At 63.8% G+C, this 57671-nt stretch carries 50 protein-coding genes and 1 pseudogene (2 of these 51 cut by a window edge); 36 read left to right on the forward strand and 15 right to left on the reverse strand.

Annotation, left to right across the window (positions count from 1 at the left end):
• Together FB460_RS11750 and FB460_RS11755 are read right to left on the reverse strand one after the other, a co-directional pair.
• On the reverse strand, positions 1 to 1612 hold the 5' portion of the coding sequence (locus tag FB460_RS11750) for an ExeM/NucH family extracellular endonuclease (RefSeq protein ID WP_142094392.1). Its footprint begins 1220 nt before the window's first position; 1612 of the gene's 2832 nt are visible here — the first part of the coding sequence; its start codon is at positions 1610 to 1612; its stop codon lies beyond the left edge, outside the window.
• 144 nt (positions 1613 to 1756) lie between these two features.
• Positions 1757 to 2896, reverse strand: a complete 1140-nt coding sequence (locus FB460_RS11755) for an LOG family protein (protein WP_246044403.1) — start codon at positions 2894 to 2896, stop codon at positions 1757 to 1759.
• Positions 2897 to 2964: 68 nt separating this feature from the next.
• Between FB460_RS11755 and dxr the strand changes: the two genes are divergently transcribed.
• From dxr to FB460_RS13440, 6 genes are all read left to right on the forward strand, one after another.
• Positions 2965 to 4245 (forward strand): 1-deoxy-D-xylulose-5-phosphate reductoisomerase, encoded by a 1281-nt coding sequence (gene dxr, locus FB460_RS11760; RefSeq protein ID WP_142094394.1) that lies wholly within the window; start codon positions 2965 to 2967, stop codon positions 4243 to 4245.
• A gap of 5 nt (positions 4246 to 4250) precedes the next feature.
• Entirely contained in the window at positions 4251 to 5552 is a 1302-nt protein-coding gene (locus FB460_RS11765) for a M50 family metallopeptidase (RefSeq protein WP_142094395.1), read from the forward strand.
• Positions 5553 to 5574: 22 nt separating this feature from the next.
• On the forward strand, positions 5575 to 6720 hold the full coding sequence (ispG, locus tag FB460_RS11770; protein WP_142094396.1) for a flavodoxin-dependent (E)-4-hydroxy-3-methylbut-2-enyl-diphosphate synthase: 1146 nt from the start codon (positions 5575 to 5577) through the stop codon (positions 6718 to 6720).
• Between the two features lie 6 nt (positions 6721 to 6726).
• Positions 6727 to 7566, forward strand: coding sequence for a GNAT family N-acetyltransferase (locus FB460_RS11775; RefSeq protein WP_142094397.1), 840 nt, complete (start codon positions 6727 to 6729; stop codon positions 7564 to 7566).
• A gap of 127 nt (positions 7567 to 7693) precedes the next feature.
• Positions 7694 to 9439, forward strand: a complete 1746-nt coding sequence (locus FB460_RS11780) for a proline--tRNA ligase (RefSeq protein WP_142094447.1) — start codon at positions 7694 to 7696, stop codon at positions 9437 to 9439.
• A gap of 28 nt (positions 9440 to 9467) precedes the next feature.
• Complete coding sequence (locus FB460_RS13440; protein WP_142094398.1) at positions 9468 to 10145, forward strand: M23 family metallopeptidase; 678 nt, start codon at positions 9468 to 9470, stop codon at positions 10143 to 10145.
• Positions 10146 to 10148: 3 nt separating this feature from the next.
• Here FB460_RS13440 and FB460_RS11790 read toward each other — a convergent pair whose 3' ends face one another.
• A complete protein-coding gene (locus tag FB460_RS11790; RefSeq protein ID WP_170210080.1) occupies positions 10149 to 11114 on the reverse strand; it encodes a DUF4439 domain-containing protein in 966 nt (321 codons plus the stop codon).
• A gap of 143 nt (positions 11115 to 11257) precedes the next feature.
• On the opposite strand from FB460_RS11790, the gene FB460_RS11795 reads away from it, so the two are divergent.
• Positions 11258 to 11773 (forward strand): ribosome maturation factor RimP, encoded by a 516-nt coding sequence (locus tag FB460_RS11795; protein WP_142094400.1) that lies wholly within the window; start codon positions 11258 to 11260, stop codon positions 11771 to 11773.
• Positions 11773 to 12747 carry a transcription termination factor NusA gene (nusA, locus tag FB460_RS11800; protein ID WP_142094401.1) on the forward strand — a complete coding sequence of 325 codons (975 nt, stop codon included), beginning with the start codon at positions 11773 to 11775 and terminating at the stop codon, positions 12745 to 12747. Before FB460_RS11795 ends, nusA begins: the two co-directional genes overlap by 1 nt.
• Before the next feature lie 10 nt (positions 12748 to 12757).
• Here the strand turns inward: nusA and FB460_RS11805 are convergent, their stop codons facing one another.
• A complete protein-coding gene (locus tag FB460_RS11805) occupies positions 12758 to 13246 on the reverse strand; it encodes a hypothetical protein (RefSeq protein WP_142094402.1) in 489 nt (162 codons plus the stop codon).
• 37 nt (positions 13247 to 13283) lie between these two features.
• Here FB460_RS11805 and FB460_RS11810 point away from each other — a divergent pair, with 37 nt between their 5' ends.
• Together FB460_RS11810 and infB are read left to right on the forward strand one after the other, a co-directional pair.
• Positions 13284 to 13553 (forward strand): YlxR family protein, encoded by a 270-nt coding sequence (locus FB460_RS11810; protein ID WP_211345986.1) that lies wholly within the window; start codon positions 13284 to 13286, stop codon positions 13551 to 13553.
• A gap of 219 nt (positions 13554 to 13772) precedes the next feature.
• Positions 13773 to 16703 carry a translation initiation factor IF-2 gene (infB, locus tag FB460_RS11815; RefSeq protein WP_142094404.1) on the forward strand — a complete coding sequence of 977 codons (2931 nt, stop codon included), beginning with the start codon at positions 13773 to 13775 and terminating at the stop codon, positions 16701 to 16703.
• 226 nt (positions 16704 to 16929) lie between these two features.
• Here infB and FB460_RS13365 read toward each other — a convergent pair whose 3' ends face one another.
• Positions 16930 to 18285, reverse strand: coding sequence for a hypothetical protein (locus tag FB460_RS13365; RefSeq protein WP_246044404.1), 1356 nt, complete (start codon positions 18283 to 18285; stop codon positions 16930 to 16932).
• 176 nt (positions 18286 to 18461) lie between these two features.
• Here FB460_RS13365 and rbfA point away from each other — a divergent pair, with 176 nt between their 5' ends.
• From rbfA to FB460_RS13370, 5 genes are all read left to right on the forward strand, one after another.
• Entirely contained in the window at positions 18462 to 18935 is a 474-nt protein-coding gene (gene rbfA, locus FB460_RS11825; protein WP_142094405.1) for a 30S ribosome-binding factor RbfA, read from the forward strand.
• Positions 18932 to 19819 carry a tRNA pseudouridine(55) synthase TruB gene (truB, locus tag FB460_RS11830; RefSeq protein WP_142094406.1) on the forward strand — a complete coding sequence of 296 codons (888 nt, stop codon included), beginning with the start codon at positions 18932 to 18934 and terminating at the stop codon, positions 19817 to 19819. Before rbfA ends, truB begins: the two co-directional genes overlap by 4 nt.
• 174 nt (positions 19820 to 19993) lie before the next feature.
• On the forward strand, positions 19994 to 20389 hold the full coding sequence (locus FB460_RS11835) for a hypothetical protein (protein ID WP_142094407.1): 396 nt from the start codon (positions 19994 to 19996) through the stop codon (positions 20387 to 20389).
• Positions 20390 to 20456: 67 nt separating this feature from the next.
• On the forward strand, positions 20457 to 20810 hold the full coding sequence (locus FB460_RS11840) for a hypothetical protein (RefSeq protein WP_142094408.1): 354 nt from the start codon (positions 20457 to 20459) through the stop codon (positions 20808 to 20810).
• Between the two features lie 132 nt (positions 20811 to 20942).
• Positions 20943 to 23345: a helix-turn-helix transcriptional regulator gene (locus FB460_RS13370; RefSeq protein ID WP_170210081.1), complete on the forward strand. Its 2403-nt coding sequence runs from the start codon at positions 20943 to 20945 to the stop codon at positions 23343 to 23345.
• 81 nt (positions 23346 to 23426) lie between these two features.
• Here the strand turns inward: FB460_RS13370 and FB460_RS11850 are convergent, their stop codons facing one another.
• From FB460_RS11850 to FB460_RS11880, 7 genes are all read right to left on the reverse strand, one after another.
• Positions 23427 to 24167, reverse strand: coding sequence for an alpha/beta fold hydrolase (locus tag FB460_RS11850; RefSeq protein WP_142094410.1), 741 nt, complete (start codon positions 24165 to 24167; stop codon positions 23427 to 23429).
• Positions 24164 to 25144: a Rieske 2Fe-2S domain-containing protein gene (locus tag FB460_RS13520; RefSeq protein WP_142094411.1), complete on the reverse strand. Its 981-nt coding sequence runs from the start codon at positions 25142 to 25144 to the stop codon at positions 24164 to 24166. The genes FB460_RS11850 and FB460_RS13520 overlap by 4 nt, the downstream gene beginning before the upstream one ends.
• A gap of 9 nt (positions 25145 to 25153) precedes the next feature.
• The gene (locus FB460_RS11860; RefSeq protein ID WP_170210083.1) at positions 25154 to 26404 is read right to left on the reverse strand and encodes a flavin monoamine oxidase family protein; all 1251 of its coding nucleotides are present in this window, start codon (positions 26402 to 26404) and stop codon (positions 25154 to 25156) included.
• Positions 26405 to 26418: 14 nt separating this feature from the next.
• The gene (locus tag FB460_RS11865; protein ID WP_170210084.1) at positions 26419 to 27342 is read right to left on the reverse strand and encodes a cytochrome P450; all 924 of its coding nucleotides are present in this window, start codon (positions 27340 to 27342) and stop codon (positions 26419 to 26421) included.
• A 220-nt stretch (positions 27343 to 27562) separates the two neighbouring features.
• Positions 27563 to 28411 (reverse strand): ABC transporter permease, encoded by an 849-nt coding sequence (locus FB460_RS11870; protein WP_142094414.1) that lies wholly within the window; start codon positions 28409 to 28411, stop codon positions 27563 to 27565.
• A gap of 5 nt (positions 28412 to 28416) precedes the next feature.
• The gene (locus FB460_RS11875) at positions 28417 to 29334 is read right to left on the reverse strand and encodes an ABC transporter ATP-binding protein (RefSeq protein WP_142094415.1); all 918 of its coding nucleotides are present in this window, start codon (positions 29332 to 29334) and stop codon (positions 28417 to 28419) included.
• 22 nt (positions 29335 to 29356) lie between these two features.
• Positions 29357 to 29725 carry a hypothetical protein gene (locus tag FB460_RS11880; protein WP_142094416.1) on the reverse strand — a complete coding sequence of 123 codons (369 nt, stop codon included), beginning with the start codon at positions 29723 to 29725 and terminating at the stop codon, positions 29357 to 29359.
• A 345-nt stretch (positions 29726 to 30070) separates the two neighbouring features.
• Between FB460_RS11880 and FB460_RS11885 the strand changes: the two genes are divergently transcribed.
• From FB460_RS11885 to FB460_RS11925, 9 genes are all read left to right on the forward strand, one after another.
• Positions 30071 to 31300 carry a cytochrome P450 gene (locus FB460_RS11885; protein WP_170210085.1) on the forward strand — a complete coding sequence of 410 codons (1230 nt, stop codon included), beginning with the start codon at positions 30071 to 30073 and terminating at the stop codon, positions 31298 to 31300.
• Entirely contained in the window at positions 31297 to 32130 is an 834-nt protein-coding gene (locus FB460_RS11890; protein ID WP_142094418.1) for a class I SAM-dependent methyltransferase, read from the forward strand. The genes FB460_RS11885 and FB460_RS11890 overlap by 4 nt, the downstream gene beginning before the upstream one ends.
• A complete protein-coding gene (locus FB460_RS11895; protein ID WP_142094419.1) occupies positions 32130 to 32315 on the forward strand; it encodes a hypothetical protein in 186 nt (61 codons plus the stop codon). The genes FB460_RS11890 and FB460_RS11895 overlap by 1 nt, the downstream gene beginning before the upstream one ends.
• Positions 32316 to 32360: 45 nt before the next feature.
• Positions 32361 to 34652: a TOMM precursor leader peptide-binding protein gene (locus FB460_RS11900; protein WP_142094420.1), complete on the forward strand. Its 2292-nt coding sequence runs from the start codon at positions 32361 to 32363 to the stop codon at positions 34650 to 34652.
• A gap of 1 nt (position 34653) precedes the next feature.
• Positions 34654 to 36078: a SagB family peptide dehydrogenase gene (locus FB460_RS11905; RefSeq protein ID WP_142094421.1), complete on the forward strand. Its 1425-nt coding sequence runs from the start codon at positions 34654 to 34656 to the stop codon at positions 36076 to 36078.
• On the forward strand, positions 36075 to 36842 hold the full coding sequence (locus FB460_RS11910; RefSeq protein ID WP_142094422.1) for a hypothetical protein: 768 nt from the start codon (positions 36075 to 36077) through the stop codon (positions 36840 to 36842). Before FB460_RS11905 ends, FB460_RS11910 begins: the two co-directional genes overlap by 4 nt.
• The gene (locus FB460_RS11915; RefSeq protein ID WP_142094423.1) at positions 36839 to 39175 is read left to right on the forward strand and encodes an ATP-binding cassette domain-containing protein; all 2337 of its coding nucleotides are present in this window, start codon (positions 36839 to 36841) and stop codon (positions 39173 to 39175) included. The genes FB460_RS11910 and FB460_RS11915 overlap by 4 nt, the downstream gene beginning before the upstream one ends.
• Positions 39172 to 42099, forward strand: coding sequence for an ATP-binding cassette domain-containing protein (locus FB460_RS11920; RefSeq protein ID WP_142094424.1), 2928 nt, complete (start codon positions 39172 to 39174; stop codon positions 42097 to 42099). Before FB460_RS11915 ends, FB460_RS11920 begins: the two co-directional genes overlap by 4 nt.
• A gap of 69 nt (positions 42100 to 42168) precedes the next feature.
• Positions 42169 to 43146, forward strand: coding sequence for a bifunctional riboflavin kinase/FAD synthetase (locus FB460_RS11925; RefSeq protein WP_142094425.1), 978 nt, complete (start codon positions 42169 to 42171; stop codon positions 43144 to 43146).
• Here the strand turns inward: FB460_RS11925 and FB460_RS11930 are convergent.
• Both FB460_RS11930 and FB460_RS11935 read right to left on the reverse strand, forming a co-directional pair.
• Positions 43082 to 43387 (reverse strand): AzlD domain-containing protein, encoded by a 306-nt coding sequence (locus FB460_RS11930; protein WP_142094426.1) that lies wholly within the window; start codon positions 43385 to 43387, stop codon positions 43082 to 43084. The genes FB460_RS11925 and FB460_RS11930 overlap by 65 nt on opposite strands.
• Positions 43387 to 44085: an AzlC family ABC transporter permease gene (locus FB460_RS11935; RefSeq protein WP_142094427.1), complete on the reverse strand. Its 699-nt coding sequence runs from the start codon at positions 44083 to 44085 to the stop codon at positions 43387 to 43389. Before FB460_RS11935 ends, FB460_RS11930 begins: the two co-directional genes overlap by 1 nt.
• A gap of 163 nt (positions 44086 to 44248) precedes the next feature.
• Here FB460_RS11935 and rpsO point away from each other — a divergent pair, with 163 nt between their 5' ends.
• From rpsO to FB460_RS11955, 4 genes and pseudogenes are all read left to right on the forward strand, one after another.
• Positions 44249 to 44512 (forward strand): 30S ribosomal protein S15, encoded by a 264-nt coding sequence (rpsO, locus tag FB460_RS11940; RefSeq protein ID WP_142094428.1) that lies wholly within the window; start codon positions 44249 to 44251, stop codon positions 44510 to 44512.
• Between the two features lie 259 nt (positions 44513 to 44771).
• Positions 44772 to 46964, forward strand: a pseudogene (locus tag FB460_RS11945) (polyribonucleotide nucleotidyltransferase); the annotation flags it as partial.
• A 292-nt stretch (positions 46965 to 47256) separates the two neighbouring features.
• On the forward strand, positions 47257 to 47994 hold the full coding sequence (gene dapB / locus FB460_RS11950) for a 4-hydroxy-tetrahydrodipicolinate reductase (protein ID WP_142094430.1): 738 nt from the start codon (positions 47257 to 47259) through the stop codon (positions 47992 to 47994).
• Between the two features lie 38 nt (positions 47995 to 48032).
• A complete protein-coding gene (locus FB460_RS11955) occupies positions 48033 to 48740 on the forward strand; it encodes an LmeA family phospholipid-binding protein (RefSeq protein WP_142094431.1) in 708 nt (235 codons plus the stop codon).
• Positions 48741 to 48746: 6 nt separating this feature from the next.
• Here the strand turns inward: FB460_RS11955 and FB460_RS11960 are convergent, their stop codons facing one another.
• Entirely contained in the window at positions 48747 to 49301 is a 555-nt protein-coding gene (locus FB460_RS11960; RefSeq protein WP_246044405.1) for a GNAT family N-acetyltransferase, read from the reverse strand.
• Positions 49302 to 49362: 61 nt separating this feature from the next.
• On the opposite strand from FB460_RS11960, the gene FB460_RS11965 reads away from it, so the two are divergent.
• The 8 genes from FB460_RS11965 to FB460_RS11995 all read left to right on the forward strand — a co-directional run.
• Positions 49363 to 51042 (forward strand): ribonuclease J, encoded by a 1680-nt coding sequence (locus FB460_RS11965; protein WP_142094432.1) that lies wholly within the window; start codon positions 49363 to 49365, stop codon positions 51040 to 51042.
• A gap of 282 nt (positions 51043 to 51324) precedes the next feature.
• Positions 51325 to 52002, forward strand: coding sequence for an HAD family hydrolase (locus tag FB460_RS13525; RefSeq protein WP_425466997.1), 678 nt, complete (start codon positions 51325 to 51327; stop codon positions 52000 to 52002).
• Positions 52003 to 52058: 56 nt separating this feature from the next.
• Positions 52059 to 52937 (forward strand): phosphate/phosphite/phosphonate ABC transporter substrate-binding protein, encoded by an 879-nt coding sequence (locus FB460_RS11970; protein WP_211345987.1) that lies wholly within the window; start codon positions 52059 to 52061, stop codon positions 52935 to 52937.
• Between the two features lie 84 nt (positions 52938 to 53021).
• Entirely contained in the window at positions 53022 to 53864 is an 843-nt protein-coding gene (gene phnC / locus FB460_RS11975; protein WP_142094434.1) for a phosphonate ABC transporter ATP-binding protein, read from the forward strand.
• Positions 53861 to 54640 carry a phosphonate ABC transporter, permease protein PhnE gene (gene phnE / locus FB460_RS11980; protein WP_142094435.1) on the forward strand — a complete coding sequence of 260 codons (780 nt, stop codon included), beginning with the start codon at positions 53861 to 53863 and terminating at the stop codon, positions 54638 to 54640. The genes phnC and phnE overlap by 4 nt, the downstream gene beginning before the upstream one ends.
• 29 nt (positions 54641 to 54669) lie before the next feature.
• Positions 54670 to 55410 carry a PhnE/PtxC family ABC transporter permease gene (locus FB460_RS11985; RefSeq protein WP_170210087.1) on the forward strand — a complete coding sequence of 247 codons (741 nt, stop codon included), beginning with the start codon at positions 54670 to 54672 and terminating at the stop codon, positions 55408 to 55410.
• Between the two features lie 2 nt (positions 55411 to 55412).
• Positions 55413 to 56759 (forward strand): bifunctional metallophosphatase/5'-nucleotidase, encoded by a 1347-nt coding sequence (locus tag FB460_RS11990; RefSeq protein ID WP_342775232.1) that lies wholly within the window; start codon positions 55413 to 55415, stop codon positions 56757 to 56759.
• Between the two features lie 55 nt (positions 56760 to 56814).
• A protein-coding gene (locus tag FB460_RS11995) for a MurR/RpiR family transcriptional regulator (protein WP_211345988.1) crosses the window boundary here: on the forward strand, positions 56815 to 57671 show its 5' portion. The gene runs 43 nt beyond the window's last position; 857 of the gene's 900 nt are visible here — the first part of the coding sequence; it begins with the start codon at positions 56815 to 56817; its stop codon lies off the right edge, out of view.

The following is a 57671-nucleotide window of genomic DNA, read 5'->3' on the forward strand; positions in this document are numbered from 1 at the left end:
TCTTGGACTCCTGATCGGCGAAGGCCTCCGGCGTGTACGCGCCGCGCACGGCGCAGTAGTCCGACGCCACCGGAGTGCCATTGCGGTCGGTGTACGCCTCACACCCCTCCTCGTCCTGGCCGAGGTCGGTGAAGTAGTTGAGTACGTTGAACGACGCGACCTTCACGTCGCCGCCCACTTCAGGGGCGGGCACACGGGTGTCCTCGATGTCCACGAAGGTGGGCTCGTCACCGCCCAGGGGCGTGGTCGGCTGGAAATTCCACGAGTCGTAGCGGTAGTCCAGGATCACCGGCTCGGTGAAGGTCGCGTGAGCACCGGTGCGCATCGTGGAGTGAGCCAGATACGGGAGCGGCTCGTCCATGCCGGCGTCACGCATGTAGTTGATGCTGGCACCGTCGTCGAGCGTCACGGCCTTCTTCTGGTTCTCGGCCTCATAGGCCTCGGCCTCGGTGCCCGGGCGCACCTTGTCGGTGGCTTGGTACAGCGGCTCGTCCCCGAAAGCGAGACCCACCGAACCGTACTGGTTGAGCGTGTAATTGTTGGTGATGGTGTACGTGCCCGTCGGCTGGACGGACATGCCCTCGTAACGCTCACGCTCGGCGTCGGTGGTGGGCCACTCGGCGAGTTCGGTCGGGGCGACCGGGTCGCAGCCCTCCACGGTCTCGGCGGAGGTGACGTTGCTGATCTGGGTCATCGAGTAATGCTCACCAGCGGTTCCGGTGATCTCCAGGCACTGACCGATCTCAAGGGTGTCCAGCCCGGTGGGTTGATACACGAAGATGCCATCGGACGCGGCCTGGTCATCCTTGGCGGTGCCGCCGGTGCCAGGCGTCTGGATGTAGATGCCATCGAAACCACCGGCGGAGTACACCGCGGTGATCACGCCGCGTGTGGTCACCGTCTGGCCGTCCAGCAAGGTGACGTCTCCGGGGCCCTGGATCTCTGAGATGGGAGTCAGCTCCGGTTCTGGTTCCACGGTGGGCTCAGGAGCCGGTGTGGTGTTTGCGCCCGGGTTGGCGGCACCGGGGGACACCTCATCGAAGAAGGTGAAGTCGGTGGTGTTGTCATCGCTGTCAGCGCCGTCGGTGCGGCCGATCGAGCCCGGGGTCTGGTTGGTCCCGTCGTAGGTGGCGGCGTTTCCCTCGGCGACCTGAGCGGTTCCGTAGCCGACGATGTCGAGGGCGGTGCCGGCTTCGAGCAGCCCCAGCGATCCATTGGTGCCGGAGGGAGAGAGATTGCTGCACTCCTGATTCGATGTGACGGCTTCACCGACCTCGCCGTTGCCGGGCATCGTGACGACGAAGTAGCCGCCGGGAGCAACCTCTCCGGTCAGGGCACAGGTGCCGACCGGGTCGTCCTGCGTGCGACTGCTCGACCAGTACGCAGCTTCGACGCCGTCGAGGCTGAGCGCAGTGTCAGTCGGGTTGTGGATTTCGATGAATTTGTCGGTGTAGGGCTGATTCGCCGAGCCTCCTCGGGCGTACACCTCATTTATCACAAGATCGGCGGTGGCGGCATCGGCTGGAACAGCTGGGAGCAGGGTGCCCGCCAGTGCCAGCGTGCCCATCGCGGCCAGTACACGTGCGGGCCGGCGCGTGAACGGAGACGACATGACAATCCTTGTTTTGGGGATAGGACGCCAAGCAACCTAGGAAACAAGAAGGTGGGAAGTCATCCCGATTCCAGCCTTGATGCAATGCCCTGTGGATTGTTCGTCTGGGCCTTGAATGTCGTTAACCAACTGGTCAACTGAAGGTCACTTCTGGAGAATCGCGAGTGCCTCATCAACCTGGTCGACGAGATGGATGTGTCGGCCCATCATCCGGTCCCGGCTCAATGCCTGCAGCAGCGGCCACACCGGCAGACGCCGTTGCCAGTGGTCGCTGTTCACAAGTACGAGGGGCATGATGTCCGCCTCATCGGAGGCGTAGTAGTTCCATGTCGTGGCCTGGAACACTTCCTGGGTGGTTCCGGCAGCGCCGGGAAGCACGACGATACCGCCACGGCAGCGATGCAACAGTGTGTCCTCACGCAGGGCATTGTTGAAGAACTTCGCGATATCGGTGGCGAACACGTTCGGTGGCTCGTGCCCGTAGAACCATGTCGGAATACCGATCGATCGGCCCCGTTCACCGGCCGGCCAACGTTCGGCGACGCCGAAGGCCGCGCGGGCCCATGCATCGATGCTGGGGCGGAAGTCAGGAACCTGCGCAAGTTCGGTCAGGGCCTCCTCCAGTGCGGATTCGGGGTGTGCAGCGAGGCTTGCGCCAAGATTCGCCGCTTCCATAGCACCCGGTCCGCCACCGGTCACGATCACGTGGCCACCTTGAGCCAGTCGCCTGGCGAGGTCGGCGGCCGCTGCGTACTCCGCCGTTCCCCGGCGCACCGCGTGTCCACCCATGATCCCGACGAATTCCTCGTGCTCATGGGGAAGTTCGGCGAGGGCGTCACCGATGGCGTGATCGTGCAGGGTCATGGCGAGTTCGGCGGCGATGTCGGGATGGGGGCCGAGGTCGTTGTACCAGCCGTAGACGATGCCGTCATAGGTCGCTTCGTAGGCCGGTGTGGTGGCTGCTGTGGACAGACTCGGCTGGGTGCCCGGAGGGGAGAACAGCTCCTTGGCGTTGTAGAGCGATGAGCGGTAGGCGTCGAAGGGCAGGCCCGGCAGCGCCGGGAAGACGAGAGCGCCCCGGCTGGTCAGGGAAACCAACGCACCGTCGGCGAAGGTGCAGCCCAGGAACACCGCATTGCGCACATCGAGGTTCTCCAGCAGAGCCGTGACGCCGGACAGGTCGACGGACTGGATGAACCACCCACGCAATGACGAGACATGCTGGGCCTGCTCGATGAAGGCGTCGAGGTCATGGATCTCGGTCGGGCTTGAAGTGGTGCGCACGCGCTCCAACCTAGACGGTCCCTTCCCGTATCCGCCTGTCATCTGTATTTGTCTGCCACACTGGCGGAGTGCGTGAAGTGGTGATTCTCGGCAGCACCGGTTCGATCGGAACCCAGGCCCTCGAAGTTGTGGGGGAGCGGCGCGACGATTTTCGTGTGACCGCCCTCGCCGCGGGGGGATCTGACACCGATCTGCTCGCCCGCCAGATCTTGGACCACGCCCCGGACGTGGTCGCGGTGGCCCGGCCCACGGTGGTTCAGGATCTTCAACTCGCTTTGTACGCCCAAGCGCAGCAGCGCGGTTGGAACCGCGGTGATGTGCGGTTGCCACGGATCACCGCCGGCCCCGACGCAGCCGGTGAGGTGGCCGCATTGCCGTGTGACGTGGTGCTGAACGGCATCACCGGGGCCGCAGGCCTCGACGCCACCTTGGCGACACTCGCTGCCGGAACCACATTGGCCCTGGCCAACAAGGAATCCCTCGTGATCGGTGGGAGCCTCGTCACCGATGCCGCCGCCCCCGGCCAGTTGGTGCCCGTGGACTCGGAGCACTCCGCCATCGCGCAGTGTCTGCGCGCCGGGCGTCGCGACGAGGTCAGCCGCATCATCCTCACCGCATCCGGCGGGCCATTCCGTGGCCGATCCCGGGATGAACTGGTATCGGTGACCCCCGAACAGGCCATGCAACATCCGACGTGGTCGATGGGGCGGGTGGTCACGATCAACTCGGCGACGTTGATGAACAAGGGCCTCGAGCTCCTCGAGGCGGGTCTTTTGTTCAACATGCCGCTCGATGACGTGCACGTCACCGTGCACCCCCAATCGATCGTGCATTCCATGGTCGAATTCATCGACGGATCCACGATCGTCCAAGCTTCGCCGCCATCGATGAAGATCCCGATCGCCCTGGGGCTGTCCTGGCCCGGCCGCGTCACCGCCGCCGACGTCCCGTGCGACTGGACGACTGCTGCGGCATGGACCTTCGAACCGCTCGACGATGAGGCGTTCCCTGCGGTGCGGCTCGCACGTCGCGTCGGGAAGGCCGCCGGAACCGCACCCGCTGTGTACAACGGCGCGAATGAGGTCCTGGTGGATGCCTTCTGTGGCGGACGGATCGGATTCTGTGACATCGTCGACACGGTCTCGCGCATCGTTGACGAGCATCTCGGGGACGCGCCCGAACACACGACCGCGCCCGGACCCACACCCGACCTACACTTGCCCGGTGCTCGGCACACCGAGGAACACACCCGCGACGACGTTCTCGCTGCAGACGCCTGGGCCCGGCATCGCGCCGGGGAACTCACCGGGACTGCGCAGGGCGCCGCAGGAGAGAACACCAGGAAGTAGGTCCAGTGGACACGTTGGTCTATGGCGGCGGAGCCGTACTGTTCTTCGCGCTCATCATGCTCTCGATCGCCCTGCACGAGATCGGACACATGGTGCCGGCCAAGTTGTTCGGTGTGAAGGTCACCGAGTACTTCGTGGGATTCGGCCGCACTCTGAAGTCGTGGCGTCGCGGGGAGACCGAGTACGGATTCAAACTGCTGCCCCTGGGCGGCTACGTACGGCTGGTGGGGATGTATCCACCGGCCAAGGACACCGGCAAGGTACGGGCCGGGTCGAGCAACCCTGTCGCCGGATTGATCGATGCCTCCCGTGACGCGGAGTGGTCCGAGATCCAACCCGAGGACGACGGGCGCTTGTTCTTCCAGAAGAAGACCTGGCAGAAACTCATCATCATGGCCTCGGGCCCGCTGATGAACATCGTGCTGGCGTTCTTCATCCTGTGGGGTGTCATGGGCACCTACGGCGTCTACCAGTCACAGACCGTGGTGCAGACCGTCGATCAGTGCGTCGTGCCCGCGCAGGATTCGGGCCGGAAATGCGAACCCGAAGACCCGGAGACCCCCGCGTATGCCATGGGGCTGCGACCCGGCGACCGGATCGTGGAGTTCAATGGAACGGCGATCCACGATTGGGAACAGATGCGCGTCCTGATCCGCGAGAATCTGGACCGGCCCGCGACGATCACCGTCGAACGTTCTGGTGATCGCGTCGTGCTGCCCACCACGGACACGATGATCACCGGGGTGCCGGATCTGGACAATCCGTCCAAGATCGTGGAGGCCGGGTTCCTCGGCGTCGCTCCCACCGTGGAACGCGTCACCGGTGGGCCGGGAATGGTCGTGGAACAGATGAGCGACATGACCGTCCAGACCTTCCGCGCGCTCCTGCGCTTCCCCGTGCTCGTGTACCAGACCGCAGCTGATCTGGTCACCGGTCAGGAACGCGATCCTTACGGGCCCATGAGCATCGTCGGTGCCTCCCGCGCGGCGGGGGAGATCTCATCGACCGATCAGATCTCGGCAGCTGACAAAGTCGCCTCGTTCGTGAGCCTGATCGGTTCGGTGAACCTGTTCGTCGGTCTGTTCAATTTCGTGCCGCTGTTGCCGCTCGACGGCGGTCATATCCTGGGCGCGATCATCGAGTGGATCCGGCGCCAAGGGGCCCGCGTCTTCGGACGAAACGACCCCGGGTACCTGGACACTGCGAAGTTTCTCCCGGTGGCGTACGTTGTGTTCGTGTTCATCGCGGTATCGGGCGTGATCCTCATCGCGGCCGATGTCGTGAGTCCGATACGTCTGTTCGGCTGACGCCGCTGCGAGGAGATGCGAGATGACGACCGATCTGCCCATGCCCGAAGGACCTGCTCCGGTACTTGCACCTCGACGCAGGACGCGCCGCATCAAGGTGGGGTCGGTGGATGTCGGCGGCGACGCACCGATCTCGGTGCAGTCGATGACCACGACGGCCACCACCGATGTGAATTCGACGCTGCAACAGATCGCTGAGCTGACCGCATCGGGCTGTGACATCGTGCGGGTGGCCTGCCCGAGCCAGGACGATGCCGAGGCGCTGCCCGAGATCGCCCGGCACTCGCAGATCCCGGTGATCGCCGACATCCACTTCCAGCCCAAGTACGTGTTCGCCGCCATCGAAGCGGGCTGTGCGGCTGTGCGTGTCAACCCCGGCAACATCCGCAAGTTCGATGATCAGGTCAAGCAGATCGCACAGGCGGCCAAGGACCACGGGGTGTCGCTGCGTATTGGCGTGAACGCTGGTTCGCTCGACAAGCGCCTGCTCGAGAAGTACGGGAGCGCCACACCCGAGGCCCTCGTGGAATCCGCGGTCTGGGAGGCCTCACTGTTCGAGGAACACGACTTCCACGACTTCAAGATCTCGGTCAAGCACCACGACCCGGTGGTGATGGTGCAGGCCTACCGGCAGCTGGCCGCCGCCGGTGACTGGCCCCTGCATCTCGGCGTCACCGAGGCCGGTCCCGCGTTCCAGGGCACGATCAAGTCGGCGACGGCTTTCGGCGCGCTCCTCAGCGAGGGGATCGGTGACACGATTCGAGTCTCGCTCTCCGCCGACCCCGTGGAGGAGGTGAAGGTCGGGACGAAGATCCTCGAGTCGCTGAACCTGCGCCCACGCAAGCTCGAGATCGTGTCCTGCCCTTCGTGTGGCCGTGCCCAGGTGGACGTCTACACACTCGCAGAGAAGGTCACAGCGGGGCTTGAGGGGCTGACCGTGCCGCTGCGAGTGGCTGTGATGGGTTGCGTCGTCAACGGGCCGGGTGAGGCACGTGAGGCGGACCTCGGTGTCGCGTCGGGCAACGGTAAGGGCCAGATCTTCGTTCGTGGTGAGGTCATCAAGACCGTGAAGGAAGCCGACATCGTCGAGACGCTGATCGAGGAAGCCATGCGGATCGCGGAGACGATGGAGGGCGAAGGCACTCCGGACGTGACCGTCACCGGCTGACCGACCATGGGTGGTACCCGACTGCGGGCGCTTGCCCCATCGGATGAGGGCCTGCTCCGCCATTTTCTTGCGCGTGACCCGGTGGAACGGGTGTTCATCGCCGCACGGGTCGATGCGTTGGGGCTGCGCCGGATGGGCTGTCGTGTCTGGGGATGGTTCGAGTACGGCGAGCTGATGGCGGTGTGCCATCAGGGCGCCAACCTGATGAGCGTCGGAGCCGATGACGCTGCTCTGGCCGGATTCGCGGGTGTGGTGGGGCGCACGCGCCGGACGAGCACCTCGTTGGTGGGGGAGTCGATGCAGACGATGGAGCTGTTCCGACTTCTGGTGGAGGCCGACGAGTCATGGGCGGATCCCCGCGACATCCGGCCTTCACAGCCCATGCTCGCAATCAGCACAGATCCCGGTATCGAGGGGGATGAGCGAGTCAGGCCCGTCACGATGGCCGATTTCGCCCCGTACTTCGAGGCTTCCGTGGCGATGTACACCGAAGAGGTCGGGGTGTCCCCACTGGGTCTGGACGCGACGCAGGGCTACATGCAGCACGTGCGTACCCTGATCGAGACGGGGCGAGCCTTCGCGATCATCGAAGAAGGTCGGGTGATCTTCAAGGCCGATCTGGGAGCGACCGCCGGACCCGTGGCGCAGGTGCAGGGTGTGTGGGTCGATCCCAAACTACGTGGGCGGGGTCTGGCCGCCCCCGCCATGGCGCAGGTGGTGCGTCTGGCTCGACGGCGTTTTCGCACGATCTCGCTCTATGTGAACGACTTCAATCTGCCGGCCCGAGCCACCTATGCCCGCTGTGGTTTCGAGCAGGTGGGAGAGTTCGCCACCGTGCTGTATTGACCGGCAGGGGTTGTCCTGAGCGGCGCGGATGAGGCCACCGCTAGGGTGTGAGCGCGGTGTGGACGACACACAGAATCCACACCGCCAGATTTCCGGCCCTGAAGGAGAGTCCGTGAGCATCACTCGGATGTCGCAGTTGTTCGTGCGCACGTTGCGGGAGGACCCCGCCGACGCCGAGGTCGCCAGCCATCGTTGGCTTGTGCGGGCCGGCTACATCCGTCGTGTGGCACCGGGCATCTACTCGTGGTTGCCGCTCGGCCTGCGCGTCCTGCACAACGTGGAACGCATCGTGCGCGAGGAGATGGACGCCATCGGCGCCCAGGAGGTCTCATTCCCCGCGCTGTTGCCGCGGGAGCCGTACGAGGCGACCGGACGCTGGGACGACTACGGCGACAACCTGTTCCGACTCAGGGACCGCCGCGACAACGACATGCTTCTGGGCCCCACCCACGAGGAGATGTTCACGCTCGTGGTCAAGGACCTCTATTCGTCCTACAAGGATCTCCCGCTCGCGATCTATCAGATCCAGAACAAGTACAGGGACGAAGCACGGCCTCGTGCCGGGTTGCTGCGAGGCCGCGAGTTCATCATGAAGGACTCCTACTCCTTCGACATCGACGATGCAGGGCTCGATGAGTCCTACCGCAGGCACCGTGAGGCCTACATCCGTATCTTCGATCGCCTCGGCTTCGACTATGAGATCGTCCAGGCCACCGCCGGCGCCATGGGCGGCTCCAAATCCGAGGAGTTCCTGGCGGTCTCCGATATCGGTGAGGACACCTTCGTGCGCTCACCCGGCGGCTATGCGGCCAATGTCGAAGCGGTGCAGACGCTGCGTCCCGAACCGGTCGATGCCAGCAACACCCCGGCCGCCCATGTCGAGGACACCCCCGAGACCCCCACGATCGACACGCTCGTGGCCGTGGCGCGTGAACTCTTCCCCGATCGTGAGTGGAGCGCCGCCGACACGTTGAAGAATGTGGTCGTCAAACTTCGCCACCCCGATGGCAGCACCGAGGCACTCGCCATCGGCATCCCTGGCGACCGACAGGTGGATGCCAAGCGTCTGGAGGCGTGGGCCGATCCGTCGGTGGTGGAGGAATTCACCGCGGAGGACTTCGCACAGAACCCCGCCCTGGTGCAGGGGTACATCGGCCCGCAGGCTCTGGGCGAGGAATCGGCGTCGGGTGTGCGGTACCTGACCGATCCTCGGATCGTTGAGGGCACTGCGTGGGTCACGGGCGCGAATGAGGCCGGGCGCCACGTGTTCGATCTTGTGTGCGGACGTGACTTCACCAGCGACGGTTCGATCGATGTGGCCGAAGTGTTCGACGGCGACCCTGCTCCGGACGGCTCGGGGCCGCTCACCCTGGCCCGCGGCATGGAGATGGGGCACATCTTCCAGCTCGGCCGCAAGTACGCCGAAGCGCTCGAGCTGAAGGTCCTCGACCCCAACGGCAAGCAGGTCGTGGTGACCATGGGCTCCTATGGAATCGGTGTCTCGCGTGCCGTGGCCGCCGTCGCCGAGGGGACCTGCGACGACAAGGGCCTGTCCTGGCCCCGTGATCTCGCGCCCTTCGAAGTGCACGTGCTCGCCACGGGCAAGGGTGAGGACGTGTTCGCCAAGGCGACCGAGATCGCCGAGGAACTCGACGCCGCCGGTGTCACCGTGCTGCTGGACGACCGCAAGGCCTCGCCTGGCGTCAAGTTCGCGGATTCCGAACTGCTCGGTATGCCGGTCTCCGTCGTGGTCGGGCGTGGCCTCGCCGATGGCGTGGTTGAGGTTCGCACCCGGAGCACCGGAGACCGCGTTGATGTGCCGGTGGCCGACGCGGTCGGGGCGATACGGGAGACGCTGGAACGGCTGGGCTGAGATGCGCTCCCGGCTGCGGATCCGACAGGTGCTCGCCGTTGTGGCGGCTCTGCTGCTCGCGGCCTGCGCTCAGGGCCAACCCGGTGATGATCCGACGCCGGTGCCCACGATCACGGTGACACCCAAGCCGTTGCCCGGATCGCGGACTGCGACACCGACTCCCACGCCCTCATCCACCCCGACGCCGTCGGAGGAGGAGCGGATGATCGCCGAGTTCGAGGCATCGGTCGATGAGCGATGGCAGTTCTATGACACCGACGAGAACGCCTTCCACACCTCACCGTGGTACGCGGGAGCCGGGAAGGTGATGGTGCCGTTCGGCTGTTCGAGTGCGCCGTGGTACGCGTCTGACCCCAGGTGCCCCGGTGAGCAGGGGTTCCATCACGGGACCGATGTCGCGCTGCCCTGCGGCGTCGATATCCGTTCGGCGGTCGATGGAGAAGTGGTCGTCGGCGGTCTGGGCGACGCGTATGGTTCGCTCGCGTTCATGGTGCGCTCGGGGGAGAAGGATCACGTGATCGGCCATGTCAGTCAACGCTTCGTGGAGGCGGGGGATTCGGTGCGGAAGGGGGACCGGATCGCCATCAACGGCGCCGATGGTGCTCCGGATGGTTGCCATCTCCACTTCGAGGTGCGCCCCGCGGGTGGCGCGGTGGATTCAGCGGTCGATCCCGCCGCCGATCTGTGTCTGACCGGTCTGGGCTGACGGTCAGTCCACGGGGTCGGGCCATCCCGGCCACACGATCAGGGCCGCGCCCCACCGCACCGAGCTGGCATGGGCGTCGGCCAACAGGTTCGTGCCGTACTCGCGCATCGGCTCGACCGCGGCGATCATCGGACCGACGAATCGTGCATAGCGGGCTTCGACCTTCGCGATCAGACGTCGGGCTTCGGCGGCGTCCCCCCTGAGCGTCGGAACGTCGTAAGCCGGAAGCGCGGCGGGGGCATCGGCGTCCATGGCGGCCAGCTCGGAGGTCAGGCGAGCGCGTACATCGCGACGCCGCCCCAGCGTGGTTTCCAACGCCCGCGCCTCGTTGCCGCCGAGGATCCCCAGGGCGGTCTGCATCACGTAGATGACCGCGTGGGTCTCGGCGAGCAGATCACCCATGCACTTGGCCGGTGTCGTCTCCGGCAGCAGGGTAGGCGTGGTCGGGACGAGTTCGGGGCGACGGGTGTCGCCCAGAGCCTCGGGTTCGGCGGCACAGGCTGCGCTGAGGCTGGCCCACAACAGTGCTGCAGCGCCGGTGGCCTCGAGAGCACGTTCCCGGTGGGCGGCGTGGGTGGCCTTCAGCTGCGTGCGCATGAGCCGTGCCGCTTCACGACGGTCGCGGGGCGGAGGCGCATCGGTCGCGGGCATCGGTTCCGGGGTGAAACCTGGTTGGGGTGTCGGCTCGGTGGTGGGACGCAGTTGCGGCTCGGGATGGCGCAGCGCGGTCAGACGTGCGGTGTGTGCCTGCTGGAGATCCTTGCCCGAGGGAAGTCCGTGTTCGGCCAGCGAACGGGCCGTCTGCTGCAAGGCGAATTCCTGCGCCTGAGCCTCCTTGGCTCCCGGGAACTCGGGGAGGGGCGGCACTTCGGGAGGAGCGGTGGGGCCTCCGGTGATCGTGGGGGCGGGGGAACAACCGGCCACCGCAACCACGGCCGATCCCAGCAGAAGCGCACGGCGGGTCAACACGCCGCTGACCGTACCACCGGGACGCCATTCGCCGCGTCCGCATAGGCTGGGGCACAATCCACGAACGACGCATTCGCACAATCCACGAACGACGCATTCGATGGACATCACAATCGACGGACAACAGGATCGAAGGGACGACGATGGCTGATACCGAACGCCTCACCACGGCCGTGACTTCAGTGCTGGACGAGTTCGAACTTGAGCTGGAGAGCCTCGACGTCATCGGGGGCGGAAAGAGTCGAAAGCTCCGCATCATCGTCGACGGGGACGGCCCCGAAGGGCGAGGTCCCTTGGTCGACGACATCGCTTCCGCGTCCCGCGCGATCTCCGGCATGCTCGATGAGACGGGCCTGATGGGTGAGCAGTCCTATGCGCTCGAACTCTCCTCCCGTGGGACGAGCCGTCCGCTCACCCATCCCAAGCATTGGCGTCGGAACAACGGGCGTCTCGTACGGTGCGTCACCGCCGACGACACCACCGTGGGGCGCATTGCCCGCAGCGATGACGAGGGCGTCGAGCTGACAGTGATGGTCAACGAGAAGAAGGGACTCACCGAATCGGTGCGTCTGGAGTACTGCGATATCGACAAGGCCACCATCGAGGTGGAACTGGGGCGCGGCAACAGGTCGGCCGCCGGGAGTGGAAAGGACAGCTGATGGATATCGACATGGCTGCGTTGCGGGCGATCGAGAAGGACAAGGAGATCAGCATGGATGTGCTGGTCACCGCTTTGGAAGAGGCGCTGCTCAATGCCTACGACAAGACCGAGGCTCCCAAGAAGGGCGCTCGCGTCGAGGTCAACCGCAAGACCGGAAAGGTCACGGTTCTGGCGCCGGAGCTGGATTCCGAGGGTAACCAGATCGCCGAGTACGACGACACGCCGCAGGATTTCGGCCGTGTGGCCGCGTCCACCGCGCGTCAGGTGATATTCCAGCGTCTCCGCGACGCCGAGGACGAGCGCAAGTACGGACGGCTGTCCGCTTCGGAGGGTGACATTCTCGTCGGCACCGTCCAGCAGGATGGTGACGCACGCACGGTACGCGTCGATCTCGGCACGATGGAGGCGATCATGCCGCAGGCCGAGCAGACTCCAGGTGAGGTCTATGAGCACGGCAAACGTCTGCGTGTGTTCGTCGTTTCGGTGCGCAAGGAGTTGCGCGGCCCGCAGGTGGTCGTCTCCCGCACCCATCCGGGTCTGGTGGAGGCCCTGTTCCGCTCCGAGGTGCCCGAGATCGAGCAGGGGATCGTGCAGATCAAATCGGTGGCGCGTGAGGCCGGACATCGGACGAAGATCGCGGTGACGTCGAAGAACCCCGATGTCTCGGCCAAGGGTGCCTGTATCGGCCCCATGGGGCAGCGCGTGCGAGCGGTGATGCATGAGCTGAACGAGGAGAAGATCGACATCATCGACCACCACGAGGATCCGGCCAAGTTCGTCGGTGAGGCACTCTCGCCGGCGAAGGTGAGCTCGGTGACGGTGGTGGATGAGCGCATGAAGGCCGCTCGGGTCATCGTGCCCGATTATCAGCTCTCCCTCGCGATTGGACGCGAAGGACAGAACGCGCGGTTGGCGGCGCGTCTGACCGGCTGGCGCATCGACATCCGGCCCGACACAGATCCGGGCAACTGACGCCAGGCCCTCAGTGCTGGTAGACCACCGGCAATTCTCGTCGGCCATGCCGACGCACACCGGCCTCCACCTGGGCCAGGGCGTCGTGGCGGATGCATCCGACCACGGCGCCCGGCGCGACACGGAGGCGCTTGGCCTGGATCCAGTCCCAAGGGTGGATGAGGCCTGCCGGCGCGGATGTCGAGATCAGGGCGACGGCCTGGCCCTTCTTCGCGATCCACAGGTTGTCCAGATCTGACCAGGCGCACACGCGGGTCATCGTGCCCCGTCGCCAGGCGATGCCTCGATCATCGATCGTGACGCGCAGCGGCGTCCATCCGAGCCCGAAGAACAGACCCAGCAGGGCCAGGATGGCCAGGCCCACCGTTGAGAGCCAGGTGAGCCACGATGCCTGCCCGCCACCCACGATGCCGATGATCGTGAGGGTCGCTTCGATGGTCAGGACGACGCCGACCATCAGCAGGATGAACGTCAGCCATTCCCACTTGCGCACTGTCACGGACCACAGCCTAGGTCAGGAGCGCTACCGTGCCCCTGTGAACACACCCATTCGTACCTGTGTGGGATGCCGCCGCACAGAACCTGTGCAGAGATTGGTGCGTTTCGTGGCGCTGGAAGGCGTCCTCGTCGTCGATGATGAGCGACGCATTCCTGGTCGTGGTGCCCATCTGCATCGTGATGAGGCAGGGGGAGTGTCTTTGGCCTGCGCTCGGCAGGCCCTTCGAAAGCGCGCGATGCCGCGTGCCCTGCGGGTGTCGGTTCTGGATTGCGGTGTCTTGGAGAACGTGCCACCGGACGCTCGATGACATGACGCGCGACGGTGACGCTTCGCGTGATGGAGGCGATCGCGATACACTGACCGATGCGCCACGGCCGAATCCGGCTGGTGCGTTGGCAGTGTCCCCGCCGGGGGCACCGATCAGAAGGTGGGTTTGACGCTCATGACCACTCGATGAGTAAGCACGAATGAGCATGTTCGACAACTAACCGGTCCGCGCCCGCCGGCACGGACCTGAAGGAGAGTAGTGGCCAAGGTCCGTGTCTACGAGCTCGCAAAAGAGCTCGGACTCGAAAGCAAGCAGGTTCTCGCAACCCTGAAGGACATGGGGGAGTTCGTCCGGTCGGCATCGTCGACCATCGAGGCTCCCGTGGTGCGTCGTCTCCGGGATCGTCTTGATTCCGATGGCTCCGCGTCGGATGGGAAGAAGGCCGAAGACAAGTCGGCAGCAAAAAAGGCTGCCCCCAAGCCCAAAGCTGGATCCGCCCCGACGAAGCGGGCCAGTTCTGCCGGTGGGTCTGCTCCGGCATCGGCAAAGCCCTCCGATGCGGCACCCAAGCCCGGCCCCAAGCCTGGCGTCGCTCCGGGGACGCGTGCGCCGCGCCCCGGCCCCCGTGTTCCACGGGTCCCGGGAACTCCCGGCACGCCGCGCTCGGCTTCCCAGCCGGTGACGCGGACGACGCCGAAACCCGGCCCGGCTGTGCCGAAGCCCGGCCCCAAGCCGCCCGCCGCGCCCATGTCGGAGAAGCCTGCGGAGAAGAAGCCTGCGGAGAACACGCCCAAGCCATCGGCGGCTCCGAAGCCAACGCCTCCGACGGGCGCGCGTCCCACTGCTCCGAAGCCGGGTCCGGCTCCGAAGCCCGCGCCGCGTCCCGGTGGTCCGCGTCCTCGCCCGGGGACGCCGCGCCCCGGCAACAACCCCTTCGCCCCGTCGCAGGGCATGGGGACCCAGAACCGTCGCCCCCGTCCCGAGGGCGGACGACCCGAACGAGGCGGCGATCGTCCCGGTGGGCCGCGCCCGCAGGCTCCTGCTGCGCGCGGCGGTGGCCCGCGCCCCGGTGGAGGCTCGCCGAGTGGGATCCCGCGTCCCAATCCGGCCATGATGCCCAAGCAGTCAGCCGTCGGTGGGCCTGCCCGCGGTGGTCGTGGTGGCGGTCGTGGCCGTCCCGGTGGCGGTCGTGGACCAGGTGGTGGCCCCGGTGGTCCGCCGCCGTTCGGTCCTCCCGGTGGCGGCGGTGGCCGCGGTCGCCGCGGTGGAACGCAGGGCGCTTTCGGCCGCGGAGGCGGCCCTCGCCGTGGTCGCAAGTCGAAGCGTCAGAAGCGCCAAGAGTTCGACCAGATGGAGGCACCGTCGATCGGCGGTGTGCGTGTTCGCAAGGGCGACGGCCAGACCGTCCGGATGCGTCGCGGCGCTTCGTTGGCAGACTTCGCTGAGAAGATCGGCGTCGATCCCGCATCGCTTGTGCAGGTTCTGTTCCATCTGGGTGAGATGGTCACCGCCAACCAGTCGATCAATGACGAGACCCTGCAGTTGCTGGGCGCGGAGTTGAACTACGACATCCAGGTGGTTTCGCCCGAAGACGAGGAGCGCGAGCTGCTGGAGCGGTTCGATCTCGAATTCGGTGAGAACGAGGGTGACGAGGACGACCTCATGCCACGTCCGGCCGTCGTGACCGTCATGGGTCACGTCGACCACGGTAAGACGCGGCTGTTGGACGCGTTGCGGCACAGCAACGTCCAGGCCAAGGAGGCCGGTGGCATCACCCAGACCATCGGTGCGTACCAGGTCGAGACCGAGGTCGACGATGAGGACCGTACGATCACCTTCATCGACACCCCGGGTCACGAGGCGTTCACTGCCATGCGTGCCCGTGGTGCGAAGTCGACCGATATCGCCGTGCTCGTCGTGGCGGCCGATGATGGCGCGATGCCGCAGACCATCGAGGCGTTGAACCACGCCACGGCGGCCGATGTCCCGGTCGTGGTTGCGGTCAACAAGGTGGACAAGCCCACTGCTGATCCGGCGAAGGTCCGGGGTCAGCTGACCGAGTACGGACTCGTCCCCGAGGAGTACGGCGGCGACACCATGTTCGTGGATGTGTCTGCGACCAAGGGTGAGGGTCTCGACGAGCTGCTCGAGGCGATCGTTCTCACTGCGGATGCCGCTCTCGAGTTGCAGGCAAACCCCGAGATGGACGCTCAGGGCGTCGCTATCGAGGCACATCTCGACAAGGGGCGTGGCCCCGTGGCGACAGTTCTTGTCCAGCGCGGAACATTGCATGTCGGCGATTCGATCGTGGCGGGCCCGGCCCACGGCCGCGTTCGAGCGTTGATCAACGATGTGGGCGAATCGGTGGAAGCGGCAGAGCCGTCGATGCCGGTCCAGGTTCTCGGCCTGACATCGGTGCCCGGCGCCGGTGACGCCTTCATGGTTGTTCCCGATGACCGCACGGCTCGCCAGATCGCCGATCAGCGTGAGGCGCGCAAGCGTGCTGCGGCTCAGGCTGCGGGTGCTCGCCGCAAGACTCTCGACCAGCTGTTCGAGCAGCTCGAGAAGGGCGAGACCGAGGAACTGCTCCTCATCCTCAAGGGTGATGGTGCTGGCTCGGTCGAGGCCCTCGAGGAAGCTCTCATGAAGATCGAGGTCTCCGAGGAGGTGTCGCTGCGGGTCATCGACCGTGGTGTCGGTGCCATCACCGAGACCAATGTGTCGCTGGCTGCGGCATCCGGTGCGGTGATCCTGGGCTTCAACGTTCGGGCACAGGGCAAGGCCACCGAGATGGCGGATCGCGAGAATGTCGATATCCGCTACTACTCGGTGATCTACCGCGCGATCGAGGAGATCGAGGCCGCCCTGAAGGGCATGCTGAAGCCCATCTACGAGGAGAAGCAGCTCGGCCAGGCCGAGGTCCGCGAGATCTTCAAGTCGTCGAAGGTCGGCACCATCGCCGGCTGCATGGTGACCTCGGGCATCATGCGACGCAACGCGAAGGCTCGCCTGCTCCGCGACGGCGTCGTGGTCACCGAGACCGAGATCGGCTCGCTGCGTCGTGAGAAGGATGACGTCACCGAGGTGCGTGATGGCTTCGAATGCGGCCTGACGCTCGGCAGCTTCAACGACATCAAGCACGGCGACATCATCGAGACCTACGAGATGGTGGAGAAGCCGCGCGACTGATCCCTCGTTGGTGATCCATGTCGGTCTGCCGCCGGTCTCTCAGGGGCCGGCGGCAGATTGCGTTGTGGGCACAGATTGCTTTGTGGGGCGGCCGGGCTGTCGGTCGCGCAAGGCGTTGGGCAGTTCGCTCCAGCCAAGCAGCGTGGGGATGGCGAAGGCCCCTCCGGATCACACCGGAGGGGCCTTCATCGATGTCGTGCGTCAGCCGTGGATTACGGCCGTGGGCTCATCGGCCGGTCTTGGGCAGACCGCCGCCCTTCTTGGGAGCGGGCTTCACCGGTGCGGACTTCTCGGGAGCAGGTGTCGTCGGCTCGGCCGATACCGAGGGCTCGGGGGTGGTGGTCGGCTCCGGGGTTGCACTGGGCTCGGGTGTCACGCTGGGCTCAGGCGTGGCGGTGGGTTCGGGCGTGCTCGTCGGGCCGGGGGTCGAGGTGCCCTCGGCCACGGTCAGCGTGGTGCTCGATTCGATCACCGGAGCACCGGAGGCAGAGGTGCCGGTCAGCGAGAGGGCGCCCGAGGTGGTGGCCTGGACGTCGAAGGTGAACTCCAGCGATCCACCGGCAGCATCGAGCGCTGCAGCGGGGACGATGAGTGCATCACCCTCGACGGTTGCGTCGACCGAGGCCGAGCCATCCACGTAGGTGACGCCCTCGGGGAGGGCGATGCGCAGATCGACCGACTGGGCGTCGCTGTTCGGGTTCTCGATCGACGCAGTGATCGTCGAAACGCCCGGGCCGTCCAGCTCGGCCGGGGAGGCCGAGATCTGCGTCGGCAGCGACAGGATGCCGGTGGGGGAGAAGTTCGTCAGACGCTTGTACTCGGCCGATGCGCCGGGGGCGAGATCGACGGCCCAGCCGAGGGCCATGCCATTGTCGATGTGCGTGTCCGCATCGTCCAGCATGTTCGGCAGGGGATCGCGGGTCTCGATCATGTTCCAGACGTCGGAGTACCGGCCGTAGTAGTAGGTGCTGTCGGCCGTGAGCGGGATGAACTGCTCGACGCGGGTGCCGGCGGCCTTCTCGCCGTTCTCATCCGGGGCCTGGCAGGTGATCGTGCCGGTGGCTGCGTCATGGGTGCCGTAGCCGTAATCGGAGTCCTGCAGGTAGCAGTCGGCACCGTGGTACACGTAGCCGTCGATGGCGGCGTCGGAGATGTTCTTGACGCTCGTGGTGGTGCGGTACGCGTTCTCGCCCACGACATATCGGTCGGTCTGGGTGATCTCGACCGATCCACCGGTCACGACCGTCACGATCGTGTAGGGGTCCTGCGCAGTGCCGGAGCCGCTGGTCTCCTGCGAGACAGGCGTCCAGCCCTCACGTCCGATCATGCTGCCCGCGGGAACATGATCCGGGCCGAAAAGCTCCTCGCCGGAAGCGAAGAACGTGCCGCAGGCGGTCTCCGAGAAGAACTCCGAATATGTGTCACCGAGATAGTCGACGCGGCAGTTCAGGTCCGGCGAGATCTGCACCTTGGTCAAGGGGCCCTCGGGGCTGTCGATGTCCGCTGCGAGAGCGGGCACCCCAACGGCGAGAGCCAAGCCGGTCCCGGCGGCCAGCATGCTGAGAATGCGATTGCCACGCATGTTTCCTCCACGTCGATCAAGACTTTGCGCGAATCTTAACATCGCCTGAGAGAGAACCCATCGTTGAAATGGAAACCTTGCTGTTGTGGCGATATCCGGGTGTTCGAGTCGGCGTCGTCGATGAGGAAGAACGCAGGAGGGTTTCGAGTCTGGGGTGATCTGGAACCATGGGAGTCATGAAGAACCCGCGTGTGCTCAAACTGGCCGACCAGATCAAGCAGATCACTGCTCAGATGCTGGAGCGGCGGATCAAGGACCCGCGCCTGGGCTTCGTCACGGTGACCGATGTGAAACTCACCGGCGACACCCGGGAAGCGACCATCTATTACACCGTCCTGGGAGAGGACGCCGACGTGGCGTCGACGCAGGCGGCCTTGGACTCGGCCAAGGGATTGATCAGGTCGACCATCGGAAAGCAGCTGGGCTTGCGCTTCGCGCCGAGCCTCGCCTTCATGCCCGACGCGATGCCGGAGAACGCCCGCCACATCGAAGACCTGCTCGCGCGTACCCAGTACGAGGACGCCCAGCGTGCCGCCGCCGCGGCAGGGGCCCAGTACGCGGCCGGGGAGGACCCCTACCGCAAGCCACATCAGGATGACGCCGACGAGGAGCCCGCGTCGGTGGAGGACCGGTCGGACGACGCTCGGTGAGCGGTTTCCTCGACCCCGGTGTCGTGATCGTCGACAAGCCCAAGGGCTGGACGTCACATCAGGTGGTCGGACGCCTGCGTCGTGTTCTGGGCACCCGCAAGGTGGGGCATGCCGGCACGCTCGATCCCATGGCGACCGGGGTGCTGGTCGTGGGCGTCAACCGGGCCACGCGCCTGCTGGGGCACCTGATGCTGACCCAGAAGCGCTACACCGCGACGATGCGTTTAGGGGTGACCACCACCACCGACGACGCCGAAGGTGAGATCACGTCGTCACCGGGGGCGAGCGGAGTCACCGAGGACGATGTGCGTCGCGCCATGGCGCAGTTCACCGGGCGCATCGAGCAGGTTCCCACGGCGGTGTCGGCGATCAAGGTCGATGGCAAGCGTGCCTATCAACGCGTGCGGGACGGGGAGGACGTCGAGTTGGCTGCGCGTCCGGTCACCGTGGAGCGCTTCGACCTTCTGGAGGTCCGTCATGCCGGGGATGCCGTCCCGGTGCTGGACTGCGACGTCGAGGTCGTCTGCAGCTCCGGCACGTACATCCGGGCGTTGGCGCGGGATGTGGGGAAGGCGCTGGGCGTGGGCGGGCATCTGATCGCGTTGCGTCGGACGCAGGTCGGGCCGTTCACGCTCCACCATGCGCAGGCGTTGGATGATGGGATGACGGTTGCAGATGTGGACATGCTGCCGATCGCGGATGTGGCGCGACTGTGCTTTCCGGGTCGCCAGCTCGACGGTGATGCAGCGACACGCGTACGACACGGGAGGCGACTCGAAGGATGGGCGCTGACTGGGGTGACAGCGCTCTTCGATGGTCCAGAGTTTCTTGCGCTCTATGGGCCTGACGGGCGGGACGCCGTCGCGACCGCAGTGTTCGTGTGAGTACCGGGCATACGTAGGTAATGACGCATCCGGGGACGCAGACGGATTCGTGCACATACCGAGTGTTTCGGAGGTCCAAGTTCCGCATCTGCTCGGTGTCGTTAGGCATGGTTTTCGCCCCTGCGCTTCCACGAATCTTGAGTCATCGGACCACGACACACTAAGGAGAATCCGATGGCGCTCAACGAAGCAGAGAAGAACGACTTCATCGACAAGTACACCAAGGTCCTCGTCGGCAGCTGGTCGGACGAGGAGTTCAAGAGCCGCCTCGAGAACGAGCCCCGCGCCGTTCTCGCCGAGGTTGGTCTTGAGATCCCCGCTGATGCCGATCTGAAGATCATCGCCACTGATCCGCAGTCCGGCGAGAAGGATGAGAATGGCAACCACGTCGGCCACCTCGATCGCCAGATTGCCCTGTGGGAGGTCGGCCTGAGCACCGGTCTCTACCAGCTGTTCATCCCGGAGACCCCGATGGTGAACATGGAAGACCTCGACCTCGAGCAGCTCGAAGCCGTTGCTGCCGGTGGCGACATCTACTGCTGCTGCTGCCCCTGCTGCTGCTGCGCCTGACGACCGTCCCGGCCAGGTCCCGCAGGGATCGGGCCCTGAATCAACCACTCACTCCAAGGAGATTGACATGGCCATGACCGATGCCGAGCGCGAACAGTTCAAGAAGCAGTACAGCGACATCATGGTGACTGCCTGGGCCGATGACGACTTCCGTCGTCAGCTGGTGGAGGCGCCTCGTGACGTTCTCGTCGACCGTGGAATCGAAGCTCCCGCCGACGCCACCATCGAAGTGGTGACCGAGGGTGTCGCCACCGCCGAGGACGGCCTTGAGACCCAGCTGGAAGCCTGGGAGAAGGGGCTGACGTCGGGTTCGATCAAGCTCTACGTCCCGAAGGCACCCGAGCTGGACCAGAAGGGGCTGAGCCCTGAAGAGTTGGCCACCGTTACCGGCGGCTACTGCTGCTCTTGCTGCTGCGCCTGATATTTGACCCAACAGACCGGATGCCGGGATGACCGGCATCCGGTCTGTTTTATATAATGAGCCCTTGTATTGCTAGGGTCGCGGAGTCACATACGAGCGGTGCACGTGGGGCGGTTAACCATGAATCCGAGGGTGTCTCGAGAGCAGTCCTTGTTGCGGTTTGAAGAACTCACTTGGTTGCGCGACCGGATGCACGACCGCAACGAGCACGGCCGCTCGGCTGTCGTCGTCGCCTCCCCGGACACCGGACTCACCGCGCTGCTTCAGGCTCATGCCGCGACTGTGGAGCCAGCGGCCTACTTGGGGTGCCCCAGGAACGGCAATGACGACGTGCGGTTCTGGATTCACCGTGGGGGAGGCGAGCTTGAGTCTTTGTCGATTCCCTGGGATCAAGCCTTGGAATCCGTGGATCGGCTCGTGGCCGCCGACTTGAAGTTGCTGTGCATAGATGACGTGGCCAATCTTGCGGCGCCGCAGCGGGATGAGCTTTTCGCCGATATCGACCGATGGACGATGCAGGGTACGGCCACGCACGTAGGGCTGGTCGCAACCGGGGAAGCATGGGTGAAGGATCTGACAAGTCGTGCTGAAGGAGCCGTCTTGGATCTGGGACCCCTGCCGATCGTCGACTTGGCTCAGTTCTTGGTTGCTTCGGAACGTCTTGAGGAGGAAGTGGCCGGAGCCGTTGCCGAAGTCAGCCATGGCTTCCCGGGGATAGCTCGACGCATCTGTCGCGATCTGTCCCGCAGCAAGCGCTTCGGCATCGACATGACGCGGTCGTGGGTCCTCTCTCGCGGCGAGGGGGTGCTGCGTGACTATGTACAGCAGTACGTTCCCCCATGCGGCGAGGCGTGGAGACTGCTTGTCCTGAGCGTCTTCCTGCAGCCCCACGTTCGCTTCGAGGATGTCCGTCGGGCCACCGGGCTGGGTTACACCATGACGGCGGAGGTTCGTGCAGCCGAGGACTTCGCATGGGTTCCGTGTGCTCAGGACGTCAACGATGTGCTTGCGAGGGCCCTTGTCAGCGACGTTCCCATCGAGGCTCGAGAGCAGGTTGGCCGGGAGCTTGAGATCCTGACCGAGCGGTTTTCCCTCCCACCCATCAAACGCTTGGCAAATCTGGGAATCCTGGGGTTGAGTGACGCTCACTTGGCAGCCGCGAAAACCATCGCCGAGGACGCCGCGAACAACGGCGATACCGAGACGTTGGGAGCCGTGGGTGACCAGGTGATGCGTACTGCTGCGAACCTCCGTCAGGTGCGTTGGGCGCAACAACTCCGCCTCATGTCATGGCAGGGCCGAGATTGGAATGGCCTGATCGAAGCGGCCACGGTCCGTAGTGAGACGACCACTGCGATGGACTGGACCGGATTGAGCCCGCTGTTCGCACTGGAGAACCCAGGTGTTGCCTACAAGCTCATGGATGTGGGAGGCAACGGGGCACGTCATGTCGCACAGCAGCAGGGGCCTTTGTGGATGGCGCTGGTGGCCAACGAAGCAGTGGGTGACGGCTTCTCCGCTCGGGAATGGTTGCGACGCAACCGTTGCCGTCGAAACGAGTGCGAGATGTTCTTGGCCAGACTCCTCATCCGAGCGTGGACCGGTGGGGCGGCTCATGCGTCGCTGCGGCGGGTGGAAGCTCGCATGAGGAGTCAAACCATCGTGGCCGACATGGGCGCGGACACCGCATTCATTCTGGCCTTGGCCCATTTGGCACTTGGCGACGCTGCTGCACTCTCGCTGTGGGCTCGAGTGGGTGCGGTCAGTGCTCGAGATGACCGCATCGTGGACGCTGCGTTCGGGGATCTCCTCTTGGCCCAGAGCCGCGTTCGCCAAGACGCCCCGGAGGCGGCGTGTGAGTTGGCAGAGTCCGCGCGGAGTCAGTTTGCTGCAATCAGAGCCGTGAATCTTGAGCGGCTGGCCCATTACACAGTGCTCCATGCAGCGTTGGAAGCGGCATCAACCGATATGGAGCACGCTGCCCCGGCCATTGATGATCCCACCATGCACCCAGTCATCGAGGCGTACGGATGCTATATCGCCGGAAGAATCCACGATGCCGCTGGACGGTCGGATGAAGCAGTTGAGCATCTTTTCCGGGCTGGAAAGACGCTGCAGCGGTCGAAACTGCATAACCCGACCCTCATACCATGGCGGCAGGAACTGGTGCAGATCTATCGCAAGGCTGGCGAATCGAAGTTGGCTCACCTGATCGATGCCGAGCGTGACCGGGCACTTGCTCGCTGGAACGACCGGAATCCCATCCCCGACCTAGCGTTGCGCCAAACGTCGGAATCGGTCGACGACCTCGCATCCCGTGTTTCGCAGGCCGAAGCACGCGTCGTGGAACTGGCATTGCAGGGGAAGACGAATATTCAGATTGCCCAAACACTCATCATCAGCAAACGCACCGTCGACACACACCTGAGCAACGTCTACAAGAAGTTGGGACTGAGTGGTCGTGCCCAGCTGCATGAGACGTTCCCGATGGGCTGGCCCATGCAGGGAGCCGAGCCCATCGTCCGCATAGTCTGAAGGTCGACATCGTGATACCGGTTTGAGGTGCCGAAACATGGCCATCACATGCTGCGAAGCAGCACGAGCAGTTGTGGTGAATCAGTGGCGCAACATGAAGGGGGCCATATGGTCAACGCATTCCTGTGGCGCCTCCAACAGGGGAAGGTGCCCCAGACCTTCAAGGTGGACCAAGGTTGAGTTCGGTACCCTCGCGCGCAGCCGCTGGGCCGAGTCGCGGAATTGGGGAATGTCTTGGGTGCCGGAGAGGACCAGCGTGGGGACCGTCAGCTCGCCCAATGCCTGATCGGAGTGATCCAACGTCGTGAGTCCCGCCATCTCGTCGGAGCCAAGTTCTGCAAACGAGTGCTGATCGATCAGTTCCACCACCTGGTCGTAGCGCTCGGGGTGCTGACGCAGACCACTGAAGATCCGCGGGGGCTCGGCCATCCAGACCTTCGTGAGAGCGGAGCCGCGAACCCCGAATGCGTAGAGCCCCGCCAGCAGGCGGTACTTCGCGGCAGCTTCGGGGTCGTCTTCGCCTTGCGCAAGGGTTGGTGCAGCCAAGGTCAGGCTTCGCAGTCGGTGACGGAGTTGCATGGCAACCTGGAGAGCGATCCCGGATCCGTAGGAGAGTCCCACGAGGTGTTCGACTTGGTGGTCTTCGATGGTCTGTACCGCGCGGCTGGTGGCTTCTTCGACGTTCATCCGAACGTGTGTCAAGGAACCGTGTCGGGGCAGGTCGATGCCCACATGCTGCCAGTCTGGAAGCAACTCCCAGATGCATTCGAATACTTCTGATCGCATGGTGTACCCGTGGACCCACGCGACTACGGGGGTCATTTGCCCTCACCCGACGTGGCGCCCGCGCAACTCGTGTCCCCAGCTACCGGTGGGATGGTTTGGAACCCAGCGCAGAATTGACGGAATGCACGTACCGTGCCGTCCAGAACATCCAGATGGTCACACCCTGGGGTCAACCCCTCCCATACCGGGATATCTTGCTGGAAGGCACGCTCGGCGCCAGCGACAGCGTGTTGCAGTTTCTCTTGGGGAAGGTTGGCAGAGATGGCAACGCGAACGGCGCACCCTCCCTCAGGCAGAGGAAGGACACCGGTCACGACGAGAGGATCATCAGGAGTACTGCCGTATCGCGTCAGGACGAGGCTGGGGCTGACTGCAACCGCGTGGAATTCGCTGTCCTGCGAATCCGCCCCGCCACGAACAGCTGCGACCAGTTCCGCCGGATCATCGTCCCGGGCTTCTTGGGCGAATGGGTCCGTACCGGTGCGGAAGGTCGCGTGGATATGACATGCGCCTGCGTCATCCTTCCGGGTGCGAGCATTCATCACGAGGGGAACCCCGTGGACTGGAGCGAAGTGATGAATGTCGAACGCATTCTCGGGGATCAGCCGAGGTTCAGCCGAGACCGTGGTGTGGACGGCGCTGTGCACATCACCCTGTAGGAGCTCACCGAGGAGGGCCGCGAGCCCTCGGTCTCCCGAATCAGAGTCAGTGAGGCGGCCAAAGATCATGCCTCCCTTTTCCATGACCGGGTAACGGGTCAATGACCCCACGCGGAAGGATCGCGCATGGAACGGACATGCGACCACGTCGTTGCCCCGTTTGGTGCGCAGCAGGGTTCCACCTGAGAGATCCGCACCACGGTGTGGGCAGACGGCGTCTGCGAACACCACTTCATCGGCGAGCCGGAGCAACATGAGTCTTCGGTGACCGATTCGAACAGGCGTGATCGTTTCGGTGAGTTCTTCGACAAGGGCGAGTAGGTACCACCCGTTGTGTAGATCGTTGGTGGTCATGGAACTCTCCTAATTCCTGATGTGCTGACGTACTTCGCTGGCGGCTCGAACTCCAGATGCATGAGCTTGATCCAAGAACGGAGCGCGTCCCTGTGCCTGGCTGGCTTCGCCGGCGAAGAACACCCGCTCTTCCCACGGTTGTCGCCATGTGGCGGCTGCGGCGGCCACTTCGGGCCCCGGTTTCGTGAAAGCACCGGCACGCCAGGGTCCCGAGGACCAATCCTCGATCAGTGGCGGATCATCGGTGATCTTCAACGTGGGATCGAGGGCCGTCACAGCGCGCGTCAAGGCTGTCGGTGAGGACGCGAGAGCACGCAGTTTCGATGCCTGCGGCCCCTTGCTCACGGCCACGACATACTGCTGATTGCCGAGTACGGTGACGTGGCCCAAACCGCCGTCGCCGTCGAATGTGAAGCGTTCGCCGGTTGCGCGCTGTTCGAGTCGCAGAGCCACGACAACACCGTCGCCGGCCTCGAGTCGACCAGCTGCTGTGATACGCGAAGACGGTAGACCGGTGACCCTGAGAGTACCGTTGGCGACCAGCGGCGGGGGGATGGTGATGACAACCTTGTCGGCGTCCACGACTCCGTGTTCCAGCACGAGTTGAACCCCATCATTGGTCAGACGGATCTCGTGAACGGCATGGCTGAGGCGCACATCCAAGCCTGCGGCCCAACGATGCAAATGGGTTTCCAATCCCGTACCCGCTCGTAGTTGTTGATCGGAGGAGCCGGCGTACCAGTCCTCGGTGCAGAACGAGCCGAGTGACGTATGGGCCACGGCGGTTGCAGTGTTCTGTTGGAACCATTCGATGAACACCTGCTGGTCAAGGCGGGACACTCGCGCCATGCGCAACGCTTGCTGTACGCTCACCGAGCCCATCCCCATCCCGGACAGTTGTTTGTGAATGTGTCTCAAGATGGTGAGGGTACGAAGGGGGGAGGAGACCTGGGTGTCCCCGGTCAGCGGGCGAGCGGCTCCATCGACCACGATCACTCCACGTTCGAGTGAGGTTGCCGCCGGGGAGCAGTCGCTGGCGAGCATCGCGTCATGGAGCAGCGGGTTGTCGGAGCCATGGATGACCTGGGCTCCGAGCTCCACGACAGGATCCGTTGTGGACTGTCCTTCCTGCGGACGTAGTGAGCGGACTCGACCGCCGATTCGGTTGGTCGCTTCCAACACGCTCACCTCGTGGTCGACCGCGAGACTTCCGGCACAGGTGAGGCCAGCCAGGCCGGCTCCCACGACCACGATCTTCATCCGACCATGACCTTTCACCGTGCTGCCCATCGCAGGGCAGCCGGTCGCATGCGGCGGGGGAAGGGCTCAGAGGTCCACGACGAATCACCTTCCAACACGAACTCGTGCCATCGGTCGAGCATGGCTGTCCAGATTGTCGGGAGTGCGATGCGGGTCAACGCCGCTCCCATGCAGTAGTGCGCGCCATGACCGAATCCCAGAGGCCGGCCTTGTTCGCGACTGGGATCGAAGAGAGAAGGGTTCTCGAACTGTTCCGGATCGTGGTTGGCAGCGCCAAGGTGCACCAAGCAGCGTTGTCCACCACGAACGGTTCCGGAAGGCAGATCGATGTCTTGCAGGGCTTGGCGCGCGGCGAAAGGAACGGGGCTCTGCCACCGCACGAGTTCTTCGAGAAACGCTGTTGGCGCTTCGAGCATCTTGCTGCGTAGCTCGGGGTCCCTTGCAAGCATGAGACCCGAGGTGACCAAATCGGTGAGGGGACTGAACCCACCGATTATGCACAGCCCCATTGTTGCCGCCTTCTCCTGCGACGAGAGTCGTGGATCTGTGGCGAATCGCTCTGCTGGGCACTGTGGCTCGGAAACGTCCGCCAGTGTCGCCACGTGGCTGGTCGTCCACCGATCCACCATCGTCGAGGCGGCCACCGTCTGCAACCGCAGGGCGGGTTGGGGCAGTGGGTTGAGTACGAGTCGCGAGGCTCTCACCATCTGGAGGAACTTCGCGGACAACTCGGTCGTGAGGACGGCAGCCAACGCGGCGGCAGCGGTGTGGTCCGCGAGTACCTTGTCAACCGGGCCTTCGTTGCCAACGACCGAATCGATGGACGCTTCAACTGAACGGGCGATCTGTGGACGCATGGTTGCGACAGCGGCTGGCCCCAGCAACGCTTGGGCGGGAGCTCGGAGACGGGCTTGTTCGGCGCCGTCAGTGGTGAGCATGGAAGTAACAACCCCGCCTGCGTCTCGTCGATCCTGCTGGGCTTGCTCGGCCGACATGTTTGGAGAGCTGAGGGCGGCCATCACGTCGCGATGACGTGTGATCACCAGCAATCCGCTGGCCGGGTCCAGATGTAGGGGATCTTCACGCTGAAGTCGATGCCACGTCGGTATCGGGTTGCGAAGAGTTTGGGGGGCCCAGATTCCAGCCCGTTTGGTGGCATCAGCGGACACGGGGCCCTCGCCACTTGAACGTGATAGCGGTGAGGAAGGTGCCGAGGATGATCCAAGCCACCAGGGTGACCACGATTCCTTGGAGATTCCAGACTCCGCCAGCTTCCACGGCCTTGAACGTGTCCGGAAGGAAGACGTGTCGGAAGCCGCGGGTCATGGGAGCCAGGGGAAAGACGGAGGCGATGGTTTGCATCCACCCTGGAAGCATGTGGAAGGGGTAGAAGACGCCGGAGATGAACTGGAGGATCATGAAAGGTGGAGTCGTGACTGCGGCTGCGGACTTCGCATTGGGAATCAGCGCGCAGTAGGCGAAACCCGCCATCGTGCAGGCCGCTGTGCCGAGCAACAACACCCAGATGAATGTGCCCCACAGTGCGGCTGTCGCCGGCAGGTCCAGCTGGAACAACAGCACAGCCACAAGCAACAGGAGAGCGACCTCCAACACCGTTGTGATGAGGACCATCAGTACCTTGCCGATGAAGTAGGCCGATTTCGGCATGGGTGAGGAGGCCATCCGGCGGATGATGCCGTGCTCTCGTTCGATGACGACGCTGATCGTCAAGCCGCTGAAGGCTGTGCTCATGGCGCCAGCAGCAATGATGCCGCTGATGAACACTTGGCGGAAGTCGACGTCGGTTCCCTCAACCGGGCCTGAGAACACAGATCCGAAGATCAGCATGAGCAGCAGGGGCAGTGACACGGTGAAGACGAGCGATTGAGGATTGCGGATGAAGCCCAGAAGCTCCACCTTGATTCGCGCAAGGGTGGCAGGCACGATGCCAGGCATGCTCGGTTCGTCGGCGTGGACCGCGGCCACGTTCGCGAGTTGGGCAGTCATCTCTTTCACTCCGTCTTCTCGAGGGATACGAGGGCAAGATAGGTGTCTTCCAGCGTGGGACGTTTCACGATGAGGCCAGGGACTTCATCGTGTCCGCGTTCCTTGGCCCATGACGCGAGCTCCTGGACGACGCGGGTCGGCTGGTCCGTGGCGAGCGACACTCGGCCGGTGTGATCGTTGAAGGGGACAGCCAGTTCCTTCGGGAGCCGAGGCTCGTCCTTGTCGATTGGATCGCAGATGACCTGGGTGGTGTGACCGGCGAGCGTCGTGAGTTCGCTCAAGGTACCGACCTGACGCATGCGTCCACGCGCGATGATGCCAGCCCTGTCGGCGAGTGCTTCGGCCTCGTCCAGATAGTGCGTGGTGAGCACTGTGGTCACGTTGCGTTCCTTGAAGAAGCGCACCAGATCCCAAGCTTGGCGACGCGCTTCAGGGTCCAAGCCAGTGGTTGGCTCATCGAGGAACAGCACGTCGGGTCGGCCGGCCATTCCCACAGCAACGTCGAGCCGACGTCGCTGACCTCCGGACATCGAGGATGCTCGGGAGCGGCTCTTCGCGGTCAGTCCCACCATCTCGATGAGTTCATCAGGGTCGAAGGGGTTCGGGTAGAACGCTGTGAAGTGCGAGACGACTTCGCGCACGGTGAGTTCTGCGAAGTCGGCCGTGTTCTGCGGGACAACGCCGACTCGTGCTCGCCAAGCTCGGCGGTCCTTCCCGGGATCCTCTCCGAGGATGGAGACCTCGCCCGAGGTGCGGGTGCGGGTACCCACCATGATCTCCACGGCGGTGGTCTTGCCTGCACCGTTCGGGCCCAATAGTGCGAACACTTCTCCGCGGTGGACGACCATGTCCAACCCGTCCACCGCGTTGAAATCGCCGTAGGTCTTGACGAGTTGTTTGACCTCGATCGGATTCTCGCTCATCGTCACTCCTCGTTGCTTGGCATCAGATGCTGCAGCAGCACGGGCAACAGCAGCAGTGCCCGGCCACGTTGATTTGGCTCAGCTCGGACACGTCCAGCGGACTGGACGGGATCTGTGGAACGTTGGGGATGACGAGCCGACAAACGCCGTTGGTGTGTCCCTCCACCCATGCCTGGTAGTGCTCGCGCAGTTTGGTGGCTTCGGGCTCAGGACTCGCTGTGGTGGAGGGTTCGAAGCTTATGGTCACGTCTGCCGATTCGGGGACGATGAGGCCCTTTTCCGCCAGGGCATCCCGTGGGGAATCGCGGAGCTTCTCGGCGTAGTCGTCGTCGGACCAGAACTGCACGAGCACTGCCGCATAGAGCCGTATGAACTCTTCCTCCGCGATCACGCTGTCCCTCTCGTCTTGCCATGTGTCGGCACCTGCCCAAGCCTCGCCGGAGCACTGGGCCCCAACAAGTGCATTCGGTACTGAAGGGGTACGTAACTTCGCTGCCGCGTTCGGCTCGATGCGTACGGTGCACGCAGTGGTGAAGGTGAACAGTCGGAGAACGATTCGCATTGGACGATTCCGCATACGCAGGGGTGCTCGGAGCCCTTCCCAAACCCGCATGCCAGTGGATGAATGGTGGTCATGCAGCAACCAGCCGAAGCGCCCGCTTCTCGGGGAATGTGCTCCCCACGGACCGCGTCGGAACACAGCCGTGTCCCGACGCGTGCTGTGAGCCTCGACGAGGTGCGGAACCACCCATTGCGCTTCCTCGCGGAACAGGCCGGGTATGGAGACCTCTCTGTATACGAGGCCGGCGGAGAGCAGATCGTTCTCGCCAACCATCCCGACCACGTCAAACAGGTCCTCGGCTCCGCGGCCGGGTGTTTCACGAAGGCAGGCACGCCGGATGATCTATTGCTGCGTGGTCTCGTCGGAGAAGGCCTGCTCACCGCAGAAGCCGGTCCTTGGCGGCGTCAACGGAGCGTTCTGGCTCCCATGTTTCGTCGAGCGCGGGTGGTACCAGCCGCCGAACGCATTCTTGACATCGCCGAGTCGCTCACAGAGGCATGGGAGCGTGAGCCCGGCGCGCGCTGTGTGGACGGCGAAATGTCCAGCGTCGCGCTGGACGTGCTGGTAGGGGTGCTGCTCGACGTCGATGCGGCCACCATTGGACCGGCGTTCGGGGAGGCCGTTGCCGAGCTCAATGCCCATCTTGGGAGAGGTGCCAACCGGACCGGAACTCCCCCTCAAAAGGTGAGTGAGGCACGACGGTTGATTCGTGCCATCGCAGGCGCGTTGATCCAGTCCGGCGCCTACCGGAGTGATGGACCCGAGTCGAACATGCACGAGTTGATGCGTCTTCACCGCGGGCCCGACCTGGCCGATCAGGTGCTCACGCTGATCATGGCAGGTCACGAAACGACAGCTCGGGCGATGAGTTGGACACTGCTGTTGTTGGCACGACACGAAGACGTGCAGGAGCAGGTTCGCACCGAGGCACGCCAGGTTCTGGGCAGGGAAGGCTCAATACGCGACAAGGTCGCCCAGATGCCACTCACCGAGGCCGTGGTGCGCGAGTCGATGCGGTTGTTCCCTCCAGTTTGGTCCATGAGTCGTCGCTCCACGACGGAGACGTCCATCGGGGGGATCGAGATTGCTTCGGGGACGCTCGTGGTGCTCAGCCAATGGCTGCAGCATCACGATGCTCGGTGGTGGGACGATCCATATGAGTTCAAGCCCGAGCGGTTCCTTGAAGCGGGCCCCTTGCCTGCCGCCTACTTCCCGTTCGGAGCCGGGGATCGCATTTGCATTGGGCAACATCTGGCCCTGATGGAAGTCGTGTTGGTGGTGGCTACGATCCTGCGACGCTTGCGCTTGCGTGCGGTGGGCCCCATGCCGGTCCCCGAAGCCCTGATCAGCCTGCGGCCGGCAGACGGGGCTCGTGTCATTGTGGAAACGGAGCGCGGGATATGAGTTACGACCCCAAGGATATGGGGCCCAGTCTGGCATGGGAACTGCGTCGGCTGGAACGTCAAGCGGAACTGTCGTTCGAAGCCGAACTGAGAATCCTGGAGAAGCTGCTCACAGGACGCACGCCATCCCGAGTGTTGGATCTTGGGTGCGGCTCGGGGGCTTTCACCCGTCGACTGCGGGACGCCTGGCCGGCTACCACCGTGGTAGGGGCCGATATCGACGGCGACATGTTGGCGCTGGTGGCCGAACCCACCAAGCTCATCGGACCCGACGAGACGTTGGTGCATGAATCGGAATCGGCCTACGAACTCATCATCATCCGATACGTGGCCCAGCATCTGTCCCCAGAGAGCCGTGGATCGATGTGGGCTCGTTGCCGGGCTGCCTTGGCCGAAGGCGGCCATGTGGTGGTGATTGATGTCGATGACTCCGATTGGGGAACCGTCCAGCCTCAGGACCACACTCTGGAGCCGATCTATCAACGCATCTCCGCATTCCAAACGCGCGGTGGGAGCGACAGATCAGTGGTCGGCCATCTGCCCGACGAGCTCAAGGCCGCTGGCTTCATCGAAGTCAGCCGGGTAAGGGATCACGTGGCTTCGTCAACCCGTCCGATCGACGATTTCGAGCCTCATCTGTCACCCACCCGACATGCCGGCCTAGTCGTGCAAAAGGTTCTGTCCTTGGCGGAGATGGCACGGCTTGCAGCTGCATGGCAGTCGGTTCGCTCCGATCCCGATGCCTTCATCTCCCTCAACATCCACGCTGTCCACGCCACCAACCCGAGCCAAACCACGTCAGTCCACACAAGACCGGAAGGGGTCATGTAATGAATGCCAACCTGCGAATCTTCATCGCAATCTTCTTCTTCATCAGCGGCATCGTCGGGGTGGTGCTCTCGGTGGTCAATTTCAACCAGCAACCGATGGCCGTTGCACCCGGAACCATCTTCGGCGTCGTAGGGCTCGTGGCCTTGGTGGCCGGCTGGCTGCTGGTCCGCAAGCCCCGGTACTGAGATCGCCCCACACACCAATAGACACAAGTAAGGAAGTTCGTCAGCATGACCCCGTTGCGTTTCCGAGAGAGCCTCGACGTGCACTTCGTCGATACCGACAAGTTGTTCTTGTTGTCGGAGAACATGAACGTCCTGTTGGACAACCCGGTTGCGGTAGCGGTAGCACGGCAGGTGAATGGGCAACGCAACCTGTCTCAGGTGGTGGCGGCCTTGGCGCCTGAGATCTCGCCCATGACGGCCTTCGCAGTCACCAAGGGCATGTGTCAGGCGGGCTACCTCATGGAGGGAGCACCCACCGGTGACGACTTCGCCGCCTACCTGGATGGCCATGGTCTGGACTCCTCCGCAGTGCGGGGGCGTGCAGGCTCGACCACGGTGGGCATCGTTCTTCTGGATGAACGAGCAGCTGCTGCCCAGGCCGCTGAACAGTCGCGACAGGCACTGGAGGGGCTCGGGTGTGCCGTGACAGTGGTTGCCGCCAGTGAGTGGCGACAGGTGGGGGATTCCTCCCTGCTCGTGGTCATGTGCGATGACTACTTGCAGCCCTCGCTCCGAGAGATCAACGAGTACCGAGTCGCTACCGAGTCCCCTTGGCTCCTCACACGTCCTTTGGGAAGCACCCTGTGGGTGGGCCCCACGTTCATGCCGGGTGAGACTGGATGCTGGCGCTGCCTCGACCAGCGCCTGACGGCGAATCGGCAAGTCGAACGCTATCTGGCGGAGAAGAACAGCCACGACTATGCGGCTGCATCGGTCCGGGGGTTCCTGCCGGGTAGCGAAGGCCTGATTGCAGGCTTTCTTGCACGTGAGGTGGCGAATCTCATCGGCGAAACCCAGATGCGTACCAGCGGCGTGATGTTGAGTGTTGATCCAGGGACACTCGAGGTGGAAGAGCACGCCTTGATTCACCAGCCGCAGTGCAGTGCTTGCGGCGACCCGGATCGCGCCTTGAACACTGCAGGGTTCGAGCTTGGTGAAGCCACTGCGACCGATCTCAAGGATGGTGGCTTCCGCGTGTGTAGCCCCGAGGAAACGGTGGCACGTCTCGAGCACCACATCAGCCCCTACCTGGGTGCAGTGTCACGCCTGGAGAGCCTGGGAGTGGACACCGAGGGCGTCACGTACTCATTCGGGGCTGGACACAACTTCGCGATGATCAGTGATGACGTGGCGCTGCTGCGCAGCAACATGCGGGGGCAAAGTGGCGGCAAGGGACGCACCGAGGCGCAGGCCAAGGCAAGTGCCATCTGTGAGGCGTTGGAACGTTACTGCGGCGTCTGGAGTCCTCAGGTTCCTGCTGTGCGGGGTAGCTTCAATCGCCTGCGGGACGAAGCACGCGTCCTGCACCCCCACGATTCACTGCTGTTTTCGGAGACCCAGTACGACAACCGAGCAACGCTCAACAAGCTGCCAGATCATCGTTTGCACCGGATTCCCAAGCGGTTCGATGAAGATCGTGAAACGAACTTCACCAAGGCGCGGTCGCTCACCACAGGTGAGGAGGTACTCGTGCCCGGTGGCCTCATCTGGTACGGGGAACCTGATACGAGAACCCACCACTATGTGAGCACTGACTCCAATGGTGGCGCGGCCGGCAACACTCTGGAAGAAGCCATTCTCCAAGGACTCTGTGAGGTGCTCGAACGAGACTCGGTTGCACTGTGGTGGTTCAGCCGGGTGCAGCGGCCGGCAGTCGATCTCGATTCGTTCGGTGACCCTTACATCGCACGGTTGCAGGAGTTCTATGCCGAGATGGATCGCAGCCTGTGGATGCTCGATCTGACCTCCGACATCGGTGTTCCGACGTTCGCAGCGCTGTCCCGCCGGGAGCACGACGTCGAGGACATCATGCTTGGGTTCGGATGTCATCCCGACCCCCACGTCGCGATGTTCCGATCGATGACCGAGCTCAACCAGTTCCTGCCCTACGTGGTCCGCAGGGATGCCCAAGGCAACACCCTGTACCAGACCGACGACGACGCCACGCTGAACTGGTGCAAGACCGTCACGTTGGACACCGATCCGTGGCTGCGACCCCACGATGGCCTCAAGGCCTACACCAAGGCCGACGCTGATGCCACGCGTCCGAGCGCTCGTATCGACCTGGCCGTGGGGAACCTCGTGGAGCGACTGCAGGGGGCTGGCGTGGAGACACTCGTGGTGAACCAGACCCGCCCAGACATTGATTTGTCGGTGGTCAAGGTCATCACCCCTGGGCTGCGGCACTTCTGGCCCCGTAGCGCACCGGGCCGTCTCTACGACGCGCCTGTTGCCATGGGCTGGCTCGAGGAACCGCTGACTGAAGCGCAGCTCAACCCGCGAGGGGTGTTCTTCTGACATGACCACCATCAACATCGAATCCCCAACCGGCGGCTCCCATGTGGTGGGGAGCGACGCCGCGGTTCATGTGCGTCTTCGAGACGGGATGAGCGCAGAGGCAGCCGATACCCGGCTGAGGTTGACCCACGAAGGGACGACGCGTGAGGTCACCGTCGGCATGGCCGTGGTTGCGGAGACCCTGGCGAGACTGGGAGAACCGTGTCTCAGCAAGGACCTCCTGCACTCAGTGGTGGCCAACAGCGGTGATGCGGGTTTGCAGGCCGTGGCCGTATTCCAAGTGGCTCTCCGACGACTTGAAATGGCAGGGCTGCTGGAGCATGTGGTGGTGCTCGACGGGCGTGTCGTGGCCCGCCTCGGCACCGATGGCGGTCTACCCGTGCAGTTGACGAAGGCCCCCTCCAAGGGATTGAAACTTGCACGGCTGGCAGTGCTGCGGGTCTTGGATGACGGGTGGGTCCGGGCGGAAGGAGGACGGAGTCACCTTGTGGTCCACGTACACCGAGACCACGTTCCCGCGCTCATGGATGGGTTTGCGGACGATCGTGACCAACTCGATGCATGTCTTGCCGATCTTCTGTGGTCGGCATCACTGCTCGATGAGCGGGACGCTGAGGAAGCGCCGGAGAGCCGCATGTGGTCTCCGGCGGAACTGTGGATGCACCGCCAGTTCCATGATGGGCGTGGCGTCGCGGCCTACGGCGGAACGTATCCGCTGGAAGACGTGGAACCAGAACCGTTCGACACGTTCGATGGCGAGTTGGGGGAGGAGATACCTCTTCCCCCGGTGGATCTCCACGTTCGTGGCCTGTCGGAGATGTCCCTGGCCGAGGCCATCGAGCAGCGACGATCTGTCCGGGAGTTCAGCGCTGAACGTGCGCCGACCTTGGCCATGTTGTCAGAGCTCTTGTTCCGCACCATGCGAGCCCGTGGCGTCCGCTCAGGGGAGAAGGGACTCGACGTGGTCGATCGGCCGTACCCGTCCGGCGGGGCAATCCACGAGATCAACACCTACGTGGTGGTCACTCGCTGTGATGAGTTGGCGCCTGGGCTGTGGCGATATCAGGCAAGAAAGCATGCTCTGGCTCGTGTCGAGGCATCAGACGATGTAGTGGCGACGATTGCTGCCGATGCGGGCAGGGTGGCCGGTGGTGAGCCAGCTCCGGTGACCGTGCTGCTCACCGCTCGCTTCTCCCGCATCATGTGGAAGTACCAGACCGTGGCGTATCCGTTGGCCTTGAAACACGTGGGTGTGGTCACACAGAACATGTATCTGGTGGCTTCGGCCATGGGGCTTGGTGTGTGCGCGCTGGGTGGGGGAAGCGGTGGTCTATTCAACGAAGCCACCAAGATCGACCCGCTCATCGAGGGTCAAGTGGGCGCTCTCGTGGTTGGAATTCCGGGAGATGAGGAACAGCGTTCATGATGTATCGGTTCAAGGCGCTTGAGAAGAAGCGCCAGTTCGATCAACTTGACACCACGATCCAGTTGGCCCGTCCTCGAGGTTGGGTTGCCGTGTTCGTGATCCTCATCGTGACGGCACTTCTGGGCATCTGGGGTTTCTTGGGCAGTATTCCAAGAACGACGACCGCCAGTGGTCTGCTGGGCTATCCCGAAGGGATGATCTCCATCCAAGCCGTGTCGAGTGGGCAGGTGTTGGACGTCCCAGTACGACCGGGAAGCGTCGTGGAGGAGGGCGAAGTCGTCCTGGTCATCGAGCCGGCTCAAGGCGAACCGATCGAGATTGAAAGCCCGAGTGATGGGCGCATTGTGAGCACCGAGTGCATGCCGGGAGAGATCGTCCAGCCGGGCTCGGATTGCATTTCACTCGAACGTGGTTTCCGAGAGGACGGGCACCTTGTGGCAACGCTGTTCATCGATGCCGATGTGATTCCGATGGTCGAGCCCGACCAGGTGGTCCTGATTCGAGTACCCGGCGTCAACTCCAGGCAATTCGGACTCTTGCGGGGGCGTGTTTCCACGGTGGCGGAGTTCCCCTTGGCTGGTGGAGAGCAACATGCTGCACCGCCCACAGCCGTGACAGTGGAACTTGAAGTCTCTGACGACACACCCAGCGGCTACGTATGGACCAGCCGCACGGGTCCAGATCATGAGCTTAGGTCCCAAACGCCGATCACTGCCGACATTCGGTTGGGAGAGGCATCTCCGATCAGCTTGGTGGGGTCATGACGACATCCTTCGAACACGAGACGCGCAGCGCGGATGGCACTGGCCGTCTGCAGACACGCTCTGCCAAGAAGCGCCCAAGTCTGAAGGAAGCCCTCGAGAAACGTGTTGCTCGGGGGCGTCCGGAGCGCACTCCAACGCTGATCCAGATGGAGGCGGTGGAATGTGGTGCCGCGTCCTTGGGCATTCTGCTGCGGTACCACGGACGCCACGTGCCGCTCGAGGAGCTGCGTCGTGAGTGCGCAGTGTCCCGCGACGGCGCCAATGCAGCGAAGGTCGTCACTGCCGGCCATAGTTATGGCTTGGTGGGATCAGGAAAGACCATCGACCTTCCGGACCTCGCCGAACTGGATCATCCAGTGATCATCCACTGGGCCTTCCAGCACTTCATGGTGTTGGAAGGGTTCCAACGGCGTGGCAAGTCGATCGTGGTCCATGTCAATGACCCGGCCATGGGACGTCGCACCATGACGCTGCGGGAATTCGACGAGGGTTTCACTGGAGTCATTCTGGATCTCGTCCCTGGGCCGGAATTTGAACCTGGTGGTGACCAGCCCCTTCTGGCGGGGGACTACTCACGTCGGTTGAATCGCAATGGGCGAGCCCTGCCTCTGGCGATGCTGGCCGCTGTCGTTCTCGTGGTGCCAGGGTTGGCAGTTCCCTTCCTTGGCAGACTCTTCCTCGACCGTGGGTTCGAAGGGTCTGCTGTGGCCCTTGCGATCTGTGTTGCTGGGTTGTCACTGAGCACCATTGCGACAATCGTGCTGACGATCACGCAGAACTACTACCTGAGGGCTGCGGAGACCAGACTGGGTCTGGCACGGTCCACACAATTGGTGCGGCATCTCCTACGGCTACCGCTGCATTTCTTCGTGCAACGAAACCCCGCGGAGTTGGCGCGACGAGTGATGACGAGCACCATCGTCATCCACACCTTGACGCGTGACATCCTCCGCGGACTCGCGAACATCCTGCTCATCGGGGTGTACGGCATTGCGATGCTGCACCGCGATCTGTTCCTCGGAGCGTTGGCGTTGGCGGTGTCCGGGATCAATCTGGGAGTGCTGCAACTGGTCATTCGAACCCGCACCGAGGCAGCCGCTGCGCTAGAGGCCAGAGAGGCATCGCTGACGGTGACCACTCTGCAGACGCTGGCCACCATCGAGACGGTCAAGGCTTCTGGCGCCGAGGATGTGTCCTTCAACCGATGGGCCGGTTTCATGGCCCGGGTCATCACCGAGGGCCAACGGCTCGGTCAGGCCACTGCGGCACTCTCGGTGCTGCCCACGCTTCTCTCCACCATCAACGCGGCTCTGGTGGTCACGATCGGGGGACTTCGTGCAGCAGATGGAGCCCTGACGATAGGAATCCTGTTTGCCTTTCAAACCCTTCTCGGCTCCATCAACGTGCCGTTGACCCAGATCACGAATCAGGCGAGTCGGCTGCAAGAACTGGGCGTACAGGTTGCGCGACTGCGTGACGTGGAGAACTACGAGACGGACCTTCTGGAGCAGGGCGAGCCTCCCGTCGACACACCAGAAGCATCGGAAGCAGTCGAAGACCGCGTGCGCAGTGATGACAAGCCCAGCGGTGCGATCAGACTGGAGTCGGTCGGGTTCGCCTTCCCCGGGCAGGAGGAGGAGTGGATCACCGATCTGAGTTTCACCGTGGAACCTGGCATGCGACTTGCATTGGTGGGTGCTTCGGGGAGTGGCAAGTCCACGGTCGGGCGGATCGTCGCAGGCTTGGAGTCTCCCACTTCAGGTTCGGTGCTGATCGATGGACGTCCACGGACCGAATGGAGCGCGGAAGCGTTGACGGGGGCGATCGGCTATGTCGACCAGAACGTTGTCCTGTTCGAGGGCTCGGTGCGTGACAATGTGTCGATGTGGGACCCCGACATGCCCGATGAAGTGGTGATTCAGGCCCTCGAGGACGCCGAGCTGTTCGAGGACACCGCCAAGCGAGCTGGAGCGACGAACGCCCGTGTTGTCGAAGGGGGCCGAAACCTCTCCGGCGGGCAACGGCAGCGTCTCGAGCTTGCGCGAGCTCTGGCTGCCTCGCCCAGCCTTTTGATTCTCGATGAGGCCACAAGTGCTTTGGATCCGGTCACCGAGACGCGGGTGATCGACAACATCCGCCGACGTGGTTGTGCGGTGATGCTGATTGCACACAGGTTGTCCACCATTCGTGACGCGGACCGGATCTTGGTGCTGGAGCGTGGGCGCGTCGTCGAATCGGGACGTCATCACGAGTTGCTGGAAGCCAGAGGCTATTACCACCGCCTCATCACAAGTGGCGCCACGAGTTCTCAGGAAGGGCAGGAGTCCGCATGACGCAGGTGGTTGCCGTCCCATCTGTCTGGGACGGTTTCATCGAGGAACAGATCGTCCACGATTCGGGCTCGGCGACGATCGTCGAGCCGGGTCAGCTCTACGTCGTCGCATCGGGCAGTGTGGATGTCTTCGCTGTCACGATGAGTGACGACGGAACTCCGGTGGGTCAATGGGTGTCTGCTGGACGTCTCGGTCCTGGAGATCTGCTCATCGGTCCCGCGCCTGGGCCGATGCGCCGCTTCTTGGCACGGTTGCTTGAAGATGGCTGCCTTCTGAGGGTCGACTTCGCAGCAGTTCGCACAGCGGTGGCCCACGAGCCCACTGGAGCACTTGCGATGGCCTTGGCCAAGGGCTTCGACACGACGGTGAGCAAGGTGGGCCGTACAAGGGAAGATGAGCTACCGCCGCAGGACTTCACGGCACTGGAAGCGGGAAGAACCGTTTCGGTGATCGCGGGTTCGGTCGTCCGCCCGGTGCGCGAAGCAGTCTGGGTCCAAGTTGCGCACGGTGAACTGCAGGTGCACGGCCTGTTGTCAAACCGGTACCGCGATGGTGAATGGATCTGCATGTCGCGACGCCATTGGGCGACAGCGAAGAGCGGCACGACCGTACGATGCTGGGACTCGGCCGAGGTTCTCGTGGAGGAGGACTTCTGGGTCCTCGCCATCACGAGTTTCACCCGACTCCTCTACGGTTACGACCGACGGGCGCGTCGCGAGGGGCGAGCAGCCGCGGCGCGTGCCGCGGCGCGACGGGACCAGAACTCCGCGCTCGTCGATGGTATTCGGCGTCGTCAGGACCGGTTGGTGGTTGAAGCCGGACGCCCGACACTCGGTAGTACAAGTGTTTCGCACCTGACCGCGGTGATGCGTGTCTTGGCTGAGATGGGCCATCGATGGGCGCCACCATCGGCGGTCCGCCACTCTCTGGAACGGATGAAGAGTTTCGACGAGCTGGGGCGGACTGGATGGATTCGCGCACGGCGCGTGCGTCTGGAGAAGGGCTGGTGGCTGGAAGAGTTGGGCCCGCTGGTGGCCGAACGCAGTGGAGAGCCGGTCGCGCTGATCCCAGATGATCGCGGCTATCTGTTCGAATTCGGCGACGATCGCGACCCCGAGCGTGTGAACAGCACCAACCAACGGCTCGTGGACCGCCATGCGTGGATGATCTACCCCTCGCTTCCCGAGGACGCCGGAACGATCGGCGACCTCTTGCGTTTCGCGGCACGGGGGCTCCATCCCGAGATCTTGAGGTTCTTTCTGGTCACGGTCATCGTGGTGACACTGAGCCTGGTCACACCGATTCTCAACGGTCGGATCATGGGCAGTCTGATCGAACAGACCGATCGTCCGCTCATCGTGCAGGCGGGCATCGCAATGGTTCTGGCAGCGTTGGTGGTGGCGGCCTTCTCCGCGGTGCAGAATCTCACCGTTCTCAGAGCCCAGGGACTATTGACATCGCGGAGTCAATCGGCGATCTGGGGCAAGGTACTGCGCTTGCCGCTACCGTTCTTCGCCAACATGTCGACTGGCCGCTTGGGCACCATCGTGCTCGGTGTGGCGAGAGCCTCCGAATTGTTGTCGAGCGCGTTCGTCAGTGCCATCCTCGGCCTTCTCACAGGGGCCGCCCAACTGGTGGTCATGTTGGTTTCAGTGCCAACATTCGCCGCGGTCATCGTCGGAGAACTTGCCCTGTTCGGGCTCGTCATGGGTCTCACCATGCGTAGTGACCTGAGGCTCCAGATGCAGAGATATGTCGCCAGTCAGCGCGTTGAAGCGATGTCGTTTGAACTGTTGAGTGCCGTGCCCAAACTGCGTATCGCCGGAGCTGAGGAGCGCGCTTTGGCCCGATGGGCATTGCTGAAGGAGCGCGCTGAGGATCTCGGGCAGCGCAGTCGTGAGCTTCAGGATCGCCTGCAGATGCTGGCCGCGGCAGCGCTCCCTGTGACGATGGTCACCATCGTGGCCCTGACCCTCTACTCACAGGATCGCAGCCCCGGCCTGGTGAACCTCATCACTTTCATCACGGCTGCGCAGTTGCTCATGGGGTCGGTCGTGCAGTTCGTGTTCAACATCCCCCTGTTCACTCAGGCCGCGCCTTTGTTGAAGGGCGTTGAGCCGATCTTGGCATCCGAGCCAGAAGCCAGCGTCGAGAAGGCTCAGCCCGGTGAGGTCTCTGGCCACATAGCCATGCGCAACGTCTCGTTCCGCTACGGGAACGACGGGCCGATGGTGCTGGACAACGTGAGCTTCGAGGTTCAGCCCGGAGAGTTCGTTGGTATCGTCGGGCCCTCCGGCAGCGGCAAATCCTCCGTGTTGCGACTGCTGCTGGGATTCGAACGCCCAGATTCGGGCAGCGTCTTGATCGACCGAACCGACCTGTGGGAGCTGGATGTTGCAGCGGTACGCCGTCAGTGGGGGGTCGTCCTTCAGAACGGTGAGGTGATGAATGGCTCGATCGGTGAAAACATCGCTGCTTCGGGGAACTTCACGGAGAAGGAGATCTGGGACGCGGCCACGATGGCCGGACTCGCTGATGATGTTCGCGCGATGCCCATGAAGATGGAGACCCTGATCAACTCTGGTGCCACCGGGATCTCAGGTGGGCAGCGGCAGCGAATCTTGATCGCTCGGGCCCTGATCAAGCGTCCCCGCCTCGTGGTGTTCGATGAAGCGACGAGCGCTTTGGACAACCCCACCCAGAGAGTTGTGGCTGAATCCACTCGCATGCTCAACGCGAGTCGCATCGTGGTTGCGCATCGACTGTCGACCATTGCCGAGGCTGACAAGATCTTGGTGTTGGATCGCGGGAAGATCGTGCAGACGGGCACCTATCAAGAACTGCTCCAGGATCAGGATGGGCTGTTCGCGAAGCTGGCCGCCACACAAGAGGCCGAGGACCGTCTCCACTCCGAAGGGGTGTGAGACGTCATCGCTGTCGCTATGATCTCGTTCGGTCTAATGGGGATGCTGTTTGCTGAATGAGGATAAGTAATGCCGCTTGAGGTTGAGCCCGCGCGAGAGGATGCATCGGAGCGAGCCTCGGTGGTGGTCATCGGCAATTTCGATGGCGTCCACCGGGGCCACCAAGCCGTTCTGGAGCAGGCGTCCCGCATCCATCCTGGGCGCAAACTCGTGGCGGTGACGTTCTGGCCCCACCCGATGGCCGTGGTACGGCCCGAGAAGGCCCCGCGGCTGTTGACGAGCTTGGAGGAGCGCGCGAGCCTGCTGACCGATGCGGGAGCCGACCACGTCGAGGTCGTGGGCTTCACTCCCGAGCTGGCGAGCTGGGAGCCGGAGCGTTTCATCGAGGAGATCCTGCGTCCGTTGAACGCCGGAACCGTCGTGGTGGGCAGCAACTTCCGGTTCGGGCACCGGGCCAGCGGAACGGTGGATGATCTCCGAGCCGCAGGGCTCGAGGTACTCGATGTCGACCTCATCCAGACCGGCCACACCACCACCTCATCCACCGAGATCCGGCGCCTCGTCGCTGCTGGCGATGTGGCCGAGGCCGAGCAACATCTGGGGCGCCGCTTCCGGTTCAGCGGAATCGTGGTGCGTGGCCACCAGCGCGGGCGTGAGCTCGGTTTCCCCACGGCGAACCTGCCCGTGCCGCGTGATCGTGCGGTCCCGGCCGATGGGGTCTACAGCGGATACATGCGTCGTCTCGATGTGGATGAACCCGAAGTGTGGCCTGCCGCGATCTCGGTGGGGAAGAACCCGACCTTCGATGATGTGGCGGATGCGGTGGTCGAGGCCCATGTCATCGACCGGGATGATCTGGATCTTTATGGGGTTCCCGTCGCGGTGGACTTCGTCGACTTTCTTCGGGGCAATGTGAAGTTCACCGGCATCGACTCCCTCATCGACCAGATCGGCCTCGACGTCGATCACTGTCGGGCCTCGCTCAGGGCGCTCCCAGAAGGCGAGCGATGGCTGCGGCGACCGCTCCGGCCACGACCACGAGAATGAACGGCGCCCGCAGGGCGAGAGCCGCAGCGCCCGCGGCCAGGGCGGCGAGTCGTGCGTCGATGGTCAGGGTCTGACCATCGGTGAACGTGTTGGTGACCACGAGTGAGGCCAACAGCCCTGCGGTGAGCCCTGCTGCCACATGCAGGAACCGCGGGTGCTGGAGCCTGTCGGCGTCCATCAGGTAGCCGACCGCCTTGATGGCGAACGAGATGACGCAGGCGCCGAGGAGCCACCACCACATCAGCGATCACTCCTGATGCCACGTCCGGTCCACAGCGTGATCGTGGTGGCGACGAGAGCGGCCACGAGGATCGGCACCCCCGCCGGTGCCCAGGGGACACACAATGCCGTGACCAGGGCTCCTGCCACGGCGATGCCTGCCGGTTCGCGCTTCTTCAAGTGCGGCCACAGGAGCCCCAGGAAGGCGGCCACCGCTGCGCCATCGAGCCCCCAGGCGTTCGGGTCGCCCATCGTCTCGCCGACGAGAGCGCCGACGAGGGTGAACAGATTCCACAGGATGAAGACACCCAGCCCTGCGGTCCAGAAACCGCGTCGACGCTCTGTCGGCCCCTCCTGCCCGAGCGCAGTGGCAGCAGACTCGTCGATGGTGACATGGGCCGCCACGGGTTTGAGACGCTTCGGCGGTCGGATCAGCGCATTCATCTGGACGCCGTACACACCATTGCGGACGCCCAGCAGACTGGCCGCTCCGAGTGCGGCGCCGGGGGAGCCGCCGCCGCTGAGAACACCGATGAACGCGAACTGCGATCCGCCTGTGAACATGAGGGCGCTGAGCGCCATTGCCTGCAGGGTGGTGAGCCCCGCAGCGATGGCCAGTGCACCGAAGCTGATGCCATAGAGCCCCACCGCGACTGCGATCGAGATGCCCGCACGAAAGCCGGGGGAGTCGCGCAGCGGCAGGGTGGTGGCGACTGGCATGGGCCTTTCCTACCTGATTTCGCGACTGGATGCACCCTTGGTATCCTGTCGAGGTTGCCGTCACGACGGCCGCGGATCACCAAGAGCATCCATCGGCACGCACCACCTGGTGCGCAGGTCCCGGATGCGCCGCGCAACGGGAAACCCCGGGAGGAGGGCGTTCATGGACGCCGATACGAAGAAGAAGATCATCGAAGAGTACGCGACCAAGCCGGGTGACACCGGGTCGCCGGACATCCAGATCGCTCTGCTCACGCACCGTATCTCGAGCCTGACCGAGCACCTCAAGGAGCACAAGCATGACCATCACAGCCGTCGCGGCCTGATGCTCATGGTCGGTCAGCGTCGTCGTCTGCTCAACTATGTCGCGAAGCAGGACATCGAGCACTACCGCGAGCTCATCAAGAAGCTCGGCCTGCGTCGTTGACGTCTGCATGATCTTCACTGCGACCCCCGCCCGGACGCCGTCCGGGCGGGGGTCGCAGCGCATCTGGCCCACTTCGCTAGGCTGGCTGTGAAAACTGAACAACCATCCACTCACGAGCAATGTTGATACGACCGCGCCCGGATCCATCGGAGTGGGTCCTCGGTAGTGGCCTGCGGGGCGAACGAACCCGCCGGCCTCGATCGAAGACCACCTCCTGACGAATGATCCGGACGCGGAGTCGCGTACAGGAAGGAATCCCATGGAGGGATCTGACATCAAATACACCGAGGCCATTCTCGACAACGGCGAGTACGGCAAACACGTCGTCCGATTCGAAGCCGGCCTCCTGGCTCAGCAGGCAGCCGGTTCGGCCGCCGTCTACATCGATGAGGACACGATGCTCCTCTCGGCCACCAGCGCCGCCAAGTCGCCGCGCGACTCGATCGATTTCTTCCCGCTGACCGTCGACGTCGAAGAGCGCATGTACGCCGCGGGCCGCATCCCCGGCTCGTTCTTCCGCCGTGAGGGACGCCCCAGCGAGGGTGCCATCCTGGCCTGCCGACTGATCGACCGTCCGCTGCGTCCGAGCTTCACCAAGGGGCTCCGCAACGAGGTCCAGGTCGTCGTCACGGTCATGGCGCTCAATCCGAGCGTCCTCTACGACGCGGTGGCGATCAACGCCGCCTCCATGTCGACGCAGCTTGCAGGCCTTCCTTTCTCCGGGCCCATCGGTGGCGTGCGTATCGCCCTCATCGAAGACCAGTGGGTCGCCTTCCCGACGGTGCAGCAGCTCGACAGCGCGACATTCTCGATGGTCGTCGCCGGACGGGTCCTGGCTGACGGTGATGTCGCCATCATGATGGTCGAGGCCGAGTCCACCGAGCAGACCTGGGATCTGGTCCGCTCGGGCCGCACCGCTCCCACCGAGGATGTCGTCGGGCAGGGCCTGGAGGCCTCCAAGCCCTTCATCAAGGCACTCTGCGATGCGCAGGCCAAGCTTGCAGCACAGTTCCCCAAGGAGACCGCGGACTTCCCGGTCTTCAAGGACTACGAGGATGACGTCTACGAGGCCGTCGAAGCAGAGGCGCGTGACCGCGTCGCCGAGGCCATGCAGATCGCTGACAAGACCGAGCGCAATGACGCCACCCATGCCATCCGCCAAGAGCTGCAGGAGAAGTTCGCCGAGAAGTTCCCCGGCCGTGAGAACGAGGTCTCCGGGGCGCTCAAGGCGCTCACCAAGCAGATCGTGCGTCGCCGCACGTTGACCGAGCAGGTACGCATCGATGGCCGCGGCCCTCGGGACATCCGCACGCTGTCAGCCGAGGTCAGCGTCATCCCGCGCGTTCACGGTTCGGCGTTGTTCCAGCGTGGCGAGACCCAGATCCTGGGCGTCACCACGCTGAACATGCTGGGTCTGGAGCAGAAGCTCGACACGCTGGCGCCCGAGGACCACAAGCGCTACATGCACCACTACAACTTCCCGCCGTACTCCACGGGGGAGACTGGACGTGTCGGGTCGCCGAAGCGCCGCGAGATCGGCCATGGCGCACTTGCCGAACGCTCCCTGGTTCCCGTGCTTCCCACCCGCGACGAATTCCCTTACGCGATCCGTCAGGTGTCCGAGGCGCTGGGGTCGAACGGATCCACCTCGATGGGGTCGGTCTGTGCCTCCACCATGTCGCTGCTGAACTCCGGTGTGCCCCTGCGCGCCCCGGTGGCCGGTATCGCCATGGGCCTCATGAGTGAGGAGATCGACGGCAAGATGTCATACCTCGCGCTCACCGACATCCTCGGTGACGAGGACGCCCTGGGTGACATGGACTTCAAGGTCGCCGGCACCAAGGACTTCGTGACCGCATTGCAGCTGGACACCAAGCTCGACGGCATTCCTGCCGATGAGCTGGCCAAGGCCCTGCTGCAGGCGCGTGAGGCACGCCACGCGATCCTCGACGTCATGAACGAGGCGATCGACGGGCCTGACGAGATGGGTCAGTACGCACCCCGGATCATCACGATGCACGTCCCGGTGGACAAGATCGGCGAAGTCATCGGCCCCAAGGGCAAGATGATCAACCAGATCCAGGAGGACACCGGGGCCGAGATCACGATCGAGGACGACGGCACGATCTACATCGGCGCAGAGAACGGCGAATCCGCCGAGCAGGCGCGATCCACGATCAACGCGATCGCCAACCCGACGATGCCTGAGAAGGGTGAACGCTACCTGGGCACGGTGGTCAAGACCACGAACTTCGGTGCCTTCGTGTCCCTGCTTCCGGGTAAGGACGGACTCCTGCACATCTCGAAGCTGCGTGGGCTGAACGACGGAAACCGCGTTGAGGACGTGGAGGATGTCGTGTCGGTGGGCCAGAAGCTCCAGGTCGAGATCAGCGAGGTCGATGATCGCGGCAAGCTTTCGCTCGTGCCCGTGATCGAGGGCGAGGACGCCGAGGCGTCCGAGTCCTCCGAGGCGTCCACAGGGGAGGCAGAGGCAGCAGAGGACGAGCCGAAGAAGACGCCGCGCAAGCGCACGCGTCGCCGTCGCAACTCCGACGATGCGAAGAAGGACGACGCGAAGAAGGAATCCTCCGACCAGGAGTGACCTCGGCGTCCCGGCCACACAGGCCTGATCGATCGCCCCGTGCCACGGAATGTGGTGCGGGGCGATCGCCGTCTTGGTGACCCTCTAAGGTTGGGGCCGAGAGCCCGTGGTGATACCCGGACCACTGCTTGAAGGAGAAGTCATGGACGTTGCCGTGTTCGGAGCCAATGGACGGATGGGGGCCGAGACGTGCCGTGCGGTGCGTCAGGCAGATGGTATGAACCTGATCGCCGGTGTGGATCATGGAGATCCGCGTGACGAGGCCAAGAACGCCGAGGTGATCGTCGACTTCACCCATCCCGATGCCGTCATGGGAAACCTCCAATGGTGCATCGAGCACGGCAAGCACGCCGTGGTGGGCACCACCGGATTCAACCAGGAGCGTTACGACCAGATTCGTGCCTGGCTCGAGGCGAAGCCCGAGGTCGGTGTCGTGATCGCAGCGAACTTCTCGATCGGCGCGATCCTGAGCATGGAGCTGTCCAAACGTGCGGCCCGGTACTACGAATCGGTCGAGATCATCGAGATGCATCACCCGCACAAGGCCGATGCTCCCTCCGGGACCGCGACGACCACCGCCCACAAGATCGCCGAGGCACGCGAGGAGGCCGGTCTGGGGGCCGTTCCCGACGCGACCGAGCATGAGGTTCCCGGAGCCCGCGGTGCCACGATCGAGGGCATCCACGTGCACGGCGTGCGGATGGCCGGCATGGTCGCCCATCAGCAGGTGATGTTCGGCACCGCCGGTGAAACGCTCACACTGCGTCACGACTCGTACGATCGCGCGGCCTACATGCCCGGTGTGCTCACCGCGGTGCGGGAGGTCTCCTCCCACCCGGGGCTGACGTTGGGCATCGAAACCCTTCTCGACCTCGCGTGAGCCGAAGGGCAGCGCGTGGACCGCGTGACGTCACAACAGTGCGGAAGCGTCGCCCCGGTGTGAAACTCGGGGTGGCGACGGTCGTGGTTCTGGGGTTGGTCGCAGGCCTCGGGTACGGGGACATGCGGCTGCGGGCCTTCGCCGAGGAGAAGGTGTCGGCGAGCGTCCAGAACCAACTGGGGCTCGATGGTGCACCGAGGGTGGACTTCGCAGGCAGGTTCTTCGGGCCACAGGTCGCCCAACGCCGTTTCGACGCCATCGACGTCTACGCACGTGATGTGGAGATCACAACGGAGGGCTTCGCGTTGAAGATCGACGAACTCGATCTCACACTGCGCGATGTCACCACGACCGACTTCGAGTCGTACACGGCGGGCCGGCTCACCGGTACGGCACGGGTTCGATGGACATCGGCTGAGGAAGTCGTGCACGTGCCGGTGCGCGATGGCCCGGGTGGGCGCATCCGGGCGGACTACGACCAGAGGTTGATGGGGCAGTCCATCCGCTTGATCGTCAGTGCCCGGCCCGTCGTCGATGAGGCCACGCAGACCTTCCATCTCGATGACGCCAGCGCCACCGTCCAAGGATACGAGATTCCTGATGTGGTGGTGCAGGAAGCAGTGGAGAAGATGGTCAAACCGACGCCGATCTCACTGCCTCTCGGGCTCAGGGCGACAGGCGTGCGGTCTTCTCGCAAGGGGCTCGAGTTGGACATCAGCGGGACCGACGTCCGCCTGAACGGGTGAGCGGCGTCAGCTGATGTCGCTGTGCAGACGAACCTGCTTGATGCGGACCTCGTCGTCGCCGATCTCCCGGTGACCGCCGTCGGGGCCCCAGCCGGACTCGGTGAGGAATCTGCGCAGGGCATCATCGGTGCTGGTGATCCACCAGACCGCCCGGGTGAAGCCGTCGGCGCGGAGGGTGTCGACGCAGGCGTTGAGCAGTCTCGAACCGTGACCATGCCCACGCGCTGGGGGATCCACGACGAATTCGGAGATCTCACCGTCACGCCCACCCACCGCATCGGGTGAATCGTCCGGCTCGGTGGTGGCGAAGGCGGCCGGCGCACCGTCGTCGTTCACGGCGATGAGTACACGGAACGTGGCCAGCGGAGGGTTGTTGATGGCGGCAGCCCACACCTGCGTCATCTGATCGAGAGTGACCTGGGTGAGCATCCGTGCGCCCAGGTCGCCGCTGCCGTCCCATGCACGGCGCTGCATCTCGGCGAGTACACGCGCTTCCGACGGCATGGCCAGACGAACCGAGTTGGGCGTGGACAGGGGAGCGCTACCGGATGAATCAGTCACAACGGCACCCTACGCGCTGCGTACCCAACACGGGGCGGGGACGCGCGATACGATCGCTGGCATGTCTACCCCTACGCTTCCGCCCAAGATCGCTCGCGACACCCTCAGGGTGACCCCGCTGGGAGGGCTCGGTGACGTGGGACGCAATATGACGTCGTTCGAGATCAACGGCAAGATCCTGCTCGTTGACTGCGGCGTCCTCTTCCCCGACGAGATGCAGCCCGGCATCGATCTCATCCTTCCCGGATTCGACTCGATCCGGGATCGTCTTGACGACATCGTGGGCCTGGTGCTGACCCATGGCCACGAGGATCACATCGGTGCGGTGCCGTTCCTGCTCAAGCTCCGCGAGGACATTCCCATCTACGGGAGTCGCCTGACGCTGGCCCTGGTGCGCAAGAAACTCAAAGAACACAAGATTCACAATCCCGAACTGCGCATCGTCGACCATGATTCGCGGGAGCCGCTGGATGGCTTCGACATCGAGTTCATCGCGGTGAACCATTCGATCCCCGACGCGTTGGCCGTTGTGCTCCGCACCGCTGCGGGCACCGTGCTGCACACCGGTGACTTCAAGATGGATCAGCTTCCACTCGATGGACGGATCACCGATCTGCGTCGATTCGCGCAGGTGGGCGTCGAAGGCGTGGACCTCTTCCTCACTGACTCCACCAACTCCGAAGTGGCCGGGTTCACCACGAGTGAGCGTGAGATCCAGCCAGCCATCGAGCGGGTGTTCGCCTCCAGCAGGCAGCGGCTGATCGTCGCCTGCTTCGCATCGCACGTGCACCGTGTGCAGCAGGTTCTCAACGCAGCGGTTCGGCATGGACGCAAGGTCGCCTACATCGGCCGTTCCATGGTCAACAACATGGCCATCGCCAAGGAGCTCGGCTACCTCGACGTGCCGGAAGGCGTGTTGATCGACATCAAACAGCTGGACGACATGCCTCGGGACAAGGTGGTGCTGGTCTCCACCGGTTCACAGGGTGAGCCACTGTCGGCGTTGTCGCGGATCGCTCGTCGTGAGCATCCGGTCATCGAACTCGAGGCCGGCGACACCGTGCTGCTCGCATCGTCCCTCATCCCCGGCAACGAAACAGCGGTCTCGCGCGTCATCAACGGGCTGACCGAGCTGGGCGCCAACGTCGTGCACAAGGGAAATGCATTGGTACATGTCTCCGGGCACGCGAGCGCCGGGGAGCTGCTGTACTGCTACAACATCGTCAAGCCGCGCAACGTCATGCCCATCCATGGCGAGTACCGGCATCTGAATGCGAATGCGGAGCTGGCACACATGACCGGCATACCGCGGGAGAACATCGTGGTGGTCACCGATGGTGAGGTCGTCGACCTGGCCGACGGGTGCGTCGATGTGGTGGGCAAGGTGAACGCCGATTATGTCTTCGTGGATGGACAGACGGTGGGGGAGACCACCGAGGACTCCCTGCAGGACCGCCGCATCCTCGGCGAGGAGGGCTTCATCTCGGTCATCGCGGTGGTGAACACCGAGTCGCGCATGATCGTCTCCGGACCCGAGATCCACACCCGGGGCTTCCTCCCCGATGACTCGATCTTCGACGGGATCAAGGAGGAGATCGCCGATGAACTCGCCGGTGCCCTCTCCGACGGCGTCGACCAGACCCACAAGCTGCAGCAGGTGATTCGTCGCAAGATCGGGCGTTGGGTCAACAAGAAACATCGTCGTCGACCCATGATCGTTCCGGTGGTGGTCGACACCTGATCCCATTGCGGCGGATAGCGCTGGAGCGGTTGACACCCGAGCCTCTCCCGGCTTGTGCCATCATGAGTCTCTTGGCGCATGGGGCTATCCCTCCGTCGTGACGAGGGCCATTACCCGTGGTGTATCCCGCACCACGTGTGATGGCCCTCGTTTATTCGTCCGTTCCGCTCACGCGTCGATAGTTCACGGACAGTTCACCCAGCAATAACCAAAGCGTCCACTTTTGTCGATTACTGTGGACGCATCGTCCAGAGTGGTCCGGGAGGAACGATCAACACGCTCATATTCGACTTCGACGGCACCGTCGCGCTGGGTTTGGGACCGGTTCGGGCATACGGACGCAAAGTCTCTGAGGCCATGGCGGATGGACAGGCTTTCCAAGAAGCGCTGTTTGCCGAGCTGTCCCAAGCACAGCAGAAAGGTGCCGTTCCCGCTCCGGCCTTGGACGCTTACGATCTGGTTCGGCTGAGAGCCACGGCGCAGGGAGTCCCATCGCACGTAATCGATCAAGCATACTTGGACAGCCGCACATTGTTGGCGACCGATGCCGCTCCGGTCGTTGTGCCTGACGGACTCGCCGATTTTTTGTCCGAAGTGGAGAGTCATCCCGGGATCCGAGTCGCTCTGGTCACGAATGCTCCTCCCGTCGGACTGGATCGGGCTCTCGAGCTCATGGGGTTGAGCGGGCGATTCGACCTCCAACGCACATCAGCGGGGAAACCCCGTGCTCTTGGACGTATGGCGCGGGGCTGGCTCGAGCAGGGCCGTGTCCTGAGCATCGGTGACATCTGGCGCAACGACCTCAGGCCCGTTCACGACGTGGGCGGCGATACCGCACTGATCGGGCGGCCTCCCCTCGGCGCGAGGCCAACTTTTCATGCACCCACTTTGCCGTCCCTGTACCCCGACGTCTGCCAATGGGTGGCCAACACCACCAGCACGCATTCGACCCATATGTGACAAGGAGACCCACGATGACGAACCCCAAGACCCTGCGATGCCTCGCTGCCACTGTCATGACCCTGCTGTCCATTGCCGCCACCGGATGCTCGACGGGTTCTGCTCCCACAGCCGACGAGCCGTTGGTCCTCCAGTTCGTGCCGACCCGTACTGACTCCGACATGCAGGCCGAGGCGCAGCCCTTGGCCACGCTCTTGGGGGACGAGCTCGGCCGAGAGGTGGAGGTGACCATTGCCACGGACTATTCGACGATTGTCGAAGCGATGGCCGCCGAACAGGTAGACATCGGCATCATGCCTCCGGCGACCTATGTGCTCGCTCATGAGCAGGGCGCGGCCGAGGCGCTGCTTCAAGCTCAGATACCTGCCATGGACCCCGAGACAGCCCAGCCCACGGATGAATTGGTTGATGGCTTTCGAGGCGAGATTCTCGTCGGAGCCGACAGTGGAATAACGGATCTGGAGGACCTGAGGGGACGCACCATCGCCGCCCAGAACGCGGCCAGCGCGAGTGGCTACATCTTTCCCGCGGTTGAGCTGGGCGAGGCCGGGTTGGATATCCACGACGATCTGACCCTCACGACCGTTTCTGGAATCGACTCGGCGATCATGGCGGTTCTGGATGGAGACGTCGACGCCGCGTTCGCGTTCGAGGGCGGCCGGGTCCTGTTGAGCAAGGACATCGAGGACATCACTGATAAGGTGAAGGTTCTCTATCTCACCGACGAACGTATTCCCAACGATGCCATTGCCGTGCATCCTGCTGTCGACGACGGCCTGAAGGAGTCGATTCGCGAGGCTTTCTTCGCCATCGCCGATGATCCGGAGGGGCACGAGATCATTTCGAGCCTCTATTCGCACGAAGGCTATGTGGAGGCCGATCAGGAGGCTTACGACATCGTCCGTGATTACACCGAACGCGCCAGCGATCTCTGAGTGACGTTGGTGACGCCTGCCGTGATCCGGGCGGGATCTCTTCGTCCGGACCACGGTGTCGCTCATGGCAGGAAGGAAGCCGTGATGATCGCCTTCAAGGAAGTCAACAAGATCTATCCCAACGGTGTCCGTGGTCTTCGCGATGTCGATTTCGAAATGCGTCGTGGTGAGTTCGTGGCTCTCATCGGCCTGTCGGGAGCAGGAAAGTCCACTCTGTTGCGCACCGTGAATGGGATCACCGAACCCACGAGTGGCGAAGTCGAGGTGGACGGGCGAGTGGTTGGAGGGTCGCGGGAGGACCTGCGGCGTTTGCGGGGTCGGATCGGCATGATCTTCCAAGGTTTTAACCTGGTCGGGCCCAGCACTGTGCAGCATAATGTGATCGTGGGGCGACTCTCCCACAAGCACCCGGTGCTGGGCACGCTGGGTCTATTCAACCGCCGTGACTACCAACTGGTCGAGCGCGCTTTGGACCGGGTCGGACTGGCCAACAAGCTGCACCAGCGTGCCGACCAGCTTTCGGGTGGTCAGCAGCAGCGTGTCGCGATTGCTCGGGCCCTCGTCCAAGAGCCGTCGGTGCTGCTGGCCGATGAGCCCGTCGCTTCGCTTGATCCCGTCAGCACGGATCGTGTGATGTCTGATCTGCGGCGAGTTCGCGATGAACTCGAGCTGACGGTTCTGGTGAGTCTGCATTCTGTGCCGTTGGCGCGCCGGTGGGCCACGAGGATCATTGGGATGCGAGACGGCATGGTCGTCTTCGACGGTACACCTCAGGAGGCGACCGACACGCGACTCGGGGAGATCTATGGAGACGCCTATCGGGCCATGAACGAGGCTCAGCAGCTACCGGAATCCCGGGGCTCGGATGGCAAGGGCCCAGCAGAAGGGGGCGAGGACTGCGATGTTGAGGAGTGCCGGACGCCATGAGTATCCGGCAGACCATCCACCGGAATCTACCGCTGCATATCGCCGTGGTGGCCATCATCGGAGCCCTTTTCTGGTTGTCTTCAGCGATGATCGGAGCCGATTTCGCGCGTCTGATCGCCAATGTTGGGCGAGCCGGTGGCCTCGTGTCCCGAATGTTGTCGCCGAACTGGGACTACCTCTTGGCCGTACTGCCTGCGTTGGCTGAAACCGTGCAGATGGCGTTGGCCGGGACGACGATCGGCGCCGCGATGGCATTGCCTGTGAGTTTCCTCGCCACCAAGACCATCACCGGCAACCATGGTGTGACAATTGTGGTTCGAAGTCTGCTGAATCTCATTCGAACCATTCCGGAAGTCTTGGCTGCTGCCCTGCTTGTGGCTCTGGTGGGTATCGGGGCGTTCACCGGCATGCTGGCCATCGTCGTCTTCACTTTCGGATTCATCAGCAAGTTGTTCTACGAATCCATCGAGAGCATCGATGAGGGAACGCTCGAAGCCATGGCTGCGGTGGGGGCCACCCGCGCACAGGTGGCTGTCCACGCCGTCATTCCGTCGCTGTTGCCGAACATCGTCAGCTACACGTTGTATGTGTTGGAGATCAATGTGCGGTCGTCGATCGTGCTGGGCATGGTCGGGGCCGGCGGGGTGGGCGTTCCACTTCAGTCGGCCATGGCGCTGGCTCGGTATGACCGTGTCGTTGTCATCGTTCTCGCGGTGTTCGTGGTCGTCCTGATCATCGACGCACTGAGCGCATGGGCGAGGAGGCGGCTGCTGTGAGAAGGGCTCGACGTTTTCATCATTGGGCCATGGCGATGGTGGTCGTGGGGCTCCTTGCTTGGGCTTTCAGCGGAGTAGGGCGTGGTGGCTTGGGCGACTCTTGGCGTCAGGTACTGGCCTCGATCGCCCACGGTTTTGCCCACCCCGATCTGGAGTTCGTCTATCGAGGAACAGGGGAAGATCTCCTCGGGGCATTGGCTCTCACGATCGCGATCGCGTTCGTTGGTACGGTTTTGGCGGCCTTGGTGGCCGGGCCGTTGGCGTTCGTGGCGGCCCAGCGGTCCGGCGGACGCTTGGTGGCTTCGACAGTGATGACCGTCTTCACCGTGTTGCGCACATTTCCCGATCTCATTCTCGGCGTGATCTTCGTCGTCATCGTCGGCCCGGGGCCTTTCGCGGGTTCTCTGGCCATTGCCGCGGGTTCGATCGGAATGCTGGGACGGTTGTTCGCTGAAGAGGTCGAGCGTCTGACGCCCGGGCCAGATGACGGTCTGCGCGCGGTGGGGGCAACGGGCGTCCAAGTCTTGGTCCACTCGCAACTGCCACGTGTGATACCCGAGTTCCTTTCCCTGACACTCAATCGGCTCGAGATCTCCGTGCGATCCGCATCCATCCTAGGCATGGTAGGAGCCGGGGGGATCGGCGCCCCGATCCTGTTCGCGGTCAGCTCTCGCAGCTGGGATCGGGTGGCGATCTTGTTTTACGGGATGGTTGTGACGGTCTCGATGATCGATGCGGTTTCAGGAGCGCTGCGAAGGAGAATGCGGTGAGCATGGGGCCCGGGGAATGCGAAGCGGTGGTGTTCGCGACCAGCGACCTTCACGCCCATGTCTGGAGGGGGCAGACGCGGACCATGGGGATGGCTGGTGCCGCCACTCATATCGGTGAAGCTCGAAGTTCCATCGCTGCCTCGCTATGGGTTGACAACGGGGACACCTTGACCGGGAGTCGTCTGGGCGCCCACCTGTCGGGTCGGGCCGAGCGTCATCCGCTGCTGCCTGCACTTGAGGCGCTGGGGCTGGACGTCGGTGTGCCGGGAAACCATGATTTCGATCATGGTGCTGACCTGTTGAATCGTCGTGTGGACGCTCTGCGCACCGCCTGCTATGTGTGTTGCAACGTGGTGGACGCTGCTGGGTCTACGCTCTTCGCGCCTTCGGCCGTCTTGGAGCGTGGTGGTGTCCGATTCGGTGTGATCGGTGCGGTGACCGGTCATCTGCAACGTCTGACTCGCTATTCATCGGTCGCGGGAGTGAGAGTGCTGGATCCGGTGGATACGGTCACATCCGAGGCGATCAGACTGCGTGATCTTGTGGACGTGTTGGTGTTGAGCTACCACGGCGGTTTGGAGGCAGATCCCGAATCCGGGCGCCCGTGGGAGTACGACACCGGCGAGAATCAGGGACAACGGTTGATGGCCTCGGTTTCCGGGCTCGACGGCGTGATCCTAGGCCATCAACACCGTACTGCGGCTGGTGTGGCGGCCGGGGCGTCAGGGCCCGTGGCCTACGTGCAGCCCGGTTATGGCGGGGAACGCGTCGGTACACTGCGCTTCGGTCTGCGCGATGGGCGAGTAGTGCACCGGGAGGGGCGGCTCAGCTCTCCAGAAGTCTGCGCCACCGCCACTCCATCACGGCAACGCGCGATGAGTCGGTTGACGACGGCGTGGGAGCGGAGCGAGAAATGGGCGGACCAGCCGAGTGCGGTTGATGGCGAACAGATGCATCGGCTGCTTCAGAAACGTATGTCGGTTTCGGCCTCGGTGTTGTACCTGCCATCACGTGTGTTGTCGTGGCGGGACCTTGAGCGGGCATTCCCCGGTCCGCTCGGAACACAGGTGTATCAGATGCCGGGGGAGGAGCTCATCGCCGTGCTGCGTGAGGCAGGGGCGGTGGCGTCTTCCGGTGGGGTTGTGACCGATGGGATTGGTCCTGAATGTTGGAGCGTGAGTATCCGTGGTGTTGACGTGGCTGTCCCACCCGCCCACGTGGAGTTCGTGGCGAACGTGCCACTTGATTGGGCTCTGCCGCAGGGGCGGGTGCAGCGAGCAGAACCTCACGACTGGCTGGATGACATTGCCAGCACGTTCGGTCGATTCCTCGACGCCGACTCAGGATGACATGCACGCTAACCTGAGGCGATTTCAGGCTGGCGCATGACAAGGGGAGGGGCAGATGGCCATGATCACCGATGACGCAACACCCGCAACACGGGTTTCTGCGCTGCGCAACGGGCTCGGCCCAACGGAGTTACGTGTTGCCGAAGCGATACAGGCCGAACCCGAACGCGCAGTGGAGTCCACGGCTCAGGAATTGGCCGATTCCTTGGGAGTCGCCCGCTCATCGGTGATCCGCACCTGCCAGAAGCTCGGCTATCGTGGCTGGCCGCAGTTGCGTGTGGCACTGGCGCGGCAGTTGGCTTTGTCTATCCCCTCGAACGATGGCCCAGTGGGCAGCGACTTGCAACGTCTGCGTTCCGAAGTGGAACGCTTCGCTGCGTTGCTGCCCGAGAGTCTGGGGCTGCTTCAGGAATCAGGGTTCGACCGGGCGGTGAGCCGGATAACCTCAGCGGCTCGCGTCCTTTGCGTGGCGAATGGGCTCTCAGCCCCGCTGGCGCAAGATTTCGCGATGCGTCTGACGGCCGGTGGCCGTCCGGCCGAGATGGTCCATGACGCCATGGCTCAGCAGATCACCGCCAGTCAGCTCTCCGGTGATGACGTGCTGGTGGCGGTGAGCGGCTCGGGTTCCAACGAATTGACTTTGCGCACGGTTGATGCAGCGCGCCGGGCGGGTGTGTGGGTGGTGGCAGTGACGTCCTTCGCCACTTCGCCACTGGTTGATCTGGCCGATGACGCGCTGACCATCGCTTCCGCTCACGATTCGTTCCGCGATGAGCTCGAGCACGCGTCTCGCATCTCGCATGCGGTTTTTCTCCACGCGTTGGTGGGGATCATCGTTTCTCGTCGTGGTCCCGGCGGGAAGGCGGCCAGATCTGATGTGTTGAGGGTCGTGGCCGCCAACCTCAGTGATGA

This window comes from Propioniferax innocua (assembly GCF_006716235.1).
Classification (GTDB): Bacteria; Actinomycetota; Actinomycetes; order Propionibacteriales; family Propionibacteriaceae; genus Propioniferax; species Propioniferax innocua.

Coding starts and splice junctions, on each gene's coding strand:
- ispG (WP_142094396.1), top strand. CDS start 5,575: ATGACGACCGATCTGCCCATGCCCGAAGGACCTGCTCCGGTACTTGCA.
- FB460_RS11775 (WP_142094397.1), top strand. CDS start 6,727: ATGGGTGGTACCCGACTGCGGGCGCTTGCCCCATCGGATGAGGGCCTG.
- FB460_RS11780 (WP_142094447.1), top strand. CDS start 7,694: ATGTCGCAGTTGTTCGTGCGCACGTTGCGGGAGGACCCCGCCGACGCC.
- FB460_RS11795 (WP_142094400.1), top strand. CDS start 11,258: ATGGCTGATACCGAACGCCTCACCACGGCCGTGACTTCAGTGCTGGAC.
- nusA (WP_142094401.1), top strand. CDS start 11,773: ATGGATATCGACATGGCTGCGTTGCGGGCGATCGAGAAGGACAAGGAG.
- FB460_RS13365 (WP_246044404.1), bottom strand. CDS start 18,285: ATGCGTGGCAATCGCATTCTCAGCATGCTGGCCGCCGGGACCGGCTTG.
- rbfA (WP_142094405.1), top strand. CDS start 18,462: ATGAAGAACCCGCGTGTGCTCAAACTGGCCGACCAGATCAAGCAGATC.
- FB460_RS11835 (WP_142094407.1), top strand. CDS start 19,994: ATGGCGCTCAACGAAGCAGAGAAGAACGACTTCATCGACAAGTACACC.
- FB460_RS11840 (WP_142094408.1), top strand. CDS start 20,457: ATGGCCATGACCGATGCCGAGCGCGAACAGTTCAAGAAGCAGTACAGC.
- FB460_RS11850 (WP_142094410.1), bottom strand. CDS start 24,167: ATGACCCCCGTAGTCGCGTGGGTCCACGGGTACACCATGCGATCAGAA.
- FB460_RS13520 (WP_142094411.1), bottom strand. CDS start 25,144: ATGACCACCAACGATCTACACAACGGGTGGTACCTACTCGCCCTTGTC.
- FB460_RS11860 (WP_170210083.1), bottom strand. CDS start 26,404: ATGAAGATCGTGGTCGTGGGAGCCGGCCTGGCTGGCCTCACCTGTGCC.
- FB460_RS11865 (WP_170210084.1), bottom strand. CDS start 27,342: ATGCTCACCACTGACGGCGCCGAACAAGCCCGTCTCCGAGCTCCCGCC.
- FB460_RS11870 (WP_142094414.1), bottom strand. CDS start 28,411: ATGACTGCCCAACTCGCGAACGTGGCCGCGGTCCACGCCGACGAACCG.
- FB460_RS11875 (WP_142094415.1), bottom strand. CDS start 29,334: ATGAGCGAGAATCCGATCGAGGTCAAACAACTCGTCAAGACCTACGGC.
- FB460_RS11890 (WP_142094418.1), top strand. CDS start 31,297: ATGAGTTACGACCCCAAGGATATGGGGCCCAGTCTGGCATGGGAACTG.
- FB460_RS11895 (WP_142094419.1), top strand. CDS start 32,130: ATGAATGCCAACCTGCGAATCTTCATCGCAATCTTCTTCTTCATCAGC.
- FB460_RS11900 (WP_142094420.1), top strand. CDS start 32,361: ATGACCCCGTTGCGTTTCCGAGAGAGCCTCGACGTGCACTTCGTCGAT.
- FB460_RS11905 (WP_142094421.1), top strand. CDS start 34,654: ATGACCACCATCAACATCGAATCCCCAACCGGCGGCTCCCATGTGGTG.
- FB460_RS11910 (WP_142094422.1), top strand. CDS start 36,075: ATGATGTATCGGTTCAAGGCGCTTGAGAAGAAGCGCCAGTTCGATCAA.
- FB460_RS11915 (WP_142094423.1), top strand. CDS start 36,839: ATGACGACATCCTTCGAACACGAGACGCGCAGCGCGGATGGCACTGGC.
- FB460_RS11920 (WP_142094424.1), top strand. CDS start 39,172: ATGACGCAGGTGGTTGCCGTCCCATCTGTCTGGGACGGTTTCATCGAG.
- FB460_RS11925 (WP_142094425.1), top strand. CDS start 42,169: ATGCCGCTTGAGGTTGAGCCCGCGCGAGAGGATGCATCGGAGCGAGCC.
- FB460_RS11930 (WP_142094426.1), bottom strand. CDS start 43,387: ATGTGGTGGTGGCTCCTCGGCGCCTGCGTCATCTCGTTCGCCATCAAG.
- FB460_RS11935 (WP_142094427.1), bottom strand. CDS start 44,085: ATGCCAGTCGCCACCACCCTGCCGCTGCGCGACTCCCCCGGCTTTCGT.
- rpsO (WP_142094428.1), top strand. CDS start 44,249: ATGGACGCCGATACGAAGAAGAAGATCATCGAAGAGTACGCGACCAAG.
- dapB (WP_142094430.1), top strand. CDS start 47,257: ATGGACGTTGCCGTGTTCGGAGCCAATGGACGGATGGGGGCCGAGACG.
- FB460_RS11965 (WP_142094432.1), top strand. CDS start 49,363: ATGTCTACCCCTACGCTTCCGCCCAAGATCGCTCGCGACACCCTCAGG.
- FB460_RS11970 (WP_211345987.1), top strand. CDS start 52,059: ATGACCCTGCTGTCCATTGCCGCCACCGGATGCTCGACGGGTTCTGCT.
- phnC (WP_142094434.1), top strand. CDS start 53,022: ATGATCGCCTTCAAGGAAGTCAACAAGATCTATCCCAACGGTGTCCGT.
- phnE (WP_142094435.1), top strand. CDS start 53,861: ATGAGTATCCGGCAGACCATCCACCGGAATCTACCGCTGCATATCGCC.
- FB460_RS11985 (WP_170210087.1), top strand. CDS start 54,670: ATGGCGATGGTGGTCGTGGGGCTCCTTGCTTGGGCTTTCAGCGGAGTA.
- FB460_RS11990 (WP_342775232.1), top strand. CDS start 55,413: ATGGGGCCCGGGGAATGCGAAGCGGTGGTGTTCGCGACCAGCGACCTT.